Source organism: Acinetobacter sp. SFB, assembly GCF_001647545.1.
Taxonomy (GTDB): Bacteria; Pseudomonadota; Gammaproteobacteria; order Pseudomonadales; family Moraxellaceae; genus Acinetobacter.
Genome location: NZ_LSZH01000012.1, coordinates 230,687 through 288,357, shown reverse-complemented (window position 1 = coordinate 288,357; position 57,671 = coordinate 230,687). Strand labels below are relative to the sequence as shown.

At 35.9% G+C, this 57,671-nt stretch carries 48 protein-coding genes and 1 pseudogene (2 of these 49 running past the window's edge); 21 read left to right on the top strand and 28 right to left on the bottom strand.

Features of this window, described 5'->3' with window-relative positions:
• A protein-coding gene (locus AY606_RS08675; protein WP_067867141.1) for a DcaP family trimeric outer membrane transporter crosses the window boundary here: on the top strand, window positions 1–784 show its 3' portion. 491 nt of this gene lie to the left of the window's left edge; 784 of the gene's 1,275 nt are visible here — the last part of the coding sequence; its start codon lies off the left edge, out of view; it ends in the stop codon at window positions 782–784.
• A gap of 38 nt (window positions 785–822) precedes the next feature.
• The gene (locus AY606_RS08670) at window positions 823–2,007 is read left to right on the top strand and encodes an MFS transporter (RefSeq protein WP_067867139.1); all 1,185 of its coding nucleotides are present in this window, start codon (window positions 823–825) and stop codon (window positions 2,005–2,007) included.
• 50 nt (window positions 2,008–2,057) lie between these two features.
• Here AY606_RS08670 and AY606_RS08665 read toward each other — a convergent pair whose 3' ends face one another.
• Entirely contained in the window at window positions 2,058–3,281 is a 1,224-nt protein-coding gene (locus tag AY606_RS08665) for a CaiB/BaiF CoA transferase family protein (protein WP_067867138.1), read from the bottom strand.
• A 368-nt stretch (window positions 3,282–3,649) separates the two neighbouring features.
• On the opposite strand from AY606_RS08665, the gene AY606_RS08660 reads away from it, so the two are divergent.
• From AY606_RS08660 to AY606_RS08640, 5 genes are all read left to right on the top strand, one after another.
• Window positions 3,650–4,921: an MFS transporter gene (locus tag AY606_RS08660; RefSeq protein ID WP_067867136.1), complete on the top strand. Its 1,272-nt coding sequence runs from the start codon at window positions 3,650–3,652 to the stop codon at window positions 4,919–4,921.
• A gap of 306 nt (window positions 4,922–5,227) precedes the next feature.
• The gene (locus AY606_RS08655) at window positions 5,228–5,662 is read left to right on the top strand and encodes an I78 family peptidase inhibitor (RefSeq protein ID WP_067867135.1); all 435 of its coding nucleotides are present in this window, start codon (window positions 5,228–5,230) and stop codon (window positions 5,660–5,662) included.
• Between the two features lie 172 nt (window positions 5,663–5,834).
• Complete coding sequence (locus AY606_RS08650) at window positions 5,835–6,104, top strand: hypothetical protein (protein WP_067867133.1); 270 nt, start codon at window positions 5,835–5,837, stop codon at window positions 6,102–6,104.
• Between the two features lie 486 nt (window positions 6,105–6,590).
• Window positions 6,591–6,812, top strand: a complete 222-nt coding sequence (locus AY606_RS08645) for a hypothetical protein (protein WP_067867131.1) — start codon at window positions 6,591–6,593, stop codon at window positions 6,810–6,812.
• Window positions 6,813–7,104: 292 nt separating this feature from the next.
• Complete coding sequence (locus AY606_RS08640) at window positions 7,105–7,329, top strand: hypothetical protein (protein ID WP_067867129.1); 225 nt, start codon at window positions 7,105–7,107, stop codon at window positions 7,327–7,329.
• 185 nt (window positions 7,330–7,514) lie between these two features.
• On the opposite strand, the gene AY606_RS08635 is transcribed toward AY606_RS08640, so the two are convergent.
• Entirely contained in the window at window positions 7,515–8,702 is a 1,188-nt protein-coding gene (locus AY606_RS08635; protein ID WP_067867127.1) for a catalase family protein, read from the bottom strand.
• Between the two features lie 699 nt (window positions 8,703–9,401).
• Between AY606_RS08635 and AY606_RS08630 the strand changes: the two genes are divergently transcribed.
• The 6 genes from AY606_RS08630 (at window position 9,402) to AY606_RS08605 (ending at window position 14,336) form a co-directional block, all read left to right on the top strand.
• The gene (locus tag AY606_RS08630) at window positions 9,402–10,565 is read left to right on the top strand and encodes a zinc-dependent alcohol dehydrogenase (RefSeq protein ID WP_067867125.1); all 1,164 of its coding nucleotides are present in this window, start codon (window positions 9,402–9,404) and stop codon (window positions 10,563–10,565) included.
• Window positions 10,566–10,833: 268 nt separating this feature from the next.
• Window positions 10,834–11,823 carry an acyl-CoA dehydrogenase family protein gene (locus AY606_RS08625; protein ID WP_067867123.1) on the top strand — a complete coding sequence of 330 codons (990 nt, stop codon included), beginning with the start codon at window positions 10,834–10,836 and terminating at the stop codon, window positions 11,821–11,823.
• A complete protein-coding gene (locus AY606_RS08620; RefSeq protein ID WP_067867121.1) occupies window positions 11,811–12,593 on the top strand; it encodes a PIG-L deacetylase family protein in 783 nt (260 codons plus the stop codon). The genes AY606_RS08625 and AY606_RS08620 overlap by 13 nt, the downstream gene beginning before the upstream one ends.
• Window positions 12,586–13,185: a class I SAM-dependent DNA methyltransferase gene (locus AY606_RS08615; protein WP_067867120.1), complete on the top strand. Its 600-nt coding sequence runs from the start codon at window positions 12,586–12,588 to the stop codon at window positions 13,183–13,185. The genes AY606_RS08620 and AY606_RS08615 overlap by 8 nt, the downstream gene beginning before the upstream one ends.
• The gene (locus tag AY606_RS08610; protein ID WP_067867118.1) at window positions 13,182–13,853 is read left to right on the top strand and encodes a glycosyltransferase family 2 protein; all 672 of its coding nucleotides are present in this window, start codon (window positions 13,182–13,184) and stop codon (window positions 13,851–13,853) included. The genes AY606_RS08615 and AY606_RS08610 overlap by 4 nt, the downstream gene beginning before the upstream one ends.
• Before the next feature lie 273 nt (window positions 13,854–14,126).
• A complete protein-coding gene (locus AY606_RS08605) occupies window positions 14,127–14,336 on the top strand; it encodes a hypothetical protein (RefSeq protein ID WP_067867116.1) in 210 nt (69 codons plus the stop codon).
• 321 nt (window positions 14,337–14,657) lie between these two features.
• Here the strand turns inward: AY606_RS08605 and xseB are convergent, their stop codons facing one another.
• The 9 genes from xseB to AY606_RS08560 all read right to left on the bottom strand — a co-directional run bounded on the left by xseB (window position 14,658) and on the right by AY606_RS08560 (window position 24,955).
• On the bottom strand, window positions 14,658–14,852 hold the full coding sequence (gene xseB, locus AY606_RS08600) for an exodeoxyribonuclease VII small subunit (RefSeq protein WP_067867114.1): 195 nt from the start codon (window positions 14,850–14,852) through the stop codon (window positions 14,658–14,660).
• Window positions 14,827–16,107 carry an exodeoxyribonuclease VII large subunit gene (xseA, locus tag AY606_RS08595; RefSeq protein ID WP_067867112.1) on the bottom strand — a complete coding sequence of 427 codons (1,281 nt, stop codon included), beginning with the start codon at window positions 16,105–16,107 and terminating at the stop codon, window positions 14,827–14,829. Before xseA ends, xseB begins: the two co-directional genes overlap by 26 nt.
• Window positions 16,108–16,758: 651 nt before the next feature.
• Window positions 16,759–17,850, bottom strand: coding sequence for a fimbrial protein (locus AY606_RS08590; RefSeq protein WP_067867111.1), 1,092 nt, complete (start codon window positions 17,848–17,850; stop codon window positions 16,759–16,761).
• A complete protein-coding gene (locus AY606_RS08585) occupies window positions 17,847–20,369 on the bottom strand; it encodes a fimbria/pilus outer membrane usher protein (protein ID WP_249409235.1) in 2,523 nt (840 codons plus the stop codon). Before AY606_RS08585 ends, AY606_RS08590 begins: the two co-directional genes overlap by 4 nt.
• Before the next feature lie 66 nt (window positions 20,370–20,435).
• Window positions 20,436–21,134 (bottom strand): fimbrial biogenesis chaperone, encoded by a 699-nt coding sequence (locus AY606_RS08580; RefSeq protein WP_067867107.1) that lies wholly within the window; start codon window positions 21,132–21,134, stop codon window positions 20,436–20,438.
• Between the two features lie 22 nt (window positions 21,135–21,156).
• Window positions 21,157–21,684, bottom strand: a complete 528-nt coding sequence (locus AY606_RS08575) for a fimbrial protein (protein WP_067867105.1) — start codon at window positions 21,682–21,684, stop codon at window positions 21,157–21,159.
• Window positions 21,685–22,036: 352 nt separating this feature from the next.
• Window positions 22,037–22,360, bottom strand: a complete 324-nt coding sequence (locus tag AY606_RS08570) for a hypothetical protein (protein WP_067867103.1) — start codon at window positions 22,358–22,360, stop codon at window positions 22,037–22,039.
• 484 nt (window positions 22,361–22,844) lie between these two features.
• Window positions 22,845–24,266 carry a cryptochrome/photolyase family protein gene (locus tag AY606_RS08565; RefSeq protein WP_067867101.1) on the bottom strand — a complete coding sequence of 474 codons (1,422 nt, stop codon included), beginning with the start codon at window positions 24,264–24,266 and terminating at the stop codon, window positions 22,845–22,847.
• Between the two features lie 107 nt (window positions 24,267–24,373).
• A complete protein-coding gene (locus tag AY606_RS08560; protein ID WP_067867099.1) occupies window positions 24,374–24,955 on the bottom strand; it encodes a lipocalin family protein in 582 nt (193 codons plus the stop codon).
• 484 nt (window positions 24,956–25,439) lie between these two features.
• Here AY606_RS08560 and AY606_RS08555 point away from each other — a divergent pair, with 484 nt between their 5' ends.
• Window positions 25,440–25,745: a hypothetical protein gene (locus AY606_RS08555; RefSeq protein ID WP_067867097.1), complete on the top strand. Its 306-nt coding sequence runs from the start codon at window positions 25,440–25,442 to the stop codon at window positions 25,743–25,745.
• Between the two features lie 105 nt (window positions 25,746–25,850).
• Here the strand turns inward: AY606_RS08555 and AY606_RS08550 are convergent, their stop codons facing one another.
• Window positions 25,851–26,729 carry an SDR family oxidoreductase gene (locus AY606_RS08550; RefSeq protein ID WP_502692115.1) on the bottom strand — a complete coding sequence of 293 codons (879 nt, stop codon included), beginning with the start codon at window positions 26,727–26,729 and terminating at the stop codon, window positions 25,851–25,853.
• Window positions 26,730–27,682: 953 nt separating this feature from the next.
• Between AY606_RS08550 and AY606_RS08540 the strand changes: the two genes are divergently transcribed.
• On the top strand, window positions 27,683–29,101 hold the full coding sequence (locus AY606_RS08540) for an iron-containing redox enzyme family protein (RefSeq protein WP_067867093.1): 1,419 nt from the start codon (window positions 27,683–27,685) through the stop codon (window positions 29,099–29,101).
• A gap of 79 nt (window positions 29,102–29,180) precedes the next feature.
• Entirely contained in the window at window positions 29,181–31,307 is a 2,127-nt protein-coding gene (katE, locus tag AY606_RS08535) for a catalase HPII (protein WP_067867091.1), read from the top strand.
• 103 nt (window positions 31,308–31,410) lie between these two features.
• Here the strand turns inward: katE and AY606_RS08530 are convergent, their stop codons facing one another.
• A complete protein-coding gene (locus AY606_RS08530; RefSeq protein WP_067867089.1) occupies window positions 31,411–31,734 on the bottom strand; it encodes a pyrimidine/purine nucleoside phosphorylase in 324 nt (107 codons plus the stop codon).
• A gap of 641 nt (window positions 31,735–32,375) precedes the next feature.
• Here AY606_RS08530 and AY606_RS08525 point away from each other — a divergent pair.
• The gene (locus AY606_RS08525; RefSeq protein WP_067867087.1) at window positions 32,376–33,566 is read left to right on the top strand and encodes an MFS transporter; all 1,191 of its coding nucleotides are present in this window, start codon (window positions 32,376–32,378) and stop codon (window positions 33,564–33,566) included.
• A gap of 77 nt (window positions 33,567–33,643) precedes the next feature.
• Here AY606_RS08525 and AY606_RS08520 read toward each other — a convergent pair whose 3' ends face one another.
• The 4 genes from AY606_RS08520 to AY606_RS08505 form a co-directional block, all read right to left on the bottom strand.
• Complete coding sequence (locus AY606_RS08520; protein WP_067867085.1) at window positions 33,644–35,089, bottom strand: alpha,alpha-trehalose-phosphate synthase (UDP-forming); 1,446 nt, start codon at window positions 35,087–35,089, stop codon at window positions 33,644–33,646.
• Window positions 35,077–35,925 (bottom strand): trehalose-phosphatase, encoded by an 849-nt coding sequence (otsB, locus tag AY606_RS08515; protein WP_067867083.1) that lies wholly within the window; start codon window positions 35,923–35,925, stop codon window positions 35,077–35,079. The genes AY606_RS08520 and otsB overlap by 13 nt, the downstream gene beginning before the upstream one ends.
• Window positions 35,926–36,695: 770 nt before the next feature.
• Window positions 36,696–37,145 carry a universal stress protein gene (locus AY606_RS08510; RefSeq protein WP_067867081.1) on the bottom strand — a complete coding sequence of 150 codons (450 nt, stop codon included), beginning with the start codon at window positions 37,143–37,145 and terminating at the stop codon, window positions 36,696–36,698.
• Between the two features lie 299 nt (window positions 37,146–37,444).
• Window positions 37,445–37,834 carry a hypothetical protein gene (locus tag AY606_RS08505; protein WP_067867079.1) on the bottom strand — a complete coding sequence of 130 codons (390 nt, stop codon included), beginning with the start codon at window positions 37,832–37,834 and terminating at the stop codon, window positions 37,445–37,447.
• 1,186 nt (window positions 37,835–39,020) lie between these two features.
• On the opposite strand from AY606_RS08505, the gene AY606_RS08500 reads away from it, so the two are divergent.
• The 3 genes from AY606_RS08500 (at window position 39,021) to AY606_RS08490 (ending at window position 42,740) form a co-directional block, all read left to right on the top strand.
• Window positions 39,021–39,236 (top strand): cold-shock protein, encoded by a 216-nt coding sequence (locus tag AY606_RS08500; RefSeq protein ID WP_067723482.1) that lies wholly within the window; start codon window positions 39,021–39,023, stop codon window positions 39,234–39,236.
• A 293-nt stretch (window positions 39,237–39,529) separates the two neighbouring features.
• A complete protein-coding gene (locus AY606_RS08495) occupies window positions 39,530–40,087 on the top strand; it encodes a DUF4385 domain-containing protein (protein WP_081408379.1) in 558 nt (185 codons plus the stop codon).
• A gap of 448 nt (window positions 40,088–40,535) precedes the next feature.
• The gene (locus tag AY606_RS08490) at window positions 40,536–42,740 is read left to right on the top strand and encodes an OsmC domain/YcaO domain-containing protein (RefSeq protein ID WP_067867075.1); all 2,205 of its coding nucleotides are present in this window, start codon (window positions 40,536–40,538) and stop codon (window positions 42,738–42,740) included.
• 327 nt (window positions 42,741–43,067) lie between these two features.
• Here AY606_RS08490 and AY606_RS16605 read toward each other — a convergent pair whose 3' ends face one another.
• From AY606_RS16605 to AY606_RS08435, 11 genes and pseudogenes are all read right to left on the bottom strand, one after another.
• On the bottom strand, window positions 43,068–43,301 hold the full coding sequence (locus AY606_RS16605; RefSeq protein WP_249409234.1) for a hypothetical protein: 234 nt from the start codon (window positions 43,299–43,301) through the stop codon (window positions 43,068–43,070).
• Between the two features lie 638 nt (window positions 43,302–43,939).
• Window positions 43,940–44,638: pseudogene (locus AY606_RS08480) on the bottom strand (OmpA family protein); the annotation flags it as partial.
• A gap of 153 nt (window positions 44,639–44,791) precedes the next feature.
• Complete coding sequence (gene tssM, locus AY606_RS08475; RefSeq protein WP_067867073.1) at window positions 44,792–48,613, bottom strand: type VI secretion system membrane subunit TssM; 3,822 nt, start codon at window positions 48,611–48,613, stop codon at window positions 44,792–44,794.
• 36 nt (window positions 48,614–48,649) lie between these two features.
• Window positions 48,650–50,083 (bottom strand): hypothetical protein, encoded by a 1,434-nt coding sequence (locus AY606_RS08470; protein ID WP_067867071.1) that lies wholly within the window; start codon window positions 50,081–50,083, stop codon window positions 48,650–48,652.
• Window positions 50,083–51,078: a type VI secretion system baseplate subunit TssG gene (gene tssG / locus AY606_RS08465; protein WP_067867069.1), complete on the bottom strand. Its 996-nt coding sequence runs from the start codon at window positions 51,076–51,078 to the stop codon at window positions 50,083–50,085. The genes AY606_RS08470 and tssG overlap by 1 nt, the downstream gene beginning before the upstream one ends.
• Window positions 51,039–52,850 carry a type VI secretion system baseplate subunit TssF gene (tssF, locus tag AY606_RS08460; protein WP_067867067.1) on the bottom strand — a complete coding sequence of 604 codons (1,812 nt, stop codon included), beginning with the start codon at window positions 52,848–52,850 and terminating at the stop codon, window positions 51,039–51,041. The genes tssG and tssF overlap by 40 nt, the downstream gene beginning before the upstream one ends.
• A gap of 11 nt (window positions 52,851–52,861) precedes the next feature.
• Window positions 52,862–53,338, bottom strand: a complete 477-nt coding sequence (gene tssE / locus AY606_RS08455) for a type VI secretion system baseplate subunit TssE (RefSeq protein WP_067867065.1) — start codon at window positions 53,336–53,338, stop codon at window positions 52,862–52,864.
• A gap of 75 nt (window positions 53,339–53,413) precedes the next feature.
• The gene (locus tag AY606_RS08450; protein WP_067867063.1) at window positions 53,414–53,917 is read right to left on the bottom strand and encodes an Hcp family type VI secretion system effector; all 504 of its coding nucleotides are present in this window, start codon (window positions 53,915–53,917) and stop codon (window positions 53,414–53,416) included.
• Between the two features lie 52 nt (window positions 53,918–53,969).
• Complete coding sequence (gene tssC, locus AY606_RS08445; protein WP_067867061.1) at window positions 53,970–55,451, bottom strand: type VI secretion system contractile sheath large subunit; 1,482 nt, start codon at window positions 55,449–55,451, stop codon at window positions 53,970–53,972.
• A complete protein-coding gene (gene tssB / locus AY606_RS08440; protein ID WP_067867059.1) occupies window positions 55,444–55,947 on the bottom strand; it encodes a type VI secretion system contractile sheath small subunit in 504 nt (167 codons plus the stop codon). Before tssB ends, tssC begins: the two co-directional genes overlap by 8 nt.
• Before the next feature lie 15 nt (window positions 55,948–55,962).
• Window positions 55,963–56,664 (bottom strand): hypothetical protein, encoded by a 702-nt coding sequence (locus AY606_RS08435; RefSeq protein WP_155858149.1) that lies wholly within the window; start codon window positions 56,662–56,664, stop codon window positions 55,963–55,965.
• Window positions 56,665–57,032: 368 nt separating this feature from the next.
• On the opposite strand from AY606_RS08435, the gene tssH reads away from it, so the two are divergent.
• Window positions 57,033–57,671 carry the 5' portion of a type VI secretion system ATPase TssH gene (gene tssH, locus AY606_RS08430; protein WP_067867054.1) on the top strand. 2,040 nt of this gene lie beyond the right edge of the window, so the window shows 639 of its 2,679 coding nt (coding positions 1–639); it begins with the start codon at window positions 57,033–57,035; the stop codon falls past the right edge of the window.

The window sequence follows — 57,671 nt, the reverse complement described above, 5'->3', positions numbered from 1 at the left end:
TGCCTATGTAAATTTTGATGACTGGTTATTTGGTCAAACCTGGTCATTGATGTCAAATATGGAAACCATGACCGAAAGTATCGACTACACTCAGTTTTTAGGGGTTTCCACTGCACGCTTGCCGCAAGTACGTCGCGATTTCAATTTTAATGCAGCAAATAAATTACAGTTAGCTTTGGAATATGCAAGCGATCGCACCTCTGAACTACCTGCATTAACTGCAAAATATATTTACAAGAACCAAGCCGTATTATTGATGGGCCAAGGGTTTATCAATGAAAAGCGCGCTGAAGTGGATAATCGTGATATTGATAAATTAAGCTGGGGCGTGGGGTTAGGTGCACGCTATAAAATCACCCCAAAACAGTCTGTTCAAGCCAATTATTACCATGTCAAAGGTGATCAGAAATTTGTGTCTTACACCACACAAGGCTCGAGTAGTGATGGTGCAGCAATGGGAGGGGATTATTCTGTCGATCTGGACAATAACTCACTCTTGCAGAATGAGTTTGACAGTTTGACGCTAGGCTACTCGCATAAATTCAATGATCAATGGCGTGGCAATATTGCGACCTCCCTGATGAAATTTGAAGATGATAGTGCTTATGCAAAAGCAAATATCACCAATAACAAACAACTAACCGATCATGCTATTAATCTGATTTATACCCCACGTCCTTATGTCGATTTGGGCGTGGAATATCATCTGGGGGAGCGTAAAAGTTTTGAAGGGAAAACGGCAGACATTTCAAGGATAAATCTGTCTGCACAATATAAATTCTAACTGTTAATTTGAAACATCGGACGGAAAGCACAGATCTCATGAGTCAATCTTTATTTAGCCGCAGCTTTATTTTAATTATGGCGATTACTTGTGGGGTTTGTGCCGGTTCTAATTATTATAACCAGCCGCTGATTTATGCCATGGCCAAATCCCTTGGAGTAACGGTTGAACAGTCGGCAGTAACGATTGTTATCAGTCAGTTTGCCTATGCACTGGGACTAATTGTCCTGATTCCTTTGGGAGATAAATATTCCAAACGTAAAATCATTATTAGTTTAATGGTGATCTGTGGATTGGCCCAAATTTGTATTTCATTTTCGCAACAATTGTGGAGTCTGTATTTTTTTACCTTTATTGCCACTACTTTCTCAATTGCCTCTCAAGTTTTAATTCCTTTCATTTCCAGCATTGTTGAATCAGAAAAAATGTCGGAAATTATTGGCACACTGATGAGTGGACTATTTTTAGGGATTTTACTGGCACGTTCTTATGCAGGAATTATTACCACCATCGCAGATTGGCACCTCGTTTATCTCAGCAGTGGATTACTCATTATATTATTAGCTGTAGTGATGTATTTTAAATTACCTGTTCCTGCAGCATCGAATAAGAATCTAAAACTCATGCAGATTTATAAATCGATGTTCAGTATAGCCATGCATTCGCCACAACTCATCCGTCGGAGTTGTGTAGGTGCCACGGCGTTTGCATCCATGATTCTTGCCTTAAGTACCATGGCTTTTGTGTTGGCTAATCCACCTTATGCATTCTCGGAACTTTATATTGGCTTTTTTGGATTTGTCGGAGCTGCTGGAGTATTCGCAACAAAATGGGCAGGTAAGCAAATTGATCAGGCCAAAGAAAAACTTGTGGCAGTACTAGGCTGTGCTCTGCTTATCGTTCAATGGTTAATGCTATATTTCGCACAACATTCACTCATGGCATATGTTTTTGGCTTGCTCTGCGGCTATTCGGCACTTTCGATGCTCCATGTGCTAAATCAGAGTTTGATTTTACGTTCAGCCGATGAAACGCGTTCAAGACAACATTCTATTTATATGTTTATCTATTTTATGGGGGCTGCTGTTGGTTCCATGGCCGGATTATACGCTTGGTATCATTGGGGATGGACCGGTTGCTGTATCGTAGGTTTAGCTTTTAGCTTAATGACCGTGTTTTTTGATGTATTAGATCGCAAACACATGCAGGCTTCCGCAATATAAGCCAAATAAAAAGGAATCTTATGATTCCTTTTTATTTTTTATGAAAATTTTTAGCGTTGCTGAATCACTTTTTTGTTTTTAAATTTCTCAATTTCATCCGGGCTTAAAAACTGGCTTAAAATAGCATCGGTATCTTCACCTAAACATGGTGGTGCTTTCTTATACTCCACAGGTGTTTTGGATAACTTTATCGGTGAACCAATAGAGGTGTAATCTTCCCGTAAAGCATGCGGCATTTGAATCACCATGTCACGGGCAAGTACCTGTTCTTCTTCCAAAGTCTGTTTTAAATCATTAATCATACCCACCGGTACTTTAACCGCATGAATCAGATCTACCCAGGTTTTTGCCGGCTGAGTGTAAAAATGATCCTGTAGAATCTTCGTCAATTCCTCGCGGTGCATAACCCGTCCTGAATTTTTCTGAAAGCGAGGATCTTTGGATACATCTGGCAAGCCAATTGCCTGACATAAAGCTTTAAATTGCAAGTCATTGCCACAGGCAATAATAAACTCACCTTCCTGCGCCTTAAACACCTGATAAGGCACAATATTGGCATGTGCATTACCAAAGCGACCCGGTACTTTGCCTGAAGTGAGATAATTCATGGCTAAAACAGATAAAGAGGCGACCTGGGTGTCTAGCAGCGCCATATCAATATGCTGACCTTCACCAGTTTTTTCCCGAGACAGTAAGGCAGCTTGGATGGCAATCGTAGAATATAAACCGGTGGTCAGGTCGGCAAAGGCCAAACCGGCTTTTTGCGGGCCACCGCCTGGCAGGTCATCACGTTCACCCGTGACGCTCATCATGCCACCCATACCTTGCACAATAAAATCATAACCCGGTTCATGCGCGCGTGGCCCATGTTGTCCAAAACCGGTAATCGAACAATATACTAATCGTGGATTCAACTGACTCAGACTTTCATAATCCAGACCATATCTTTTTAAAGACCCGGCTTTATAGTTCTCAATGACTACATCGCTTTGTTCGGCAAGTTTCTTGATAATGCTTTGGCCTTCAGGTGTAGATAAATCGACCGCAACAGAGTGTTTGCCGCGATTTGTAGAGAGATAATAAGCTGACTCATGCGTATCTTCCTGCTTATCATTTTTTAGCCAAGGTGGTCCCCAGATGCGCGTGTCATCGCCATGATCCGGTTTTTCAATTTTAATCACTTCTGCACCTAAATCAGCCAAAATTTGACTGCACCAAGGGCCGGCTAAAATACGGCTTAAGTCCAATACGCGAAAGCCTGTTAAAGCACCCATTGTTACGCTCCCTGTCTTATCTTATTCAATGTTATTTAATTTTCATTAATCATATAAAAACTATATTAAAACGACTTAATAATCAACTTTACGGTAGTTTATTTCGTATAACAAAATTATTTATCGAATTTTGTTGAATATTCACGATATCTTGATTACCCTAAATAAGCTTTAGAGTAATTATTCAAAACAAGGTGGAATCAAGACCATCGCTAAAGAATCATTAGAAAAATAGGAGCTGTGAATTAAAAATCTGAACTCTGGATAGTTAGATATACATAGTAAAAAAGCATTCATCCAGATAATGGTTGAGTCATATGAAAACTGGACAATAAACACGGGATAGGGAACAACAAGGATATTAACCCATGACGGATTTAATGAGAGCGTTAGAAAAAATTAAGCCCACCACCAAAAGGACACAGCAAATTGCTTTTGTATTTGCTTTTTTAGCCTTATTGGTCGATGGCGCAGACATGCTGTTGCTGTCTTTTAGTTTAAACAGTCTGAAAGCTGAATTTGGTTTGACCAATTTGCAAGCAGGAACGCTTGGAAGTTTTACCCTTGGTGGTATGGCTATCGGTGGTTTTATTGGAGGATGGGCCTGTGATCGCTTAGGTCGTGTTCGTACCGTGGTCATTTCTATTCTTATTTTTTCAATTTTAACCGCAGCACTGGGCTTTACCCAAAATTTTGAACAATTCGCGATATTACGCTTTCTGTCGGCATTCGGTATTGGTTCTCTTTATATTGCAGCCAATACATTGATGGCGGAGTATGTCCCAACAGAATACAGAACCACGGTATTGGGAACATTACAAGCTGGATGGACCGTGGGTTATATTGTAGCAACCTTGCTTGCTGGATGGATTATTCCAGACTACGGCTGGCGTATGCTGTTTTTTATCGCGATTATTCCATCTGTTATGGCTATTTTTATCCAGAAACTGGTGCCAGAACCAGAATCGTGGCAGCGTGCAAGGCTAGAACGTTTATATGCATCGACACAAACGACTCAAAAGCAGGAAGTTAAAAAGAGTACGGCAAAAGAAATTTTTGCAGACCCTCAAAATCGCAGAATGTTCATTCTATGGATTTTTACGGCAGGTTTTTTACAGTTTGGCTACTATGGCGTAAACAACTGGATGCCAGCTTATTTAGAATCTGAATTACATATGAACTTTAAATCTATGGCTAGTTATATGATAGGCACTTATGTCGCCATGATTTTCGGTAAAATTTTGGCGGGTTTTGCCGCAGACCGCCTAGGACGACGCTTTGTATTTGCGTTTGGCGCGATTGGAACGGCGATCTTTTTACCCATCATTGTGTTATTTAATACGCCGGATAATATTGCCTATTTACTGATTTTCTTCGGTTTCCTTTATGGTATTCCTTATGCCATCAATGCTACTTATATGACTGAAAGTTTTGCGACGTCTATTCGCGGTACTGCGGTCGGTGGTGCATATAATGCTGGACGTATTGGCGCTATGTTCGCACCTGCGATTATCGGTGCTGCTGCAAGTGGCGGATCAATTGGCCTCGGTTTCTTGATTATGGGTGGTGCTTATTTCCTATGTGGTGCGGTATCCGGGATCTTTATCAAAGACCGTCAATATGACCCACAAAAGGCATAATAAAAGCTATAAAGAAGAAAAATGAGCTTTTATAGGCTCATTTTTTTACTGTACGCTTTTTACTTTTGATCTACAGTTTCATTCTCGATTTTAATACTTTTAGCCCATTATTAACTTTATTTAAAAGGTAAATTAAAGTTATCACACAGCATCACAATTAGACCATATGATTAAAATTAGGAGCAACCGATTAAAATTCTTATAGTTTCTACAGCTAAGCTTGAAGTAGAGGGTGTTGCCTCAAATAACAACATTGATACTATTCCTATTTTTGATATCTTTGAATTTTACTAAGAATTCAAAATCATGAAAAAAATAGCGTTACTAGGCTTTATGATTTCCTCACTTGCAGCCTGTTCAACTGTACACAACACAGGTACTCTTGCACCAAAGTTAGGTACAGCCAATCCTGCGAGTGAGTATTGTATTAACCAAGGTGGAAAATTAGAAATCAAAAATGAGACCAACGGTCAGGTAGCTTATTGCCATTTGCCAAATAATCAGGTTATTGAAGAGTGGAAATATTTCCGAAACAGTTCAAAAGAATGCTTAGCAGATGAGGCGAAAGTTTTGGTAGGAAAAACAGGTTTAACTGATGGTCAGATTAAACAAAAAACTCAATCTGAAATTATTCGTAGAATAGCGCCTGGACAGCCAGTAACGATGGATTACCGTGCAAATCGAATTACAGTGACCATCGATCCAGTTACTAAGAAAATTACCCAGGCAAGCTGTGGTTAATTTTTTATTAAAGTAAAGTTATTGACGTAAAACTAACAACTTAAAAGCTCATCGAAAGATGGGCTTTTTTTTATAACTAAATGTGAACAATCCGCTAACAAATGCAGTGAATATTTTTGAAATTCTTCGGGTGTATATTATTTAATTAATAGGTTTGCTGGAGTAATGAAAAATGAAAAGTGCTACTAATTTTCAGATGTTACAGCAAGTTTATAACTTTATGGCTGAGAAACCAAACTTTAAAACCAAGGGAGAATTAGATCTATTATTAGAGTTTTTTTCAGAAATACAGCAGGATCAAAAATCGGAAATAAGGCTTGATTCACCTTCTAAAATTATTGGTAAATTTGGCAGCCGACAAATAATCAATATTAATTTAGCGCCTCCTATACGGCATAAAAATGATTTTTTGGCATGGGTGTATAAACAATTACACCGATAAGTATTTAATTTGTTTTAACACTATTCCCTTTAATCAATTCAAATAACAAGAGAAGCTTGCCTAACACAGGTGGGCTTTTTTATTACCATCACACTGGCTAAATTTGTAAAATAAAAATTCAATTAAAACAAATTATTGAAAATAATTTTTTAAAAATTTATTAATGAAATATTAGGAGATCTTAATTATTCGTAGATAAAGAAAAATAAATCAATTAGCTAAATTCGAATAATTCACCCGATTAAGCATATTTTATTGGAATTAAAATTCTATTTTTTAAAAAAATTAAATGCGCTAATTTCCACCTAAATTATTTTGTCTTCAGGCCTATGAATACTTTGATAAAATTGTTTACTGGAAGTGGATGGAGTAAATAGTACATAGATAATTAATAATATAAAACAAATGTTTGTGATTTATTGTTGAAGCCTTTATGACTTTATATTTAGGTTGTAATTGTACTTTTGGTAATCAATGGTGACCAAAATGACTGAATTAACTTCGCTACTAACATTTGAAGAGTTATTTACTCAACTTCACAATGCTATTGCTAAACGAGAGCAAAATCCCGTTCGGTTAAAAGAACCTTTGGATTCTATCGAAAAGGGTGCAATTTTAGAATTGGAAGAATACTGCCGAAAACACGCTTTTAATTTTCAAACTCATTTAGAGGGCGAGAATACATTTGTGATTACCGTGGAGTATTAATTTAATGCAATTTTTAAGAGAGTTGTGTTGTTGGCACGCATATGAGTATGAACAGAATGACAAGGGCAAGACAATCAAAGTGTGCCGAAAATGTGGAAAAAACCTAGACAAAATATGAGTTTCACCCCTGATAGCCTAATCTACTACGGCCCATAAAACATCGTCACATACGTGTTATGGGCAGTTTTTTCTTTTCTTATGTAAAGATCAGTATGGGTTAAGTTCCCAGATAAAAGTGTATTTATCCGTCATGATAAGTTGTAGAGCCTCATCCATAATATAAGGCATTAGAATGAAAATTATTGCTAGAGATCGAAATACAGGTGAAATGATAGAACTCGATGCTGAGGAAGATACCAGCATGGGTATTTTAAATTATTTTTATCGTGATCGAGAGGGAAATTATTTGTGTTCAGCTAAACATCCCTATGACAAAATGCCTAGACATTCGGTGATGCCTAATATGCGTCTTGCTTTAGGTCAGAGATTCATCTTAATTATAGAAATAATAGAATAACAACCAGCCTCCTGTGGGAGGTTTTTTATGGTCAAATTTGATTAATAGATCCTTTCTATCCATTCATCTAAATGCTCAACAGCAAGAAGCATATCTTATTAAATTGTACGGCTATTTAGATTTAAATAGGGTGAGCATAATCCATTGCTCAAACCTGAAATTTCGCTATATTATCCTGATAATTATCACTTAACTGAGTTAATGGGCTTCGATGAATCATGGCTTGGGAATGCGTTTCTGTTGACGGAATTCATCTCATGTCTGACTCGACTGATCCGGTCATAAATCACTTTACGCAGTCGGTTTACTGCTCCGAGTGGTTTATGTTCAGGTAAAGAGTGCCATGGGGTGAAAGAAAGATTTTCACAAAATTTATTCTGTTCAGGTGTATCAAAAATCTGTTTAGGAATACGAATAGTCGCGACCTGATAAAAGGGTGCTTGCGTTTCTTTCCATTCGGTCATTGAATCTTCGATGGGCAACAGATCTGATGTTCGAGGTTGCACCAGAAATTCCATACAGGCATCGCCCTTTTGCAGACTATTTCGTAGGGCATTTCGCAGAAAATCATGACTCAGTTTTTCTGGCATAGGGTCCGTTACTGTGGAACAAGCTCTAGCAGAATATTTTACCGCCTGACGATCATTACCTAGTCCTAACTGGTAAGGAACCATGGACCAATATCGGGTTTGCAGGGGATTTGAAATTCTGGTATTGAGTTTTAAGGCATTCAGAGTTCCTTTAGCACCAAGTGCGAAAGGAATATGCAACTTTCTAAAAAAATTGTCGCTATTTATATCCTGCATCAATGCCATATAGCGTTCAGGATCATTAGCGAAGAATACTGGATGATTGATCATAATGAAGTCTTGTGTAGTGGCCTCATCCTTTAAAAGTTTTTCCCCGGGTACACCTAAAATCTTGATTGCCATGCCTCTTGCATCTCTTTTAATGTCTGCCTTCGTTGCATCACGGGAACCATTCGAGAAACGAATCCATGCCTGATAGGTTTTACCGGGAATAAAAATTCCCTGCGCAAGGGAATGAGGAAGTGTTTCCCCCACATGAAACTCTGCTCGCACACATCCATGAGCTTTCGGATGTGCATCACGAAGGGCAGTGCCCGTGGAATATTGTTCACGGATGGATTTTTCAATCACCTCCGAGATTTTTTCGGCTATTGCCTCTTCATCAGGATACAGTTTTTCACTTAGACCAGGATCAATGCGGGGATAAGCAATCCGGTTAGGAGGGGGAAGCGCTGTAAGAGTGGAGTTTTGAGGTTGCGTAGCAGAGCAACCGATGATCATCACTATTAAAGGGGTCAGAGTGAACAGTAGCGTAAAGTGTATCGGCCGCATCATATTTGGCATCGGTTTTCTCCTTGCTGCAACGATAACCGCAAAATTATATTATTTTTTTTAAGCTACGAATGTTAAAAACCTTGAGCTTATTTAATACACTAAATGACTATAATATCTATGACTTTTTTTGACTCATTTAGCCACAATATAGGATATGAATAAAAACCAACTTTATAGATACCTTGCAAAATATCTTTTTAAAGTCTATCGAAAAGTGGATTACAAACCAAAGAAGCCCTGATGTCCTGTCCGGGCTTCTTTTATATGCGGTTTGCTATAAATCTTGTCATCCCTTATTTTCTAATCAACATTATTTTCTACTCAACATTTAAATGCAAAGCATAAAAGAGCAGCCACGCTTTAAGCTTTATCATTTTGGACAAGACCATAGGGTATTCTTTTTTGACTTAGACAATAAATTATAAGTAGAGGAAAATCAGTTAAAACCATCTTGGGCTAGAAAAGAGTTTTATATAAACGAGAGGAATAAATTCTAAAACTTAACATTTATAGATACCTCAAACACACAATTAAATAACTCAAACGTTATATTTTATACAATTTTAGACATGAACAATTGTCATTTTAGCCATAAGTTTAAAGAAGCATCATTGAGTAGCAAAATATCCGCCGTAAAATTTTAAAAAATTTATTCAGCATAAATCTGGCATTTAAAACTCAAATAGAAAAATAGTAGAGGAAATCATTATGCGTGCTCTTACTTATCATGGCACTCGAGATGTTCGAGTTGAGTCTGTTCCAGATCCAGTGATTCAGGAACCTGATGATGTCATTTTGCGGGTCACTGCGACGGCCATCTGCGGTTCAGACCTGCATCTTTATCGCGGTAAAATTCCTGCAACTGAAGAAGGGGATATCTTCGGACATGAATTTATGGGAATTGTTGAAGAAGTAGGGCCGGCTGTCACCGAAGTCAAAAAAGGCGATCGGGTGATTATCCCTTTTGTTATTGCCTGTGGCCACTGTTTTTTCTGCGAACATGATTTGACTGCAGCATGCGAAAAGACCAATACCGGGCGAGGAGCCATTTTAAATAAGAAACAGATTCCCCCAGGTGCAGCACTGTTTGGATATAGTCATTTATATGGAGGTATACCGGGTGGTCAGGCGGAGTATGTACGGGTGCCAAAGGGAAATGTAGGGCCTTTTAAGGTACTAGGCTCATTGTCCGATGAAAAAGTATTATTCCTCACCGATATTTTGCCCACTGCGTGGCAAGCGGTGACCAATGCAAATGTTGGTAAAGGTTCCAGTGTAGCCATTTATGGAGCAGGTCCTGTGGGGTTACTATCCGCCGCATGTGCACAAATGTTAGGTGCTGAACAGATCTTTATGGTCGATCATAATCATTATCGCCTGGAGTATGCTCGCAACACCTATGGGGCAATTCCGGTAAATTTTGACAAGGTCGATGCGGCCGAATTTATTATCAGTAATACTGCGGGTCAACGCGGTGTAGATGCGGTCATTGATGCGATTGGGTTTGAAGCTAAGGGAAACATGATTGAAACTGTGCTGACCAATCTTAAAATCGAAGGTTCAAGCGGGGCAGCGCTACGGCAATGTATAGCCGCGGTGCGTCGCGGTGGTGTGGTGAGTGTACCGGGTGTGTATGCAGGCCCCATTCACGGATTCCTCTTTGGAGATGCCTTTGATAAAGGTCTTACTTTTAAAATGGGACAAACACATGTACATAAATTTTTGCCTCAACTTTTAGAGTATATTGAGAACGGCGACTTATCGCCCGAAGTCATTATCACTCATCGCATGAATCTGTCAGAAGCAGCTGAAGGTTATCGTATCTTTGATAAACGTGAACAGGACTGCCGTAAAGTGATCTTGACGCCTTAACTTGACGCCCTAAAAGGTGCCTTGAGATTCTTTAATGAATCATATAAAAGTAAATTATCTTAAACTGTAGCGTCATGCTAAAAGGTGCTACTATTTTGCCTTATGCAATTCATATTATTTTATCATTACTATACAAAATTACTATAATTCAAACAATTAACCATTTTAAGATGGATTTAAATGCAGCAGAAATAAAATTCACTTATAAACTCCTATTCATGGTGTATGAATGAATGCGTAGAGCAATAAAATAAAAGGAGAAATATCCTTGGGTTTAAATAAAGTTTTGTTTGAATTTGAACAGCATGAAACTGATATTCATCAAAATTTAGAACATACCATTAAAAAACTCGTCATGTATGTACCTGATATTCCTCATCCGGGAGAAGGAGAAACATTAGCGAGATGGAAGATATTGGCAAAGCTTGGATCCACTAATTTAAATTTAGCCAAATGGTTTGAATCCCATCTTGATGCACTGAGCATTTTAAATGAATTAAATTATAGTCCGGTCAAAACTGGGCTTTGGGCTGTATGGGCGGCGGAAGGAAGTACACCTCCCATTCATTTTAAGCAAGCGCTCTGTTCAGGTCAGAAAAACTGGTGTTCGGGTGCAGGACTAGTTGATTATGGTCTGCTCACCTACCGCGATGAGCACAATCATTCACAATTAATCATTGTCGATATGAGCCAGCCAAATATTCAAATCGAACATAGCGGTTGGAACGCCGTTGGAATGCAGCATACCCGTACAGCATCAATAACTTTTAATCAGGTATATGCTGAAGCAGTGGGTGATTCAAATGCCTATTTAGAAAGACCCGGGTTTTGGCACGGCGCAGCCGGAGTGGCAGCCTGCTGGTTTGGGGCTGCAGCACGTCTGGCCAATTTTTTATATCAGGAATGCCAAACGAAGCCGCATGCTTATCGTCTGATGTATCTGGGAGAAATTAGTACTTTACTCTTTACAACGAAACAATATTTTCATCATGTCGCACATCAGATTGATCAAGATCCTGCGCAAAGCCATGAACTCATTATCCGGATATTGCGTGCCAAAGTTGAGCAGACTGCACAAATGATTTTAGAGCAAGTGGGTAAGGCACTTGGTGCGCGACCGTTCTGTGAAAATAGAACCTTTGCCGCTTTAGCAGCAGACTTGCCGGTCTTTTTAAGACAGAGTCATGCAGCATTTGATTTAGAACAAATTGCAAAGCTTGTACTTCAGCAAGATGAAGGTGCGACATGGATGTTATAAAAGACCATGAGGTGGGAGATCGCATTATTTATGGAGAAGGAACAAATTATCAAGAATGGCGAGGCTGGACTGGACTGGAGTCTTTAAAACAGTTAGATCTAGTCACCTGCTTCCCCGAAGGAAAGCGTGTCCTTATCATCGCACCACATCCAGACGACGAAATTCTAGGGTGTGCAGGATTATTACAACAACTTGCCGAGCTTAAGCGTGACATTGTACTTGTAGCCGTCACTAACGGGACTCAAAGTCATCCAGAGTCACTGCTCTATACACCTGATCAATTAAATACCATACGGCCCGCTGAAACTCATCATGCGCTTGAAGTATTAGGGCTAAATCATACAGTTAAACGTATTGCTTTAAATTTGAGGGATGGTGAAATTACTGCTCAGCAAGACAGGCTTTATCAAGCTTTAAAAGAATTGATCTGTCCGGATGATATTCTGGTATGTACCTTTGATAAAGATGGGCATCCTGATCATGAAGCCACAGGACGAGTGGTACAACAATTGACCAATGAATCTTGCTTAAGCTGTTATCAAGTACTGATTTGGGCATGGCATTGGGCCACTCCGGATGATCGCCGTATTCCATGGGAAAAGGCTTTAAAGCTGAAACTTACCCCGCAACAATTACAAGATAAAAATAAGGCAATCCTGTGTTTTAAAAGTCAGTTGGAAATCGATACAACTACAGGACAAGGGCCTATTTTATCCAAGCAGACTATTCAACGAATTTTATTGCCTTACGAGGTCTATATTTGTGCTTGATCAAACAGATTATTTTGATGAACTTTATAAAAAAAGTGATGACCCTTGGGAGTATGAACAGCGTTGGTATGAAGAGCGTAAACGGCAAATTTGCTTGGCCTTGCTTTTAAAACCTATCTATTCAAAGGTATTGGAAATTGGCTGTTCTAACGGTGTTTTTAGTCAGCACTTGGCTCAAAGAGCTAAGCAATTAATCTGTCTCGATGCTAATTCTAAAGCGATACAGTTGGCGAAAACACGTCTTGAACATTTATCTCATGTAAAAGTTATCCAGCAGCGCATTCCTGACCAATTTCCTGCTGGCTCATTTGATCTGATTATCATCAGTGAAATTATGTACTATCTTCAACCAGAAGAGTTATCCAAATTAATAGAAAAAGTTGAAAATAGTTTAACTTCACAAGGGATGGTTTTATGTTGTCATTGGCGTTATCCGATTGATGGATTTATATTGACAGGTGAGACAGTTCATCACTTATTGAAACAGCAGTTTCATTTACAGCATTATTTGAATGTCAATGATCCCGATTGTATAATTGACCTATGGAGCAAAGAAACAACCACTTTGGCTTTCAAAGAGGGCTTGATATGATTGGGATTGTAATTCCAGCGTGTAATGAAGAACAATACTTGGAAAAGTGTTTATATCATATACGCCTAGCAATACAAGCTTTGCCAACTTTGAGCCAGAAAGTCCGTGTACTGGTTGTATTAGACAGTTGTAATGATCAATCTTTAGAAATTGTCCAAAAGGCAGACGTAGACTATTTACAGTGCAATTTTAGATGCGTAGGTAAAGCACGTGATTTAGGAGTGCGTCACCTCATTCATTCAGGTGCGACTTGGATCGCATGCACTGATGCTGATACTTGGGTGCATACCCAATGGCTTTTACAACAAATCCATCATCAACCTGCAGATGCAATTTGTGGGGTGGTGGAAGTTGATAGCTGGCGCAATTTTTCCATTCTTACCCGAAAAAACTACTTGGCACATTATCAGGATGTCATGAATCATACCCATATTCATGGTGCAAATTTAAGTTTTAGTTCAAATGCCTACCTCCAAACGGGTGGATTTGAAGCATTATGCTGTCATGAAGATGTTGATCTAATCCAGCGAATGCTGAAGCTGAATTTGAAAATCATCTGGAGTAATTTAGTGCGCGTGAAAACAAGTAGCCGTTTAAATGCTCGTGCACCAGAAGGGTTTTCCAGTTTTTTACATCAGCTAGAAATAGCAAGCAGTCCAATCAAATAGTTTTAACTTATAAATATTTTTTTAAACTGAGAAATTAAGAATAATAAAAATAATTAACGGTATATAGGCTTTTATATCAGGTAACTATTTAAAATATAATTTATTTTAAGACCTGATTCCAAAATTTATTTTAGCACTAGTAGTCTGGTTTTCAATAAAATGGCGAGGTGTAAATATTAAAAATCAACACCTTTACATTGAAGCTTACAAAGTAAGTTATACATTTACTCTAGATTCCTTATGATAGAAACATAGATAGGGAGTTAAACAGCTATGATCAAAATTAAAAATCCAAATTCTGGTGAACAAAGAACGATTAATAAAGTGCTCGGTGATGAAGTCACCTTAGCCAAGGCACAAGACCATGCCGGTTATTATGATATGCATAATAATCATTTTATTCCCCAAATGGATGACAGTAATGAACTGGTGGGGTTTTGTGAAGCTGAAGAAAATTCTATTATTTGGGAAGTCATTGTTTAAAGTATCTAGTCGAAGATAGAGGTTTTATAATTCCGTCAATGAATAGACGATCCCGAAAGCAACTTGAAGCCACAACTCACTGGACTACAGAACAGGACAGTTATTTGATTGAGAACCATTTGCTCACGTTTGCCGAGCTGAGAATCAAATTACCCTTTACTGATGATCAGATTGTCCAGCGAAAAAAGTTACTTGGACTGTTACGAAGAGAAAGACAATTACAACGGATTTAAAAGTTTTTTGGCATCTTTTTTCCAGATAGAATAATACTCATGAAGTGCTTAAAGGTACTTAATGAGTATTTAAAAATTAGCGCATTAATCAATCTTTAAAGGTCTCGTTTAGAGCCTGTTGCACGGCATCTATACGTGACTTACAGGCTTTATATGCAGCCATGGACTCTTCAACAATCTTCATTAGATTATCAATATCGGGGTCTTGTTGAGACTCAAGCAGTTCAACATTTTTCTTGAGAATCTCGTAACCTTGTTTAAAGCTTAATTCTTTTTTGGCCATTGCTGATTACCTTTTTTATATGGGCGTTAATAATGCCATCCTGCAGTTCTACCTGAATGCTATCGCCTGAAATTTGCTGAACAGAGCGAATGACTTTTCCTTGGCTACGGACAATAGCGTAACCTTTGGCCATCACATTGCTAGGATTTTGTAATAAGATTTCACGTAGCAATGATTCAACCCAGGTTGATGCCATTTTAAGTTGTTGTTGCGCAAAATATTGGTTATTGCTTTTCATTAATTCAAGGCTTTGCTTAGTGGTATTAACCTGATTTTGAGCAAGCGTTTTAATCACTTTGATGTGTTGATCATTTTGGCCCTGATAGACCGCGATCTGGTGCTGAGATAAAAGTTTAATGCGCTGTAGGGATTGAAGTACTCCATTGGTACGTTCAACAATCAGGTTTCGAATTCCCCCAATCACCTTACTGGGGGTATCAAAAGAACGATTGGCAACTTCATCCAGAATGGTGCGGTCTTTTTCATGACCGATGCCTACCCATACGGGAACTGAACATCTACACAGCAAAGATGCTAAAGAGTAGTCATTCAAATACGCTAAATCATTTACAGCGCCACCGCCCCGAATGATCACAATCAGATCGGGAGTGGAATTGAAATCTGTTGCCCACTGAGCTAAGCCATTCGCTAGTGATTCAATCATACTGCCAGCGGCTGTATTTCCTTGAAAAGTCGCCGTGTGATAGACAAAGTGACAAACCCCAGCCTGATCTAAAGCATCGGCATCTTTCTTGAAATCTCCCAGACCTGCAGCATTTTCAGGCGCGAGGACTAAAACATTTTGAATATCAAAGGGCTGAGGGAGTAATTTATTTTTATTGGCTAAGCCTTCTAAACGAAGATGCTCTAATATTTGCTGGTAGCGTTGAGCAATGTCACCCAAGGTATAACTGGAGTCAATATCTTCAACATTGACTGAAAAACCATACTGAGGGCTAAAATTGGCTTTTACTTTTATAAGAACATTTAAATCTTTTGCAAGCTTAATCCCGCTTTCACGTTCAAATTTTCTAACCATTTTGGCTGCTGAAAACTTCCAGATCGTTGCTTTACAGCTGGCAATGACTTTATCGGTATCTTTTTCTTTTTCCGCCAGCTCTAAATAGTAATGCCCACCTTTGATACTGAGATTACGAATCTCTGCTTTTATCCACACCGGCTCATCAAAAGCTATACGGATAACTTCTTTTATGGCAGATAAGTATTCACTTAATGAAAGCTGAGATCCGAACATAGATAGGCTGGCAAGGTATCGTTATAAAAATAGTATAGAAATGATCACAGAAAGGCAATTCAACTTACTTAAGTCTACATTGTGTTTATAGGAGTGATTTCAAGTTATTTATCATGTGGCTGAGTTTATCTAGTTCAAGTGAGTACGAAAAAATAGGATTCAAGCATAAACCTGAGTAGAGTATAGGTGTTTTGATCCCTTTTCGGTTCCTATCAATGTTCTTATCAAGATTATAAACAGTTCTATAAAATTGATAGCATTTTATTTTGTAGGTAAATGCTTACAAGGAAACAAGAGATTGACGATATGACTTAGCTTAAATATATGTAATTATTGATTTAATAACTTTCATCCTGTACAGATGGAAATTGCATAATAATTATAAAAACGTAACTACGAACCTTGAGGGAACGTAAGTTATAATGAGTAAGTTACAGATCTAAGCCTTATAGTTTTGGGAGAGACTATAAGGCTTTATTTTTTAGCTCTTATGCAAGATAAAACCATGGATCTAGTTTACGCTTCGTAGAACGATTGTTTAAATCATAAGCTTTAAGAGCATCGCTCGTTATTAATTTTAGATGAGTAAATTACAACTAATGGCAACTCTTTAAGTTGTAGTACTTCATTCAATAAAAACGTCACTCTATATTATTTAAAATAAACTTCATAATTAATGACCGAACTAAATTTGCCTGTAGTTGTCGGTGATTTTAAAAACAAAACGCCTGCTTCAAAATTCTTGCTAATTTGAGAACCAGAACTTTTACCAAAATTGATATTTTGATTAAAGTTAATAGGTAGGCTGCTGCCTTGTTCAAAAATACGAATACCCATGGTATTTTTCATATTTGTTTCACTTGCAGTCACTGTCTGATTATCAACTTGTAGTGATGAACTAAATGCACCCACAAATGGGTATTGCGCGCAGTCCTTACCATTCGTCGTAACATTAATACTAAACGGTACTTTTCGGAGAATGGTATTCACATCTTGATAAGAGTAATACTTGCCTAAATCTACTGTTTGCGTGGTCAGCACGGGAACACATTCAACATAATTGATTCGAATTCCACTGATATTTTCTTGGAAATTACCTTTACCATTACGTCCACCTTCACCATCAAGTTGAAATACTTGATAAGTTTTGGCTGATGATGCCGGAAAATTCTTACCTGTCCCACGAGATTTAATAAACAAAGAATAATTCAAAGTAAGGGTTTGCGGATCAGCACAACGTCTAAATAATGGTGATTTTTCAATAAATCGGCAGTTTTCAGCAGCCACTGAAAAAATTGTACCCGCATTCGGTTGATAACTAATCGCTTGCTTACCGGTATAAATTTTATCCATATTTTTGCTAATTGGATATTCTCTGCCATTAAATCGAATTCCAATAATCAGGTTGGAATCATTAAAATCATTTGCCAATTGTTGTGCGATATTATCAATGTATAAATATGCATCTTCATTAGTATTGGATTGAGCATCATCATAACAGGTAAAAGTTGAACTATAAGTTTGAGATTCCCAAAGCAAATTATTCGCAGCCTGATTAAAGCTGGTCACTGTTATATCACCTACAGTGGTGGTATTGGTCGTATTGTTTGCTTTGTCGATATCAAAGGAAGAGGATGCTTTCGGACCAGATAAACAACGTAGCGCCCAGGTATTTTGAACAGCTACCAGACTTATAGAAAATATGACTAAATTTCGAATGAGTCGAAGATGTTTTATATTCATTTATTAAGCTCTCCAGCTTCACATGAAATTGTCAATTCATCATAGCCCATTGTCCGATTGCTCAGCTGCGGCAGGATAAACTGACACTGCTGATTTACAGCATCGCCCCATTTGGCCATAAGGGTTTGCCCTGATTCTACACTTGTTAGATAAGCCTGCCCATTTAATCCAACCAGACCAACACGGCTTAATCCGTTTATTTCAGTAATATCTGTTCCCGTGGCAAGTTCTTTTTCATTAAAGGTTAAATTGACTAAAACACTATGTCCATTTTTAACATTAAATTTAACTTTTACAATCGCATATTTGGTCGGAACAATATCTGTTTTAATTAAATCCTCAATGGATATATTTTGCCCCAAGTCTTCGGCTCTCAAGGCTACCCGATTTCTGGCATATGCATTACTGCTACTAATAATAGCATAGCCATTTTTATCAATTTTCAAGCCGGTTTGGTTTTCAATACGAATGTTTTGGGCCCCTTTGGCTTCAACTAAAATGGGGGAACTCGTGAGTTGCTGCCCAAAAATAATACCGTTGGAATGCACCAAGATCCCACCATTGATGCCCGCATAAAATTGCTGGTTATCCTGGGTATAGCCATAACCAAAATTGCTATTGGCTTTTGTACCTCGATAAGCTGCATTTAAATTAAAATTGTTTGCAGAAGTCTCCGAATGACCCAGTTGTGCCTGTATTTGTAAATTTTTATCTTCTAAAAAAGTGCCAGAAAGCGAGGTTTGGGTAATAGCTCCCGATGATGGCGAATATTGATAACTATTATTTGAGCTTAGATTATATTTTTTGATTTTTTTATACTGATCAATGGGCAAGCTAAAATTTAATCCTACTGAATAATCAGAGCCATTAAATAAATTTTTACTGTTTTGGTAATACATGCCATATGACAAGCGCTGAAAATTATTGTTATAGCCAATTTGCCAATTGCGTTGATTGTAATCTTTTTGCCAATATTGGATATCGGATAAATTGGCGTACATTTGTCCCCATTTACCGAGCTGTTGACTTAAAGAAATCTGATACTGATTTTTTTTACTATAGTAAGTATTCGAATAATAGGTATTAGTTTGCTCATTTTCTAAACCCGGTGAATCATCGACTAAATTGTTATCTTGATAAGTATATTCATAACGACCATTTTTCCACTGGGCTTTTTCTTGTACGGCATCAGCAAAGCCATAATAACCCTTTGACGGGTAATGATAGCCTGCAAAACGGATATCGGTGCCCTGGGTATTCAAAGACTTGGCATATAAAAGACGCAGTCCTAGACCGTCTTCTTGGCGACCATCAGAGAGGGTATTATTTGCATAGCTGATATCTGTAGAAAATGCACCTAAATGACCCAATGACCAAGCGAAACCACCTGCGACCGCATAGTAGTCTTCAGCCACCAGTATCCCGGTATAAGGGGTAAGATAATTATTTAAGCCCAAGGTATAACTGAGCTGACCAAAATAAGGTTGATAATCACTGGAGCCACTTTTATATTGCCCACCGGTGATTTGATACTTGTTTTGGCCAGCGCGAAGCATATTAGGTACAGAAGAATAGGGCTGAGTAAATTTACGTATACTGCCATCACTTTCAATAATACGAATTTCTAAATCACCACTTTGATTGGCAGCATATAAATCCTTGATTTCAAAATTTCCCGCAGCCACATTCATGCTGTATACAAGATAATTATTTTGCCGCACTTCCACCAGTGCATTACTCAATGCTGTGCCTCGAATGATGGGTGCATAATTTTGTAAGCCAATGGGTAATTGCGCATCATCACTACTAAACTGTAATCCACGGAAATTGATACTGTCAAACACATCATTTCTGGTCGTGGTATCACCGATTTCTAAACGCGCTTTTAAGGGAAGGATATCGCGTTCAAGCTTATTGATGACATTATCCCACTGTATCTCTTGCTCACTATATTTAGAATAACTGCTCTGGTTACGATAACGCCAGGCACCATAATTAAATCCGCTATTTAAAAATAAGCTGCTATTAACATGATTTGTACCTGATTTATTCTTATAAATATTGCTGTTCGCATTGTAATTTAAGATCAATGCATTAATACCCTGATCATAAAGCTTAGCAGGGATATAGCCTCGGATATTTTGCTGTAAAAAGATTTGAGGAACAGAAACATTTAACGTCTGTAAGCCTGCATCAAAACTTAGCTTAGCCTCTGGTAAAGAAGTTAAGTCATAGCATTCATCACTTGCACTTTTGGTATCATTTTTTTCTGAATTCCAAATGATTTGATAGTCTTCAATAAAGCGTGCATCTATACAGGGTATGACTGCTTGGCCTTGCTGATAAAATTTAATTATTCTTTTATCAATACGTTGATTATTAATATAAACGGTAAATTCATATTCGCCTGGCAATATGGAATAGCCTTTAGTCACAGCCTCAAAAACCACTTGATCTGTGACATCTTTTAAAAATGCGGTATTAAATTCTGAGTCGTCAGCATAAGCATTGAATGCCAATAGACTCGAGCTTATTACAACAACTTTAAAATATTGAAAATTATTTCTAAGTAATTGATTTAGCATTTATTTTAAATAAATTACCGGCATTTCGGTATTTCCGCCGTAATCATTAATATAAGTATAATGAATACTTTTCACGTCTTTGGAGACGTTGGCTAATACATCTATCGTTTGATAGGGGGGAACCATATCCTGATTCATGTTTCGAATAGGGGCAGAATTATTTCCCAATTTTAAATCCCCAATCGTGATAAAAAGAGGACTGTTATTTTTTAATTTTAAAGTTTCATTTTCCACATACCACTGTAATTTTTTTACCGCGGCAGGTAGGTCGGCCTCTATTTGTTGAGGGCGATAAAACAATTTGATTTTAGAACGTACTGCAAGCTGTAAGGTATTTTCATTTTCAGGCTTAGGTGGGATTTCTTGAATATTAATCCACACTTGGCTCTCGCGATCGGTCGGTAAACCTGAACCTGAATATATAAAGCGCAAAACAGATTCTTTTTGCGACTCAATCTTGATTAAAGGCGGAGTAACAATAAAAGGAACTTTGACTGGAGCCGTCTTATCCTCACCTGGTTCTAGCCAAGTTTGAACGATATAAGGCTTAGTCGAGTTATTCTTAAGTGAGAGTGTTGCGGCTTTATTTTCACTATTATAAATAACCCGACTTGCCATGGCTTGAACCGCAGCTTGACTCGAATTAGCAAAAAAAATACCAGCTAAAACGAGAGCTAAAATAGAGGGGTTCAAACGCATGCTAATTCCTTAATTTTATTGACTATTTTACTTGTAAAGTAATGCTTACAGTTGCATCTGCTTTACCTGCTACAACAGCACCACCAGTAGCTTGATAGAACGCTTGTAAAGGTAATGATCCAGTCGTACCTGTTGTAATAAATGAGGCATTTGAATCAGTAGTAGAAGCAGGAGTATTTAAATTTACTAAATTTGAGGTATTACTTGCATTTGCAATAGCGATACCTACGCCAGTCGCCGCTGAAGTTTTTAAAAGTTTCGTATTTGTAGCATCTGTTGCACCCGCAAAATTTACTTGATAACTTCCTGCTGCGCAATTATCTACATTAATGGTAAACGTCTGCGGTGTAGATTTATCACCTGCTGTTTTAAACATAGATGTCGGCCATTTACCTAAAACCACTTCGTTAGTAGTGCTACTGTTAATTTTAACATCACAAGCCGCGTTTACAATTTCGCCTGTAAAATTAATCTGTCCCGCAGCAAGTGCGTGAGAAGTCATTGTTAGAGTAGTAAGTGTACCAAGTAATAAAGCAATTTGTGTTTTCATTTTACGTAACTCTTAGATAAAAAATAAGTTTTTATTAAACTTAATATTGATTTGAAAAATACGCTCACAAACACAAATATTGTATAAAGTGTGACATATGTCTCAATTAAAAGAATATCAGAAAAAAACTTTTTGCCAACACTTTTTATACATTTAGTTAACACTGCAGAGTAATTCTTTAAAAATTATTCAATAAAATTTTATAAAGATAAAAATAAACTGTTAAAAACAATAGAAAAAATTGGATATTAAATATAAAAAAACAAATTGACTGATGAGTGCAAATTCAAGATGAATTTACAGACTAAAACAATAAAAAATCATTATTTATTTGAAAATTATAGTTATTATTTTATTTATAAATGATTTCTAAATTTGTTGCTTGAACGCTTTTTATTGATTTAAGATTTACAGCATAAAAGGTGGTATGTATTTCTCTGAAATTATTTATATAAGTTTGAATATTTTGTGAGAATTGTATTTCTTTATTTATGACCATCTCATTGATTGATGAATTTTTATTTAAAATTTCACATTTTTCGTCATCAAAAGGACTCATTAAGTCACAGGTATTTTCATAGATTTCACCTGTGAAGTTAAGGTTGCTTTCAGTTTGGGCAAAAATAGATAAAGGGCTAAGAGTAAATATAATAGTTAAAATTAATTTTTTATACATATCTTTCTACTCTTACATGTTTATATTTTTATAACATATTAACTATTATCTTGGCAGTGTGTTAAATACACATAAAAATTCATTAATGATAAATGTATCACATTATTTTTAAAATAAATTCATTAAGGATAAAACTTAAATTTTTATCATATTAATAAAGATATTTGTTTTAAAATATGTCGGATAATTTTTTTCATAAGATATTGATTAATAATAAATTTTATTAATTATCCCTTCATTATGATATCTATATATTAGTAATATTATTAAAATAAATTTATTATCACATAATAAGGAACAGCATATTTCGTAACAAGAATTATAATTTTTAATAGCAGTCAGCTAAAACAAAGAGATAAAAAAGCCTAACAATAATATTAAGCTTTTTTACTGCGTATAGTTTTCTGATGTAAATACTAGAAAAAATTAAGAATTAAAAATTTTTGATTCTAGCTTTTTAGTTTAAAACCTAAAACATATTCATTTAAATACTTTTAAAAGCCTCGATTGCCCGAACTCGGGTTTCTTTCAAGTCTGCAATCGGTTTAGGATAATTTAAAGCCAAATTGGAATTTTTGGCATAAGGCTCATGGATGGTTTTGGCATCTAAATGTGCCAGTTCAGGAACCCATTGACGAATATAGTCACCATTTGCATCAAACTTTTGCGACTGGCTGATGGGATTAAATATACGGAAATAGGGCACTGAATCCGTACCTGTAGAGGCACACCATTGCCACCCGCCATTATTTGCTGCCAAATCACCATCAATTAAATGTTGCATAAACCATTGTTCCCCGAGCCGCCAGTCAATCAGCAGGTTTTTGGTCAGGAACATCGCCGTGATCATGCGCACCCGATTATGCATCCAGCCCGTTGCCAATAATTGGCGCATTCCTGCATCTATAATAGGAATACCGGTTTGCCCTTGCTGCCAGGCAGCTAAATCTTCAGCTTGGTCACGCCAGTGGATTTTTTGTGTATCCGCCTTAAAGGGCAGATGTTTAGAGACCTGCGGAAAATCGAATAGAATATGTTGATAAAACTCGCGCCATAATAATTCATCCAGCCAAGTTTGCTGACCTGAATGTTCAATATGGAAGTGTCCATGCTGTCGACGAAATAAGGCCTGAATACATTGACGAATAGAAATCATCCCGGAATTTAAATAGGGTGATAATTGGCTGGTTGAGTCCAGATGAGGAAAGTCTCTCTCTTCCTCATAGTGAATCACTTTATTATTGATGAAATCATCCAATAAAGTTAAGGCATATTCTGCACTAACCGGCCAACAATCCTGAAGTTCTATTGCAGGATGATTTGGATATAACTCTGCAAAAGTACAAACAGCCCCTTGGTCGATAGAGTCAAGTTGAAGATCAGGCTGTGCTTCAATTTGAGGATAACACTGCGGTAAACTCACACTGAATCGTTCATAGCAATTTTTCTTGAAGGCGCTAAAAACTTGATAAGGTTGCTGGCTTTTATTGCGAATGCTGCCTACAGGAAATAAAGTGCGGTCATGATACAGCTCGAGTGATTTATTATATTTATCTAGAAGCTTTTGGATCTGTGCATCGCGCTTCAACTCATTGACACCCAGTTCAATATTGGCATGGATGCAATTGACTTTGAGTTGTTCTGTAAGCTGTAAAACAACTTGAGGAACATCTTTCCAAAACGGAATATGCCGAATCACTAATTGGATATTGAGGTTTTTTAGCTGGGTTTTAAGCACTTGAAGTTGTCTTAAATAAAAATCTATTTTAACAGCGGCATCATTGTGTAAAGCCCATTGTTCAGGTGAAATGACAACCAAGGCAATACAGGGTCCCGCTTGAGCAGCATGCCAAAGAGCGGCATGGTCTTGAATTCGTAAATCCTGTCGAAACCAAATTAACTGCATGGACATATCATGTCTCGAGAAGGTGATTGAGGCTTATTTTATGCAATGTTTAAATCGAAAAAAAGCATGAACACTAGATTCATGCTTTAGATCATTCATGATGGAAATTATTTTTGCATCTGTTTGGTTTTAATCACATCACTCAAGTCATATCCAATAGATTCCGCATAATCTAAATATTCCTGTACAACTTCTGGTTTAGGCTGTTGTGAACGAGAAAGAATCCACATATATTTTTTATCGGGTTCGCCCACCAATACTGTTTCATAATTTTCATCAATTTTTAAAACCCAATAATCGCCACGTCCCACAGGAAGCCAACGGATGATTTTAGGTAAAAAACTTACTTTTAGTTTGGAGTTAAGCGGAGCATTTTGTACAAATGCTTCCCCAATCGTCTGTTTGAACTTTCCATCTTTTGTATAACAGCTATTATCGACTTTAATATTGCCATTCTTATTTAAAGAGTAATTTGCACTGACATTGTTTTCGCATTTTCTTTGAAAATACAAAGGTTTTCTGGCAACTTCATGCCAAGTCCCTAAATACTTATTCAGATCAACTTTTTCAACAGCCTGTAATGGCTCAGTTTGTGCATGTGCCAGCGTTAATATACTGCTAGTGCAAATCACCAGAGCTAATACAATTTTTGCCAAGTTAACACTTGATGTTTTACCCATGTTAGACATAAATATTCCTTCCACTCAAATATGAGATTAACTTCATATACTTACATTAATTATCTTTTTAATATTTGGTGTAATATTATGTAATAAAGAGAATAAATATTAACTCATCATTTATTTGAGAGTATCTATCCCGGCATAGTGCTAGCGACCTAATAAACATTAGTAACTTTTTAAAAGTTACGTTCTATTTGAATGGAGCACTATTTTAGAAAATTCACCTAAAAAGTATGACTTAAACCCATTAGAATTAATTCCTTCATTTAAACTTTATCTATGTTTTGATTCGGTAAAAAATGTAATAAATTCCTTTTAAAATATTTAAATAATTTGATTTTAATGAAACATTTATTTAATTTGTAAAAAATTTAAATTTACAATGACAAGAAATGTCACATGAGCCTCATAGCTTTATAACAATGAATATGCAAATTTAGAATAGTTACTAACTCATGTGACTTATTTTAAAAATAGGATGGAACTAAAAATGGCTAATCAACCGCAAAATCCTCAAGACCAACAACGTCAACAACAACAACAACAACAACAAAATGATCCACAGCGTCAGCCTAACCAGCAAAACCCTCAAGATCAGCAACGTCAACAGCAGCAACAAAATGATCCACAGCGTCAGCCTAACCAGCAAAACCCTCAAGATCAGCAACATCAACAGCAGCAACAAAATGATCCACAGCGTCAGCCTAACCAGCAAAACCCTCAAGATCAGCAACGTCAACAGCAGCAGCAAAATGATTCACAACGTCAGCAAAATCAGCAAGACCAACAAAAGTAATGGGTGATAAATAAAAAGGCGCGGATCTAAGATCCGCGCCTTTTTATAAGCTGTATTCAATAATTTCTGCATTATCTAATATAGATTTAATTTTTTAATACTTATCTAACCATTTACAATGCTACCACCATTGACATGAATAACTTGTCCAGAGATATAACTTGCTTCATCTGAGGCAAGAAATAAATATGCGGGAGCGACTTCGCTGGGTTGTCCCATACGTCCCATCGGTGTATTTTTGCCGAAATCCTTCAATTGTTCTTCATCAAAACTACTCGGTATTAAGGGTGTCCAAATAGGTCCGGGAGCGACAGCATTCACTCTAATTCCTGTTTTATTTTTTAATAGGTTGCTAGATAAACTACGTGTGAAAGAAGTGATTGCACCCTTGGTACTCGCGTAATCTATCAGCAAGTCATGCCCATGATAACTGGTAATGCTTGTAGTGTTAATAATCGTATCACCTTGTTTCATATAGGGCACTAATAATTCAGTTAAATAAAACATTGAAAAAATATTTACTTCAAAGGTTTTAAAAAGTTGCTGTGTATTGATATCGGTAATGTACTTTTGTGGATATTGCACTCCTGCATTATTGACTAAAATATTGATAGTTTTAAATTCTTGAAGGGCAGTATCTACCATTTTCTTTATTTCATCTTGATGTTGTAAATTACATTTTATAAGTAGGCAACGACGTCCTTCATTTTCAACCATTTTTTTAGTATCAAGCGCATCTTGACCTTCTTCTAAATAGCAGATGCAAATATCTGCACCTTCTCTGGCAAATAGTACCGAAATAGATCTACCGATTCCGCTGTCACCGCCAGTAATCAAAGCGACCTTATCTTTTAATTTGTCACTTCCTTTGTAATTTTTTTTGATGACTTCGGGCTGGGGATGCATTTTGGATTGAATGCCAGGTTGATGGCTTTGCACTTCGATAGATGGAGTCTTAGGATATTTGTTCATATTCTTTCCCATATTATTTAATACATTGATAATATATTATTTTATTTTGAATATGTTTTATTATAGAGAAACATTAAATAACATAATTGATTAATTAAATAGCCTATTTATAGAATAAGTCAATTCAACCTATAACCGAAAATTTGTGAAATACATTTCAAAAAATCAATCCATAATTATTTGTTTTTATAAAAAAGAATATATTAAAGTTTTAAAAATTATGCATTATTATATGTTAAGCATGAGTTGAATTATTTTTATGACGTGAATAAATATTTAAAAAATATGAGCTATAAAAGCTCATATTATAAAATATTACATTTTATCCCATGCATATTTTACTGCATGTTTAGCTTGATCCCATTTTAAACGAGACTCTGCTTTAAATTTTTCCCATTTTTTTTTGCAGATCATTTTAGGAATCTTAAAAATGTGTATTTTTACCATATTTAGATCGGGAACTACGTTCAAACTCATAGGCGTAAGATAAATCTCGATCATAATCAATATCTGGAATAAAACGATGTAAATCATTGTAATGTAGTCGATTAGTATATTTTTCACATCAATATTTTTAAGATTTAACACTGTTTGGAGTATGATTTTTATTTTCTAAATTTACATCAGTCATTATTTAACTGCTGTTTCTTGAATCAATATATAAGGTAATTTAATCCCCTTATGTGTGATAAAGAATGTTTAATTTACAAATTATTTCTACTGTTTATTTTGGTCATTTAGATTTTTTCCAAAACTTTTCTGTTGTCCACTTTGCTGACGCTGATTGTCATTCTGTTGTTGATGCTGCGGATCTTCAGAGTTTTTATGTAATCTAAGTGATTGTTTTATATAAATACCTAAAAATTAATTAAACACAAATTAAACGAATAATAACAATTTGAATCTTTTCCCGTGTCATATTGATAACTTATGTTTATAGCAGAATTACCGCTTGGAGAATAAAAATGCCAGTAGCAGTAAAAGAACGCTTACTCGATTTAATTGATAAAAATCATCAGAATTACTGCGATCTAGTGAATTATTTTATGAATTCACACATTAGCCAACAGGATAAAGAGCGGAAAGCTGCAAGTTTTCTACATAAAGAAATTCAGAGCTTGAATTTAGACAACTTAGAATTTCCTTCGGAATTGAATAAAATTTCTGCATGGCTGTGTAATGATAATAAATTTCAATGTAGTGAATATCAGTTATATAAAGACAGAAGGAATAGTGGGGGAGAGCGAGAGTATTTTAAGAATGTAAGTCAGGCGTTTGAATTTCTTATTAAAGTTGCTCCGGTAAAGCGGGTAGATGGTGCATGGTTATATAGCTTAGTTCATTATTGGAATGATCCAATTTTTCATGAGTTAATCCAAATATATGTAGAGGAATTAGGGTTGGGCTTAGCCAAATCTAATCATGTGAGTTTATTTGATGATTTACTGGTTAAGCTGGGGCTGGAACATTTCGTATTAGAATTAGAAGATGAATATTATCATCAGCCTGCAATTCAATTAGCACTTGCATTTGTTCCCCCTGAATTTATTCCTGAAATAGTCGGTTTTAATTTAGGTTACGAACAGTTGCCATTACATCTTCTGATTACCAATTATGAACTCAATGAATTAGGCATTAATTCCCAATATTTTAATCTGCATATCACTATAGACAATATGGACAATGGTCATGCAAAATTATCCATTAAGGCCTTGGAAAAAATTTATAAAAAATTCAAAGATAAAGATTCATTTATGGAAAAAATGAAAATCGGCTTTGCTTTGAATAACAAAGGATTATCCTCTAGACAAATTATTAAAAATTTAAATTCAGAAGCTTTAGTGATTAATATTTTGAAACGAAAAGCTCTGGTCGGCAATGTCATTCATAATGATAAATGTAAATTTAATAATCGGTCTATTAATGAGTGGCTTTCAGAGCCGAATTTGGTCGAAGAGTTTGTAGAGCTGCTGATTGAAAAGCAGTGGATTATTTTAAATCAAGATCCTGAACAAAGCCGGTTCTGGAAGTTGATCAGTCATGAAGAAGGCAAAATGTATGGGGTCTTTAATGCGACTGAAAAGCAAATCATTCATGACTGGATTGCAGGCGACTATTTTAAACAATCGTATTCGAAGTATAAAAAGGTCAGCTCTACTTCTAACTGTATAGATGAATTCTTGTTCAGTTATTTAGCTAATGCAGAGTTAGAGACGCTACAACAGCAAATTTCCGAATCAGGCAATTTAGCTGTCAAAATAAATAAATTACTGCCTTATCTCGCACCTCATGCTCATCATAATGAAACTGGCCTTTGGTGTACTCAACGTTTTGTGGATTATCTTTTTCCCTTTCTGAGCGAGAAAAACTCATCCATTCATTAATTGCATGTAAACACAAGGTTATTTGCATCGCTTTTTAACATCCTCGCTAGTACTTTAACTAACAATTATAGGTAGAAATATGGACCCTAAAACAAACAAAAGTGAAGTAGCAGGTACTGATACTTTAGATAAAAAAAATGAAAGCGTAAAAACACAACAGTTAGACGCTTTTCGAAGTGATGCTACTGATCAAGCACTCACGACCAATCAGGGTGTAAAAATTGCTGATAATCAAAATAGCTTAAGGGCAGGAGTGCGGGGTTCTACTTTATTAGAAGATTTTATACTCCGGGAAAAAATCACACATTTTGATCACGAACGCATACCAGAGCGAATTGTGCATGCGCGCGGTGTGGGTGCACATGGTTATTTTCAAGCATACGCTGGGAATGAAAAATATACCAAAGCCAGCTTTTTGACTAACTCAGAAATTCAAACACCAATATTTGTGCGCTTTTCTACAGTGCAAGGACCACGGGGTTCTGCCGATACTGTACGTGACATTCGTGGTTTTGCCATCAAGTTCTATACACAGGAAGGCAACTACGATCTTGTCGGTAATAATGCACCGGTATTTTTTGTCCAAGATGGGATTAAATTCCCCGACTTTGTCCATGCAGTCAAACCCGAGCCTCATACAGAAGTTCCTACGGGGGGGTCTGCCCATGATACCTTCTGGGATTTCGTCTCATTGGTACCCGAATCGGCTCATGCGGTGATGTGGGCGATGTCTGATCGGGCTATTCCACGCAATTTACGTTCAATACAGGGTTTTGGTGTGCATACTTTCCGGTTGATTAATGCCGAAGGTAAAGCCATTTTTGTTAAATATCATTGGACACCCAAACAGGGTGTAAGCCAGTTGGTATGGGATGAAGCACAAAAATTATCCGGCAAGGATCCTGACTTTCATCGACGTGATTTATATGAAGCGATCGAAGCAGGAAATTATCCAGAGTGGGAACTAGGGATTCAGATCGTGCAAGAAGAAGATGAAATGAAGTTTGATTTTGACTTGCTCGATCCCACCAAAATTATTCCTGAAGAACTGGTTCCTGTTACACCCATTGGAAAATTTGTACTGAATCGTAATGTCGATAATTTCTTTGCTGAAATTGAACAAGTTGCGTTTTGTCCTGGTCATATTGTGCCCGGAATAGACTTTACTAATGATCCACTATTACAAGCCCGTTTATTTTCCTATACCGATACACAACTGAGCCGCCTAGGTGGACCTAATTTCCATCAGCTGCCGATTAATAAACCGGTTTGCCCATTTCATAATAACCAGCGAGATGCGATGCACCAAACCACGATTCATAAAGGTCAGGCATCGTATCAACCCAATTCCATTGATAATAATTGGCCTGTAGAAACAGCACCTGCTGCAGAAAATGGCGGTTTTGAAAGCTATCAGGAGCGTATTGATGGGAAGAAAATTCGTGCACGAAGTGAATCATTTTCAGATCACTTCTCTCATGCACGTTTGTACTACAAGAGTTTGGCGCCTCATGAACAAAAACATGTGGTAGATGCTTACACCTTTGAATTAAGCAAAGTGCAGCGCAAACATATTCGAGAAAGAGAAGTACAAGAAATACTGGCGAATATTGATTTGGATTTGGCTCAACAAGTGGGTAAAAACTTGGGAATAGAAGTTGCTGGTTCTTCACAAAATATCAAATCATCTACAGTAGAAAAATCGGCAAAATTTAGTATGGAGGCTTTTGTTCCAGAAGATATTAAAGCAAGAAAAATTGCTGTACTTGTTCATGATAAGGTGAACCAAGACAATATTGAAGCCATTCAGCAGTGGGCGAAAGCTGAAAATGCAGTTGCTCACATACTCACACCTACGCCAGCGCCGGTTTTAAATAATAAACAGGCGAAACTTGATTCAAATGGAATGCAGAAAGCAGAACCATCTATTGCTTATGATGCAGTGATTATTGTTGATGGTGATAACTACGAAGTAGTGAAACAAGACGGTGTGACTAAACACTACATTCTTGAAGCTTATAAGCATTTAAAACCGATTGTATTTTTAGGGGATAAGCAAAAACTACTTGACGTTCTACAACTCGTTACGGATGAGGGGACATTGAGTACGGACAATTTTTCTACAATACAGGAAAAATTTAAGGAATTAATTCGTCATCATCGCATTTGGGCGAGGGAGAAAAATGCGGAAGCTATTCCTGCTTAAATGGCTATAAAAGTATAGATTTTTATCAAGTTCATGTAGAGCAAATTTTCAACGAAAAAGGGGGACAGCAATGTTCCCCCTTATTCTTTGATTTTGTGGAAATTTAGTCTTCCAAGTGACAAATATAATCTAAGATATCATCTGTCATAATCTTGAATTGACTATTCTTTGGAACATAGAAAGATTGTCCAGCATAATAAATCTGACCTTCTCTATCATTTGCTATTTGCACATGACATTTACCTGAAATAATTTCTATACGCTCAGGCACATGTGTTTCAAAGGTTAAAGGTCGTTCTGTGGGTAAAATCACGCCTATTGTTTTTTTTATACCATTCTTAAACTGAATGGTGCGACTAATAGATAAACCATCAAAATAAATATTTGGTTTTTTCACCACAGAAACAAAATCAAATTGAGTTGACATTAAGATGCTCCTGAAATTTTTTTATAATAATTGAGCAATATTAGATTATGTATTTGAAATACAAAAATATACAGGAGAAATATATTTTTTAGTTTAATTATGTAAATTTACTTAATAGCTTTTAATAATAATTTAATGTTTATAAAAAACTCAATTATTCAATATGTTAATATAAATTTCTCCTATTTTATTTAAAACGAAAGCTAAATCTATTTATGTGAAATTTTTGATTTTAATTTACAGGATATTTAACGTGATCTATTAATCGCCAATGAACCAAGCATTAAATAAATTATTTCTTTTTTCGTTTCAGCTATAATTTTTGATGTACAGGTATATGCAGCCTGGACCACTGCATGCGGTATAAAAATGAGTTCTATTTTCTATATATCTCCTAAATAATCTCTTATTTTAATGGCTTATATATAACATCTTTTAAGCGTACTTTATGTAATAGGGAACAGTTACAAAACAGTTCTTAAATAATTAAAAAAGACAATTTATTTATAGTTGTTTTGTGTATAATTTCGCCAAATTTAACCCCCGTAGATTTAATAGTTTTCAATAAATCTACAGGGGTTTTTCTATGGAATTATTTTGGATTTGGATGCCCAGAACTTTCTTATCGTGGTGGCTCACACATGTTTTCTTCCAAAACAGTACATTTAGACCATGCAACACAACCTAGTGCACAGCGTCTCTCTACTTTACTTTGCTTTTTCACTCTTGGATTAAGTACTGCCGCTTGGGCACCTCTTATTCCCTATGCGCAGCAACGACTGCATCTCAATCACGCCGACTTTGGCACTTTGCTGCTGAGTATAGGATTGGGATCCATGATTGCTATGCCGGCAACAGGTTTACTCATTCAGAAAGTAGGCTGTCGTGTAATTATCTCAGTAGCAATTTTAATATTATTACTGGTTTTACCGACTTTTGCTTTGAGTAGCAGTGTAATCTTTATGTCTGTAGCATTATTCTTGTTTGGTACAGCTGCCGGGAGCTTAGGGGTTGCGATTAATCTACAAGCAGTCATTGTTGAAAAAAACAGTGCTAAAAGTATGATGTCTCAATTCCATGGTATGTGCAGTTTAGGTGGATTGGCTGGAGTAATGACTGTAACGGCATTGCTTGCGATCGGCCTATCACCACTAATGAGTGCATTGGCCGTTTGCATTTTACTCATGGTTATTAGTTTAATTGCTGTTCCCAATAGTTTGTCTAAAATTGAAAATGATAAAAAAATCAACCCTGCTGAACATGAAAATAAGACGAGAAAATTACCTAGTCCACTAATTTTATTGATTGGTCTGATCTGTTTTATTGCTTTTCTGTCAGAAGGTTCAGCTATGGACTGGAGTGGTATTTATTTAGTTAGTGAGTATGGCTTAAAGCCTGCATTTGCTGGACTTTCTTATACATTTTTTGCTATCGCAATGACTGTTGGACGTTTTGCTGGTCATTACTTACAGAGAATACTGGGTGAAAAAAATATCATTATTTATAGTGCAATTTGTGCATCACTGGGTCTTTTCACTGTAGTTATGGCACCACATTGGATAGTTGTTTTATCAGGTTATTCTTTATTGGGTTTAGGTTGTTCGAATATTGTACCGGTAATGTTTTCACGTGTCGGTCGTCAAAATATCATGCCCAAAGCAGCAGCATTATCCTGTGTTTCTACTATGGCTTATAGCGGATCTTTATTAGGACCTGCTTTGGTGGGATTGACCAGTGAAATGATGGGATTAACCCTTGTTTTTGGAATAATTGCCGCTTTATTAATGCTGATCGCCTTTTTAAATCATTTCACCCAGATTAAGGCTTCTTAATTTTCATTTAAATAAATATAGAGCCGGTATATATAATGATATCCCGGCTTTTTAGTCGCTAGAACAAATAAACTCTATTAAGTATATACTTGCTGATGAGCAAAGTAAGTATATGATTTACCATGGGAAGGTTTAGACATATTGAACATTTCAACTGGTCTAAGATCTTTTAAAAAAGCATTACGCCAGTCAGTAATATCAAAACGTTTAAGACCCTGCATTAAATGTTTATGACGCTCTAAACGTTCTGATTTCGGCATGGTTAAAGCTGTTTTTAATCCCTTAACCATATCGCCACAGCTGTCCGGATCCACAATAATGGCTTCAGACATTTGCTCTGCTGCACCAGTATATTTAGAAAGAATTAAAACCCCAGGATTGTTAGGATTCTGTGCCGCAACAAATTCCTTTGCGACCAGATTCATGCCATCACGCAAAGAATTGACCCAACAGATATCGGACTGACGATAAATTTTCATCAACGCATCATGCTCTACAGTTTCATGCGTACAATTGATGGGCTGCCAATTGTCCTGTGCAAATTCGTGATTAATTGAATCTACTTTTGAATCCATAAGCTCATATAAATTTTTATAAGCGGGGATCTCCATGCGGCATGGACAAGCAATTTGTAAATCGGTGATATGTTTATGATATTCAGGGTTGTTTTTCAGAAAATCTTCGAAAGCATTAAAACGCTCAATTAAACCTTTGGAATAATCAATCCGATCGACACTAATAATTGTTTTTTGATCCTTTAAATCTTTAAAGTCAAAGACAGGGCGAGGATTGCCTTTTTTTTGCTGAGCGACTTTCTGGATAAGTTCTGGATTAATACCAATGGGATAACATTGGATAGTGATCTGGCGATGGTTATAACTCAACACATTAGGATGAATGACCTGAGATGCTAAAAAATGATGACATACATCCATACATTGTTTTTGGTCGTGTTCAGTTTGCAATCCAATCACATCATAATGACAAAGATCTTGAATAAGGTTTTGAGCTGTAGGTAGTAAACTCCAGATTTTTAAATCAGCGAAGGGGATATGTAAAAAAAATCCAATCCTATTTCGCATGCCCAATTCACGACAATAACGTGCCACACTTAAAAAATGATAATCATGAACCCAAATAATGTCATCCGGATGAGCGATTTTAGAAAGCTGCTGGGCAAATAAACGATTTACTTGTTGATAGGTTTTAAATTCTTCCGATTTGTACTCTATTAAGTCTGCACGATTATGCATGGCTGGCCAAAGGGTACTATTTGCAAAGCCACAATAATAGCCGCTATATTGCTCTTCAGTTAAAGGGCAGGTGATGTATTCCACACCTTTATATGCAGCCAGACTAAAGTTTGGCTGCTGATGATTTTCAATTTTTTCACCATTCCAACCTAGCCAAATTCCTCCAATATCGCTCAGCGCATCTTGCAGAGCAACTGCCAAGCCACCTGCAGTGGATTTATCGGGATTAGGTAAACTTACACGATTCGATAATACGATTAATTTAGACATGCTTTTTCTCCATTTGATACTTGAGACTGTCCTGAAAAATGAGTTTTTAAGAATTGTGAAAATAAATCGAGAAAATTAGCGACATCTTCAACATTTTTAAGGCGATAGGATGCTTCGGTTTCCTCCTCTCCAACTTTTATACTCACACCGTTATAGTCATTTATGACTTTAAAACCAGCTTCATCTGTTTTGTCATCGCCAATAAAAATAGGTAAAACGTTGCTGAAATTATAATGCTGTAAAATCTTTTGAATGGCCTGTCCTTTATCAGCCTCTAAAGGTAATAATTCAAAGACATATTTACCTTCATTAATTTTAAGTTCTGGGTGTAAGTATTGAATATCCTGTGCAATTTTTCTTGTGGTTTCAGCCAGTTCAGGACATTGACGGTAATGTATAGCGACTGAATAATCTTTATTTTCAATTAGCAGCTGAGGATAAGGAAGACAAGCCTTTTGAACATGTTGTTGCAGCAAAGAAATATTAAGTTCATTAATACCGGTATTTAATTCCTCTTGCTGATCTATTTGTATTTCCAAGCCATGTGTTCCCGCAATGGGTAACTGAAGAGGGGAGAAGAGCTGAGATGCTACTTTTACAGAACGTCCAGTGATAGCAATAACATGAATATTTAAATCTTTTAACTGTTGTAATGTTTGCAAAGTAGTTTTAGGTATAAAACTTTTTGTAGGGTCTACATGAAATTCAGAAAGTGTCCCATCTATATCAAGAAACAAACAATATTGTTTTTTTTTAGAAAAATAATGAGCAATAATTTGCAATACATTTGAAGAATAAGATTCATTATTTAAAAATTGGCTTTTAGGAATATACATATTTGATATCTACTACTTATTCTGGTTAATAAGTAATAGCATTAAAAAATTGAATATTGACCAAATTTATTATTAAACCTACATAATTTAAATAAAATTTACATCATTTGTTCTTTTTTTACTTTTGGTTATATTTTTGTTTTTAGTAACATATTTTTACTTTTATTTTTTATATGAGGAAAATAAAAATGAAACTCTGCTTTAAATAAATAATTTTTTAGCTGTAAATCTTTAAATTAGCTTTTTAATATTGATTGATGAGTATAATAATATACTTATAAATTAATATTTTTTATTACTTTATTTTGAATTTAAAGGTTAAACCAAGAGATATTAAAATGCAGTAAAAATAAATTTCGTACTCAAAGATTAGAATGATTTAAGCACAAAACATTTATTGAAATGAGTGAATTAACTTGTGATATAGGTTAAAAGATCCGTTTTAGTGCGAACTATAAAGAGTAGGATTGAGATTAATACAGATTTACCGCGCAACGGTATTTTACGGATATATAAAAGAAAACCTACGTTAATCAGATATTGGTTTGATTTAAACTCTAAAAAAATAAGATTTAAGCGAGGTATTCAAAAATTTATTGGCACATTGTGCTTGGATAGACTTTATGGAAAATGCGAAATATTTTTGTTTAAAAATTATTTAACGAGTAATTAAAATAATTATAAATATTTAATTTTTCTAAAAAATATATAGAAAATTATAGAATAAATTAGCCTACTAAAAAGTGGACTAATTTATTGCTTATTCGGAATTATTTTGTATGTTTTACCACAAGTACCGGTACATGGCTTGAAGTTAGAATCTCTTGCGCGATACTGCCGATAAAAGCTTTTTTAAAACCTGTACGCCCATGAGAACCTACGACGATTAAATCAATATTTAATTCATCAGCGAGTTTGGCAATGGCCTCACTAGGGGATTGACTACTAAGGAGTTTGGTAGTGGTTTCAATACCTGCATTGGTAAATTTCAGTCCTAGCTCGGCCAAGATGTTTTTAGCATGAGCTTTTGCTTCCATATAATAATCCGTTACTCCAGGTACATTTTTATAAAAACTGACACTGGTTAAAGGATCTATTACGACAACGCTTGCTATGGTAACTTTACTGCCTAATGCTTTGGCCAAAATGATGGTCTGATCAGCTGCAGCTATGGCAATAGGCGAATCATCAACAGACAGTAAAATGTGTTGGTAATCCATGATACGTTCCTCTTGTTTCAAGATTCTTTATCTACCTAAAGATTAACATAGCTAGAGAAGGATGATAAAAAAGGATAAAAATAGATCTTTTCCATCTCTTATGTTGCGAAAGTATTAGAGCTGGCATTGCCCATACCATAATAGTTATTTTCCACTTATCAAATGGATGATCGGTACTTATCACCATTAAGTGGTTATTCAATTCCACTAAAAAGTCATAAAAACATGTCTATAAAGGAGTTACGTGTTAAGCATCATCCCTATAACCCGATTATTTAAGAAAATGCTTTATATGCTGTTCAATCCGCCCAGATAGAGGTAGATAAGAAATATTTCAAAGATTTTTTTAGATCGGCACAACTATCAAAACTATTGGTGACCTCTTTGAAAGCAGAATGATATTCACGTTGGTAGGGTTTGCCTGTTAAGGCCTCTCCATGAGCATTTTCATAATCATAGATTGCAGTCCGGAGATATATTTCTAATATTTTTTTATGTTCGGGAGAGTTACAGTTTTTTTTAACTATTTCATCAGTAGACTGGCAATCGAGTTTGACATGACGATAAAAATCACTCGAATTTTGATATATATTATTTAATTCTTTGGATTCACTGTCTGATAAGCACTGTGCTGCATGGGCAAAATTAAACATTAAAGCTATATAAACAACCAGTAAATGGAATTTCATTTTTTATTCCTTATTATTTTTTAATGATCTAACCATATAGATAAAATTTACACAACTACAACATTTGAAAATCAGACGAATCGAAATTTTGTTCAGATCGAAATAGGGAAATTAATAAAAAACAATAACTGTAGAAATTACTTAATCATGGCGCATACATTTCCCCCTGATCTTAAACGCATCGTTTTTGAAACAAAATAGTCTGTTTAAAACAAAAAAAATATTAAAAAAATAAATATCTCAATCATTTTTTCAAATTGGTAAGACAAAAATATTCGATATTTACCTTATTTTGTTCAGATAAAAAATCTTATAAATAAATTAAAAATGTAAAATCAATATAAATCAGTGCAATGGATGATAACGTAAATAGCACAGTTCCAATCCTGCGAGTTAGTTTATGGTCATAGGCATCAATCAAAGGCTTCATGATCACCTGACCCAAACATAGCCCTAGGAAAAATATGCATATGAAAGCTCTACAGCGCTAGATGTCGCATTCAGGTCATATGCTATGGCAGCTAAAGCAGGCAGGCAAATCATATGTGTAGTTAAGGGGGCGAGATGGATAGCAGGGCTAATGCGGCAATTATGATTATGTTATGTGTTTTGACTGGCATTGAATAAGAACCTGCTTTAATTTTGATCTTCAATCTTTTATACATTAAAGTCCGCCTTAGGCAGATGAAAAAAAATATGAAGATCCATCTCAGAATAACATATCAGTTTTGATTGCAGCTTTAGCTCTTTGATTTTTTTAGTGAATTTAATCTTAACAAAGAAGGGTATCTATTTAGGTAGATAACGATAGGCAAAATGACAAGAGATTTCTGCTGCATATTAAAATCGTATACCACTTTAAAAGTGCTTTTTTTAGTGCTTGAATGAAATCTAAAATAAATTCCAGCCTCGTTAAATTTTAGAAAATTGATCATTTTCATTTGCATACATGTTTTTTATCAGCATAATAAATAATAATTATAAAAAAACTTGAATATTCATTTAATTCATGTATTATTAACTCAACTAGAAAAAAAGTCTTGTTTCGGTAAATCTTCTTTAAGTATCGCAGTTTTAGTCATAATCCTTCGTTTTTTCAGATTTTAAGTTTCATTCTTTATTATTTTCCAAGTTATACTCGGTCAGTAAAATGACTAAAAATTATTAAAAATCAGTAGGATTTATTATGTCTAACTCAAATGTTGTTAAAGGTACTGTTAAGTGGTTCAACGAAACTAAAGGTTTTGGTTTCATTCAACAAGAAAATGGTCCAGACGTTTTTGCTCATTTCAGCGAAATTGCTAGTTCAGGCTTCAAAACCTTAATGGAAGGCCAGCAAGTTGAATTCAGCGTTGCACAAGGTCAAAAAGGCCCAAATGCAGTAAATATCGTTGCTATCTAACAGATATTAAAATACAAAAATCAGATAAATTAAAAGTAATGTAAATTACCAATTATTTTATTTTTGTATACCAAAAAAAGCCGAGGATCTCGGCTTTTTTTTTGTCTATAGACAATGTATTTAATTCATTTAAGCTATGTTTTATTCGTTTCTCTATAATATTCATATCTGAAAGCTTTATTTAATAACAATAATATCTGATTGCAAAAATCCTCTGCAAATTTTCAATTCAATCCGCCATGATGTTATAGGCAGCAATCAAGTTTCTGCGCAATATTCATGGAGTTCTCACAGTGAATCCAGATCGGCAACAGGATATACCCAAGCGAGAATTTCGCGTTTTTTCAAAAAGTTTTGATTATTCCTTGGATTTTAAAAATATTAATTTTAGAAAAAGACCCGAGCTGTATCGTATCGGCCGGGGTGAACAAGGGGTACTGCTGGTAGAACCCTATAAATCAGAAATACTGCCGCATTGGCAATTTGCCGATCAAGATAAGGCTTTACGCAGTAGCGAAAAAATCTATGCGTTATTTTTAGGGTATTTAGAACAAGATGATTTTATTGGTGCGGATATGGCCAGAAAATTTTTACAAATGGGTTATACCCGCGCACGTCGCTATGCCAATCATAAAGGCGGCAAGAAATATAAGGGTTCAGTGCCTGAAGACAAGAAAGGTTTGAGTGGGGCACATGGTCGGCCAGAGTTAGCACGCAGTGTAGAAGATCCTGTTAAAGCTGCTGCAGCACGAATTTTTAAGAAGAAATGGGATCAAGCCAAATTAAATTCTAAGTATCTAGAATTAAAAGATAAATTTAATGCATTTATTCAGGAAAATAGCCAAGCGTAAGCTGGAATAGCTGGCCTAAGAAATAGAATGAATCAACAACAGAAATTTAATGTATGGCATCCTATATATTCTAAAACGTATATGAGATTGAATCAGGGCAATACTTAAAGATAATGATAGAGCGCTAGAGCGTCCTTGCTTATAATATTTATTCTCGTATTTTGAAATACATGAGTTGAGATTATGCAAATATTTTCTAAGTTATTATTATGTTAAGGATTTTTTATAATTAATCTTTAAAGACAGAGAAAAGTTATCAATTAAACCAAATCCCTCTATAATATTGCCCATTATTGCAAATGTTGGACGTTCGGTGTACTCACTAAACGGATGACGCTAGTTACTCTCTTTTTTAAGTCAATTTCTTTTCCGTGATTCGGCTTATGTTTCAATATTTAGAATCTTATAGGGCCATAGTGGCACATAAGAATAGTTAGGTGCCAGCAGCATGGAAATCAAGGTTAATTATCTCGACAACCTTCGACAAGAAGCCAAGTTCGATGATTTTTCGGTAATTGCCGACCAACCGATTCGTTATAAAGGTGACGGTTCAGCACCAGGGCCATTCGATTATTTTCTTGCATCTTCTGCTTTGTGTGCAGCCTACTTTGTAAAAGTATATTGTGCAGCACGTGATATCCCGACTGATAATATTCGTTTGTCGCAGAACAACATTGTAGATCCAGAAAACCGTTACAAACAGATTTTTAAAATTCAGGTGGAATTGCCATCTGACATTTCTGATAAAGACCGCCAAGGTATTTTGCGTTCAATCGACCGTTGTACGGTTAAAAAAGTGATCCAAACCGGTCCTGAATTTATCATTGAGCAAGTGGAAAGCATTGATGCCGATGCACAAGCTTTATTGATGCCGAGTCTAGCTTCAGACAGCAGTACCTTTATTCCGGGTAAAGATCTCCCTCTAGAAGAAACCATTGCCAATATGTCAGGTATTTTGGCTGGCCTCGGTATGAAGATTGAAATTGCGTCATGGCGTAATATTGTGCCTAATGTCTGGTCATTACATGTTCGTGATGCACAATCACCTATGTGTTTTACCAACGGTAAAGGTTCAACCAAAGAAAGTGCGTTGGCCTCGGCCTTAGGGGAGTTCATTGAACGTCTCAACTGTAACTTCTTCTACAACGATCAGTTTTGGGGTGAAGATATTGCCAATGCTGAATTTGTACATTACCCAGATGAAAAATGGTTTAAGCCGGGTTCAGAAGGTGAGTTACCAAAAGAAATTCTGGATGAATATACTTTAGAGATATACAACCCTGAAGATGAGCTTCTCGGTACGCATTTGTATGACACCAACTCAGGCAATATTGAGCGCGGAATCTGTTCATTGCCATTCGTGCGTCAGTCTGATGATAAAGTGGTTTATTTTCCATCAAACCTGATTGAAAACTTGTATTTAAGTAACGGAATGAGTGCCGGTAATACTTTGGCCGAAGCACAAGTACAGTGTTTGTCTGAAATTTTTGAACGTGCGGTGAAACGTGAAATTCTAGAAGGTGAGATTGCGCTTCCAGATGTGCCAGAAGAGGTCTTGGCGAAATATCCAGGCATTGTGGCAGGTATCAAAGGACTGGAAGAACAAGGTTTTCCGGTTCTGGTGAAAGATGCTTCATTGGGCGGTCAATTCCCGGTGATGTGCGTGACCTTAATGAATCCACGTACTGGTGGCGTATTTGCCTCTTTCGGCGCGCATCCAAAGCTGGAAGTGGCTTTAGAGCGTAGTTTAACTGAACTATTGCAAGGTCGTAGTTTTGAAGGTCTAAACGATTTACCAAAACCAACATTTAGCAGCAATGCAGTGACTGAACCAAACAACTTCGTAGAACATTTTATCGATTCAAGCGGTCTGGTGTCTTGGCGTTTCTTCAGCTCAAAATCTGCTTATGAGTTTGTGGAGTGGGATTTCACGTCCGAGGGCGAAAATGCCAATGTAGAAGAAGCTGCAACCATGTTCGGTATTCTCGAACAAATGGGCAAAGAAGTGTATATGGCGGTGTATCAGCATTTAGGTGCGACGGCTTGCCGTATTTTGGTACCAGGTTATTCTGAAATCTATCTGGTTGAAGATTTAATTTGGGACAATACCAATAAAGCACTTCAGTTCCGCGAAGATATTTTGAATATCCACCGTTTGGATGATGAGCAGCTTGAAGCCTTGGTTGAGCGTCTAGAAGAATGTGAATCTGATGATTACACCGATATCGTGACCTTAATCGGGATTGAATTTGATGATAATACCGTTTGGGGGCAGCTTACTATTCTGGAACTTAAGCTACTCATTTATATTGCTTTACAGCAATTTGAAGAAGCGAAAGATTTAGTTGAACAATTCCTGCAATACAACACCAATACGGTTGAACGCGGTTTATTCTACCAATGCCTAAATGTTGTACTTGAAGTTGAACTGGATGACGACATGGATTTGGATGATTATGAAGCCAATTTCCGCCGTATGTTTGGTGATGAACGTATGGATGCCGTGATAGGTTCTATGGATGGAAGTATCCGCTTCTATGGCTTAACTGAAACCAGTATGAAACTGGAAGGCTTAGAGCGGCATTTACGTCTGATCGAGAGCTATAAAAAACTTCATGCAGCACGTGCTAAGTTTGCAGCTTTATCAAAATAGGAATACTGCCATAGCGGGGAGGGAGCAACCACTGCCACTAGGAAGTTGCTCCTAAGCTTTTTAGGTGAAATAAGTATATTTCTAAATGCTTAAGCCTAAGCAACCAGCCAAATGATTTGAAATCATTTGGCTGGTTTTTTTTTCGTATAAATATCCACATGAAAAATATATGTTGATTAAGTTAATGAAATATATGAATTTTTAATATTGTATTGTTAAACTTTGAAATCTTTGATTCGAATCAGCATAAGGCCTTGAATAAAGACAGAGTATTGATTTAGCTGAATCAAGTATGAATTAAATTTAATGATTAGGACGTATCATTAATTAAGCTAGATTCGAGTTCAGTGCCATTTTATCTTCTGCAATTGCATCACTTGAAAGAATTGCTTTGTATAGAAATAAAGGTAATCCATCTTCTTTATCTTTGAGTTTTAATTCTTTTGTGCCATCTCTGTATTCAAATATAGCAATGGGGTAGTTGTCCTGATCTGCTATATAAAAACGTCTATCTTTGACTATTAATTTATGTTCTAAAAATTGGTGTTGTAGTAAGCGCATAAACTTACTCTAATTATGGGAAAGTAAATTTAACTCTCTGATTCTATCTACATCATTTAAATAACATATTTTTGCCCGCTGTCTCTCTTTGTAGCTTAAATATACATTTCTATTTGGCTTTGTCTTTACTTTAGGCACTTCTTTTTTATGTTGAGTATCTTTGAAAGTACCCAGCAATAAAGCCAAAAATCAGACAGAAAATAGCAATTCCCATTATTCATCTTTCCCTCGAACATCGTGTCTGTATTTTATAACTTCAAATTTGATCAAATATTTTATTTTCTTTAATTGATTCTATTGTTTGTAGAATCAATAAACCTAAACGAGTAAGAATAGAATCGGGGCATTTATACCCACATAAAAATATTTATGTCACTAAAGAGCGTCATCAAGAATTAAAAAGAGAGTTTTTATAAAACATAAAGCTCATATTTTGAGAATAATAGATTTTAAAATGTAAGACGCTTAGATTTCGGCATAACGTATATTATGTTACTTAGCTTACTCCAGATTCACGATCTGGCGCTGTGGCTACAACTAAGGTTGTGTATAGACCACAGTCTTGGATATTCTATTTAACATAATATACATTATACGAAATAGAGTCACATAAAATTATGTGACTCTTTATAGATAACTTATAAAACTTCGAATTCAATTCGACGGTTTTTCTTACGACCTTCAACTGTTGTATTATCAGCAACTGGTTTAGTTGAACCTAAACCTTCAACACTTAAACTATTTGTAGGAATATTTTTTCCCATTAAGTAATTCTTAACTGCTGTCGCACGTTGTTGGCTCAAAGTTAAATTTTTCCCTGAATCGCCTGAATTATCTGTATGGCCAATAATCTTTACTTTTTTGCCACCAACCTTATTTAAGACGATCGCCATCTCATCTAAAATTTGTCTCCCTGAAGCTGCTAATACAGCACTTCCAGATTCAAACTCAATAATTCGATTTTTTAAAGCCTGATCAATAATTTTCTGTTCTGCGTGATTTACTGTTAATCGCGTATTCAAACGATACGGTGCTTGAACTAAGCTATGAAAATTTAATGAAATTGGCTGAATATCATTCTGATTTGACATTTTCCCAGCCAAATCCATCTGTGTACCATGTACAGTTAATTTTCCTTGTTTAACTTTTTTTAAATCTGGTGTAATGACTTCAGTAACTGAATCACTCCAACCATTTGGTGCAGATACAGCACGAACTTTAATTTTATCAATCACTTGATCAGAACCATAAACAGCATGCATTTTATTTAAAATCGCTTGTTTACTCGTTTCATTGGGTACAGCACCTTCAATTACAATCGGGTCTGCATGAGCAACGACTGCAGCACTGGACATAAAGAAAGCAGCCTTAAAAATATTTATAATTCTTTGTTTTTTCATAATTTTTATTCATTAGTAAATGTTTTTTTAAATAATTCCATACTTTGGCTTAAAGTCAGTTGAGGCTCACTTTTAATGATTAATTTTTTATTACTCATAGTGTGCTCCATTAAAGCCCGATGATGGAGATGTTGTATTGGCTTTGACTACAACAACAGATATGGGGGCTGCTTGCGCAGCAACGACATGCACGGACTTATGATTTACCACCTGATCAACCAGTTGCATGCCTGCATAACCGCGACTTGAACCAATCTGTCCTGAATTGCCACTAATCAAGCGAAAGTTCACTTTCACAGCCAAGTTCGGATTTTGTTGATTTTTCCAAATCATTTCAAAATTGCCACTGTCTTGATGTTGAGTGCGCTGCGCACTATCAATTAAGCGGTTAATTCCATATTCCCCCGGCTCATCAAAAATAGTATGAGTCTGCCCTTCCAGATCTACAGCTGTAATACGTGCACCAGCAATAGCACCTTGATTTGGCCAGACAAAATTCACCCATTGCTGAATACCATTTTCATAGACCATTCTCTGACCATCAATATCAATGGTATAAGAAAGTAGTTGCGCATTTTCAAGTGGGTAGAATTGAAAGTTGGATTGATTCGTTGCAGTTGATACTGATTTTAACTCTCCTGTCGCCATGCCATGACTCGGTGCAACATAGCTATGAAAATTCATAACAAACTGTGGGTTTAAGCTGACACCTAAATCTTTCCATGTTTTTGACGTTAAACTATAACCTCGTCGGATCACCAACGGATCCAGATTGTCTTTCACGAAGCGCGCAATACTCCCATTTTCACCAAAGATTTGGCTAATTTCATTACTGGTGGCTTGTAATGTTGCCGAAGAATTAAACGGATATTTCTGACTTAAATTTGCTTTAAATGGTTGACTGGCTTGTATTATCCATAACTTGTTAATTTCATCCTGAGCAGGAATCAATAAACTCTCAAATGACTGTGATAATGGACGCATCAATAATTTTTGCAAAACTTGTTGATCCTGTTCATTTAGTCCAGTGGACATTTTTTCATCAATAATTTTTTGGGTACTGTTAAAGACTGAATTTTGATCATTAATGGTTTTTTTGACCAAATTCATGGCAAAAGGACCAATATCCCCTGCACTTTTTAGATCATTAAACTTGCTACGAACTTGGGCAAGTGATTGCATGTATTCATCCAAAAGTGATTTGTTTTGCTGATCATCACGCTTACGCACAATTTTATAAAATACTTGGAATTCTTTTGAAATTACGCCATGCCCTTGATTCAATGCCTGTTGTGTACTTTTAGCTTGATCTTTCTTTAAAAATTTATCTTTAAACCAAGTCAAAAAACCTGTTTGTAGTGCAGCGAGTTCTGCTTGCACAATTGGATTGTCCCAACTGGTTTCTTCGGCAATATGATTCACAAGAATACGAATGGGTGAATTTTCAGGCTCACCCAATATTTCAATATTTTTAGCTTGTTGTTTAAAATCATTGTTTTTAGCATAGTGAATGCCGTTCAGGAATTTACGCCATTCAGCAATATATTGCTCTTTATATAATGCAGTTAACTGCTGGCGAATCTGATTCGGACTTCCACTAAAAGTCAGGTCATCCGACTGTGTGCTGTTTAACACCCAATCCTTACTCTCTGTTGGCCGGTTTGCTGCGTCATCAATCGCTTTTTCTATATAATCCGACCATGCTTTATAGGTAAATATGCCCGGTAATGCATAACTGCCTAGTACTGTATTTTGGCTATCTGTATTCATCAACTGCTTCACAGTAATAGCGGGATAACGAACTGCTGCACGCATTTTAATTTCGTTATAGACACGATCACGTGCAGGCATACCACGAATCACGGACAATAAAACTTGGCGAGCTTGATCAACCACCAAGGGATCCGATTCAAGAACAGGAAATGTTTGCTCATTCGTTAGGGTCATGCTGTAGGATAAAATTTGCTCCGCTTTTTGAATCATTTCTCCACGCGGAATTTGACCCTGATTGGAATCTAACCACGAGCGCCAGAAACGTGTGACTTGATCACTTAAATGACTTGCATCCATATATCGCGGATTGCTCATCATTAAATAGGCTTTTAATGCATTATAAGCATCTTGAGGATTGGTTTCAGATGACTCTAAATATTGTTGATTTTTAGCAATTTGTTTTATTTTCCCATTGACATGATTGGCCTTTAAAGTCGTTTCGTTGCTTTTTACCCGTTGTAAATACTGGACAATATTTTGCTGGGTCGGCTGTAAAACAATTTGCTTCACACCTTTTAAATATTCCGCTTTTAGCTTGTTGCGCAGTTCTTGGCCTTGATACAAACCAAAGCCAAATTTAATGGGTCGATCTTGATCAAACTGATCCAGTTGTTGCAAGCGATCTTGTAAAATCAACAAAGCGTTCAATTGGGTGAATAGCTCTTGTCCCGATTGTTTTTCTAATTGTACGACTTTGTCTAAATCTGCTTGTACATCAGCAATCAGCTGTTGATTATTACGATATGACCATACCCATAAGCTGAGAATAATAGACACACCCAATAACACGGCAATAAATGCAAGGTAACGCTGTTTCTTACGTCCTGGATTAATATGCTGTTTAACCAGATTCTTGTCTTTCAAAATCACCTCCGAAAATAAACCTTTCAGAAAGTAACCATGATTTTGGGCAATCGAATTGTTCGGTATGCCCTTTTCCCTATTTGCGCTTTTAGATAAATTAAAATCCTGTGCTAGCTGTTCGGTCATTGGACTTTCAATCACGCCTTTTTGCAAAGCACTGGTGAAATAAAAGCCACGGAAGACCGGTTTAAACTGGTAGGGATTTTCTTCAAATAAAGTGCCAATAAAAGTTTTTAGGACGGGTTTTAGGCTCTTAAACTCCAAAGGAAATGTCATTACACTCGGTGAGATATTTTGCGCATGACGACGACTGAGATGCGTGGTACTCAGTCCTTTTAAACCATCATATAAAACAGAATAGTGTTGCTCAAAAAGCTCAACCGCATTATTTGCAGAATTCAATTCATACTTTAAGGTTGCACCCCATACCTGATCAAATTCATTGACTTCATAACATTCAAAAAACTCGGTAAATCCTGCAATCAAATCCATTTTTGAAAATACTAAATATACCGGTGCAAAAACTTCTAAACGTTCAGTTAAATCTTGAATCCGTGCTCTTAAATTTTTAGCCAGTTTGATTGATTTTTCAGGACTTTGGCTTATTAGCTCTGCAATACTCACTATTACGATCAATCCGTTAATCGGTGCCTTAGAGCGACTTTTCTTTAATAAACTCAAAAAGCCTACCCATTCAGAATGATCTTCAGCATAAACCGAATAACGCCCCGCCGTATCGAGTAACAGCCCTTGCGTTGAGAAAAACCAGTTACAGTTTTGTGTCCCACTTAAGCCAGATGAAACCATTTTTTGATGTGAGGTTTCAAAGGGGAATTTCAGCCCTGAATGATAAATTGCCGAACTTTTACCTGCCGCCGGATTACCAATTACCATATACCAAGGTAATTCATATAAAGCTGCATTGCCCTTCTTGTCTCCCAGCTTTGACTTACGAATCAACTGGATCGATTCCTTCATTTGCTGATTGATCAGCAGTAATTCATCTTTATTTTTCTGTTTGCCATATTCAGCTTGGGTATCCTGTTGAATGGCTTCAGCAAAGAATTCTCCTTGTTGAGCATAACGATATTTTTGAATCAGCCAATATATGCCATAGCCGATGAGTGCCAAAACATAGGCTGCCAGCAACGCCCAAAAAATATTTCGGGGAATGACATTATATGAAGAAATCAATGCCACTAAAAATGATAGTGCTATGATGGCTTTAGGATGGGTTATATACTGCCAAACATAACCTAGAATGGTATAAAACATGCGGATTCTCGTTATTATTTTAATTTTTATTAATATTTAAATGACCTGTTTTTCGAACTGATTTGATTCAGCAACCGTTTGAAAAAAAGCATGGGTGAAAGCTTGATCCGTACTGTAGATCATTGCTGTAAGTTCCTCTGGAAAATGCACGCCCAGCATAAATCCAAAAATTTTTGAGAGGGTTTGTGTATGACCCAGACTTTGTTTTATATATAAAGAATGATGTGTTCCTATTAAAGTCGGTACAAAAATTTCGTTGGTATTTTTAATCACGTTGATATCAGTTGCATCATCTAAAATCACTACAAAAGGCTGTTCCTGCTGGATCTGTTCAGTGTAATTAGGCACAGTTTCCTTTAGACAATTCGCTAGATCGTGGACATTCAGTGCAATTTTAAGTGACTTGATGACATGAAGCTGATTAATATTTACGTCATGAGCCGCTACGCACCAGCTAGATGCAAATTCTGCTGCCAAATAATCATTAGACAACCACATTTTGTCATCCAGCACTTCTTGATCAATTTCAGAATCTACATTGATTACCAATGAAACTTCATGTGATTGTGTTGATATTTGACTGAGTAAATTCAGCCAGTATTTATAGGAACTTCGCTGACCAATAAAATGATGTTGGATATGTATTTGCTGCGAAATGATACCTAATGACTGCACAAAATTGAGCAGTATTTCTTGACTGAAATGCTCATCCCAAACATGCAATACGTTGTCTGATAATAAAATATGAATATTCAGTCGATTTAGACGTGGTACTGGTTCAACCTGAAAGTATCGGTCATCTTCATGATGTGCTTGATAATCTGGGTCAATCCATGCAGGATGCATGCGATACTGGTATGCCAGTTCACTATCATAGAAAAATGCAGACTGTTTTAAGTGTGCTGCCAACTGCGATAGAATTTCACTCTGCTGCTCTAACTGATATTGAATTAGGGCTTGGATTCGTTGCAAGCGCCCCTGCTTCTCTTTTATATCTGAATCATCGTCTTGTTGTGCCATCACATCATCCAAGTACTTAATTCTGTACGACAAAACTGGTAAGCCATAACCATCGGTTAAGTGCTGATCCAATTCAGGACTTCTAAATTTTTTTAATGCATCAATAATACTTTCATTTTCACCAAATGAACTAAATACGTTTGATGAAAAAATGTTTAAATTCAGAAATTTAAACTCTTCAAATTTCTTATTCGTTTCTGGTGTTTTTTCATTCGGTTGTTCTAATAAAGCTGTTTTTCGTTGCAGTTTACGCTTTTTATATGCATGGTAAGCTTGATAAATTAAATATGGCGAAAGCAGAATTAAAGACAAAACTAAAGGTATAACAATGAAATATGACAATAAATCCATACTAGATGGATCGTATTGGATGTCACGCCAATAATAAATAATCGCTATGCTGACCATTAGAAAAATACTGGTAAACGTTCCCAGAATGAGTTTAATCATTATATATCTCTCAATAATGCATAACAGGTTTCTGAATTATATTCAGCAAGTTTAGGCATTAAAAATGCCCCCTGTGCCAAGCCAAACTGTGAGCTAGAATTTAAGCAAAGAGGTTGTATATCTTCTTTTTTTAGCATTAAACGTAAATCTACCATTAAGCTTGGACTACACCAGATAGTGAGGATTTTTTTTAGTTTTTCACTCATTTTTTGCTGCGGTAAAAAGCTCAGATAATCTGTTTTGGACAATGGGCCAATCTGGATTTCTATTTTCTCGTCGATTTGTCGAATATTTTCACCACAAAAGGTATTCACACCTAATAAACTTGTGCTTAAGCCACCTAAAGTTGTCTTTTGTTCATCTGTTAATTTAAATTTTTCTTCGATAAATTCTTTAATGTCAAAATCATTTTTAAAGATACATTCCAGCATTGTCCTTAAAGCATAAGTCGTATTATTTTGCCCCTGCATTAAACCTGAAAATTCAGCGAAATAATCATCTAATTCAGCTTGATCTTGTTGTGAACTGACATAACCATTTAACGCATGCAGAATATCCAGATAATCATTTTCTTGTTCAATTTCATAACGTACCGGCAAATGATAGGTTAAGCTTGCATCTACATATTGTGCTGTGAGCTTATGATTGAACAAACCCAGAAAGTTAATAGTTTCTACTTTCTGCTGACGACTACCGTGTTTAATTTTATGACTATAGGTATAAGGTAAAGCTCCTTGCATACCGGTTAAGCCGACAATCAGGTTGGTAAAATGAATATATTTATTCTCTAGCTTTAAGGTTTCAATTTCAGAAACCGGAAAATTAAGATTTAAAGAACTGTGAAATTTAAAGTCATTCGCCCAATACTGAGTTTTGAATGAATCAGGCTCGTGTCGCAACAAACGTATCGCCTGAATAAACTCATAAGCTGTAGGTGTGGTCATCAGATCATCAATTACAGAAGCTTCTTGCCACCAACGTTCTGCTGCACGCATTGGTATAACTCCTGCTGGTTATTTGAATCACTGATAATGACATCTACATAACTATTCATCTGAACTTTTAAATTAAAAACATGACTTAAAAGCTGAGTAAATATATATAGGCTATGCCCTCTAAAAACTTGTGCATCAATGGCCAAATTGACTTTGATACCCCGAACAAATAAAGGAAATGGCTTAGCTTGAATGAGTTTTTGCGTTAAAGAAAAATCAATATTTTTAATGGAATCAATCATCAGATGATTTTCTTTTAACTGAGGTAAATTATACAACTCCAAAAGTTCCTTCATATGACTAATCGCATCGCCTTTCATGAATGACAATGTGTTTAAAGAAAGATGAGAAATAATGCGCCACTGTTCTTTTTTATTTTGCTCAAAATAATAGGGCTTACTGGGTCGCTTTAATACAAGTGCGCGCCGTGTCAAGTTACTATCATTCAAAGTCAGGACATTATTGACCTGACTTAAAGCCTCATGCGGCAAATCTCGATTGCAACACAATAATTTAGTACTGATAAAGTCAGACTTTGTGTTATATGGCGATAAGTGTTTTGAAATAATAGAATAGCCTGTTCCAATAGATTTATTTTGTAATTTAGTTGGACTGAGACTATAGAAAAATTGAGCATCATCCTGATGATAATGGCTCATGGCGAAAAATGGAAAAACAGGAAAAGTGCTCTGATCTTGACTACTTTTTTCCCGAATCATATTCATCTCAAGGATTGAATAAACTTGATAGAATTCGGGATGATGAGCATCTGTCACCAAGGAATATTCCAGTTGTTTATGATTGATTTTCTGGGGTTCTGCTTGCTTATTAAATAGATTCACCACTGGCACTGAAAACAATTTAAAGTTAGCGACATTTAATTCAGTATAATTTCGAATACAGGCCTGATCATTCAGATTTAACTTTAAATGAATCCGTACTTCAAATTCGTTTTGCTCAGCGGGTAAATGCTTTAAGAAATTTAAATCCAGATTAATATAGTTAAATTTTTCAGGAAAGCAGAAATATTCCATCAACAAACGATAAGCATGATGAGTATGCTGATCGACAGGTAATAAACTTTCTGTTTCATCAAAACCCACCACTTCAAATGGATTGCTGATTTCAATAAACTCATTTCCTATTTTTAATGAAAATCCAGTACTTTTATTGAATATGTTATCTAAAACCTGTAATGGAAAATTAGAAATTGCATCCAAATAAATCGGTAATTTTTCATTCATTAACTGTTTTGTACTTTGATTGAAAATTTCAAAATTGAAACTCAAGGTCGCATTTTGATTTAAATGCATATGCGCACTTGGACTAGTCTTAAAGTTTAAATGATTCAATGAAATAGGCAGTAATCTAACTAACCTTGTTGTGGTAAATTCACACTGCACACCTTTAAAACTACGCGACTTTAATGGGGTAGATTTAGGAATTTCATGTGCTTCAGTCAGTTGTTTGACCTTGCTGATATCCTCAAAACTCACCACTGAACATGCAGGGAAAGGTTTAAGGTATTGAGGAAACATCACCTCGAATAATGAACGGGTAAAAATGTCATAACTGTCCGCCAGTTTTTTATCAATACGCGCAGCAACCAATGAAAAAGCCTGAATCAAACGCTCAATATGCGGATCATCAATTTGTTCCTGATTGAGCGATAAGCGCTGAGCAATTTTTGGATATTTTTGTGCGAATTCACGCGATTGTTGCCCAAATTCTTGTAATTGCTTTTCATAATAAGGTAACAGTTCTTCAATCACAGAAAACCCACTTAAGATCGTGCAGAAATAACATATTGTTGTGTTGTTGGTTTTAATAACGCATCAAAAATAACCGGTTCAAATATAGGATGAATATTTAAATAGGCTTGAATGCTTAAACATAAAGCTCCCATATTATGACCATCAAGTAACATCTCTACTTTAATTTGTCTTAACCTGGGCTCATGAGCCGCAATAGACTGCTCAATCGATTGACAAATTTTGTCCCGATCTGCTGGATTAGCGGTCGATAAACCAACAAAATCGATAATCCCAAATTGCAAAATAGATTGTTTCGCTAAAGGAAAATCATCAATTAAATCATCCAATTTAGCCATGCGGCTATTAAGCAAATCCTCGAGATCAGAGGCAACAGATTCCCGTAGTTGTTGAAGCGTTATTCCCTGATAATTTTGCTCGGTTTCAGGCAATAAACGGTCAAATAACGTTGTTCTAAAACCATATGGATAGAGTTGATCTAGATTCATATTTTTCTTATTTATTCATGTAATTGATAAAGAAATAGAGGCCAACATAGGTTAGCCACTATTTTTATCATTAAATTATGCAGCGTAAGATGCTGTATTATTTGAAAGTGACCATTTCTTGGTTACAGCACCTTTTTGTGTGCCGTTAATATCTTGTTGGTTATAAGTCCACTCTACCGCTGCATATTTCAAACCGAATGATTCAGTAGGGACACCTTCTTCATTTACGTTTGGCGTTACGCTTGATACCAGAACATGTTTTAGTTTTATTTGAAGATATTTAATACGTTTATCACCATTGGCACGATAAAAATCGATTTGAATTTCATCAAAGGTATAACCGGCTGAACAAGCTTCCCAAAGTTTTGGACTGGTTGCATCCAGATCTTTAATAAACAGCATATCGGAATGTTCAACACGTTCAGCAGTATGGCCACCAACACTTGAAGATGTTGCAGATTTTGGTTGGCGGATATTATGCGACCAAGAGTTCACTTCTAGCCAATCTTTATGTTCTGAATCACGGGATTCGCCGTCAACTTTATATTTCCCACGAAATTGTACGTATATATCTTTCATTTTTATAAATTTTCCTATTTTAATTTTAAGTTATTATAAAATTGCACTCTGATTAATGAGAGGTCTGAGGTAACTCAGTAACAAGTCGTAAAGAGACTGACAACTCATCCAATTGAAAATGCGGTCTTAAAAAAACCACAGACTTGTAGTGTCCAGGTTGAGCGGGGTTCTCTACAACTTTGACTGAAGCTTCACGAAGCGGATATTGTGCTTTCGCTTCTTGCGAGGCTCCATCGTCTAACAAAACGTATCGCGATAACCATTCATTTAAAAATGCCTCAACATTTCCCGAAGAGGTAAAACTACCGACTTTGTCACGCATCATGGCTTTTAAATAATGGGCAATACGAGAAACAGCCATAATATATTGAATCTGACTGGATAAAGCAGAATTGGCATTTGCTGTATCACTATCATATTTCTTCGGTTTTTGAGTCGATTGTGCGCCGAAGAAAGCTGCATAATCTGTATTTTTACTATGCACCAGCGGAATAAAGCCTAAATCACTGAGTTCTTTTTCACGACGGTCGGTAATGGCAATTTCAGTTGGACATTTAAAAACAACTTCACCATCCTGGGTCTTAAAAGTATGCACCGGTAAACCTTCAACCAAGCCCCCACCTTCAACACCACGAATAGCTGCACACCAGCCATGCATATCAAAGGCATTGGTTAAACGCGTTGCAAATGCATAAGCCGCATTCATCCATAAATATTCTTCATGAGTTTGGCCCGAAACTTCTTCTATAAAGTTAAATCCTTCGGTCACCGTACCTTCTTTAGGATGATATGGTAGACGACCTAATACTCGTGGCATGGTTAATGCGACATAGCGTGCATCATCACTTTCACGGAATGAACGCCATTGTACATATTCAGCTGTTTCAAAAATTTTAGAAACATCACGTGGCCGATCAATGTCAGTAAACGATTCAATTCCAAGCAGGTTGGGACTTGCTGCTGAAATAAATGGTGCATGTGCCGCAGCTGCAACATGAGAAATTTGCTCTAACAAATACATATCTGATGGCGTGCGATCAAATTCAAAATCACCAATTAAAGTTGCATAGGGTGCACCCCCAAATGAACCATATTCTTCTTCATAAATTTTTTTAAACAATGTGCTTTGGTCAAAATCTGTCGCACCCTGAAAATCTTTCGTCAGTTGTTTTTTAGTCGTATTGAGCATACGAATTTTGATTAGAGAATGTGAAGGTGTTTCTTGGCAGAAATAATATATACCACGCCATGTTGATTCGATTTTTTGAAATTGTTCATGATGAATAATTTTACTTAACTGGTTTGAAATTAAGGCATCAATTTCTACAATTCGTTTATCAAGCGACAAAGTCATGTTTTCAGAAACTGTAATAGTTCCTGCCATGACTTCTTTGGCCAATTCACCAATTAAACTTTTTGCACGGTTATGCTCTTCAGCATTACGGGCAATACGGCTTTGCTCCACAATAGAGCCCAGTAAAGTAAATTCTTCAACATCTGTATGAGTCGCATGAGCAGTTTGTAAATTATTCATACTCTGCCTCTGCACTTAGCCTACAAACGTGATCGGTATTTTGTAAAACTTCATCTAGTAAATCTTCAAGCCGTTCATTATTCGAAATTTTGTTGCGTAAATCGGTTAAACGCTCGCGTGCTTCAACCAATTTACGTAAAGGATCAACCTGCTGTACTATATTTTCTGGACGGAAATCTTGCATTGAGTTAAAAGTTAAGTCGACTGACATACGGCCGCCTTCTTCAGTTAAAGTGTTTTCGACCTGAAAAGTTACACGTGGCGCAAGTGATTGCATGACCTCATCAATATTATCCAAATCAACATTGATAAATTTTTTATCTTTTAACTTTGTTTTTTCTAATTCTGAAGCTGCTGAAAAATCACCTAATACTCCAATAACAAAGGGTAATTCTTTTATTTCTTTACCCTCACCTACCTCTATATCGTAGGTCAGTTGTACACGGGGTGGACGAATCCGTTGTAATTTTTTTTGCACACTTTCGCGTTTTGCCATGAATGTTGTCCTATTTTAATTTTTATTAAAAGAAACAAAAGGACTTGAACCAGCAGTTGCTGTATTGCCGCTTTGTGATTTCGTCATTACTGTCGTATTTCGTGTGCTTGCTTTTACTGTTGTTTGATGAGCACTCATATTTTTTGTTTGGTCTATTCGTCTTGCCTTATTGCCTGAATACTTCAATGAAGTCGTTTTAGTTGATTTTTTTTGTTTAATTGATGCTTCGGTAATGGTCTGTGCCTTGGATGTATCTGGTTCAGGTAGTGAGCTTTGAATATATTCCGATAGTTTTTTAGCTGCAGGATAAGTCGTTTGCGCACTTAAATAACGCATTTCATAAGAACGCATATACTGCAAAGAACTCTCGGCAATCCCTACCCCAGCAAGAAAAGCAACATCCGTAAGAGCAGTACGTTGAACATTTTGTTGATGTAAGTTTTCCACCAGCTGTAACGCTTTCAGATTCTTCCCAAGTTGTTGATATTTTTTTGCAGCTTGCATCAATAATTCATTTTGCAAGGCAATATTTTTCTTATTCTTTTTATCGCATATCTGGCTATAAATGTTGAGTAAGTCTTGGTCAGTTTCGCCAGAAACTAAAGGATATTCTTTCATACATCCTTTTTTTAGTTCGACTGGCTTTTCATCAGCAAAAGTTATTTGACTCACCAAGATTATTACAATCATGGGGATAAAAAATATATTTTTATTCAAAAGATGCCTCTAATTATTTTAATTTTATTGTTTATCTGAGTTAAATCACATTCCGTGATTTTCTCAATTTAGTTTAATTTTTATAAGTTCAAATCAACGTTGCGAATTTAACAAAAAATAACCACATCAAGTCAACAGGAAATTAACAGTAACCTGCACTATTTGTCATTATTTATTGTTTATTTATGTAAAACCCCCTAATTTTGATCAAATATTTTTTAATATTTCGAAAGAAATGTGTATAGTGTGCCAAAAGCCTGAACACATAAAAACATAAGGCTTTGTTTTTAATAACAATATAAAATAAAATCATTTAGCATTGAAATAAAAATAAAACCTGATTGTTCTTTTAGAACGTTGAGTAACATATGAATAATTTAAAAATTTTGATCACAAAATTATCTTCCTGTGCCCGTTTAGCACTGGAAAAATCAGCCAATACATGTATTTCTCAACAAAATTATGAAATAGAAATTGAACATTTCTTTTTAGAACTTCTACAGAATGCTGCAAAAAATGATTTACAGCTGTTATTAGAAAAATACAAAATTTCGACTGATGCTTTAATTAATGATTTAAAAAAAAGTATTTTACAATTACCTAAAGGCAATGCACGAACCCCTATTTTTGCAAAATCAATTATACGTCTATTAGAACAAGCCTGGCTGGTGGCTTCTAGAGAACAAGAACCATTAATTCGAAGTGGGCATTTATTGGTTGCATTATTAACTGGGTCTGATCTTTATCAAATTGCAATCCGCGCTTCCAGTTTATTTGAATTTTTTCCTGTGGATAGCATGAAACACAGGGTTTTAGATCTATGTTCACACAGTATTGAACAGGAATATGAACAAAGTGAAAATCATCAAGATGTAATAAAAATGAAGCAAGAGTTCGAGCAAAGATTAAAAACACCTGCTTTAGATCAATACACTATCAACTTAACTGAAAAAGCAAAAAATGGTGCGATTGATCCCGTGATTGGTCGTGAATTTGAAATTCGCTTG

What these genes read in the sequence shown, in the direction of transcription:
- AY606_RS08670 (WP_067867139.1), top strand. Translation starts at nt 823, where the DNA reads ATGAGTCAATCTTTATTTAGCCGCAGCTTTATTTTAATTATGGCGATT.
- AY606_RS08665 (WP_067867138.1), bottom strand. Translation starts at nt 3,281, where the DNA reads ATGGGTGCTTTAACAGGCTTTCGCGTATTGGACTTAAGCCGTATTTTA.
- AY606_RS08660 (WP_067867136.1), top strand. Translation starts at nt 3,650, where the DNA reads ATGACGGATTTAATGAGAGCGTTAGAAAAAATTAAGCCCACCACCAAA.
- AY606_RS08655 (WP_067867135.1), top strand. Translation starts at nt 5,228, where the DNA reads ATGAAAAAAATAGCGTTACTAGGCTTTATGATTTCCTCACTTGCAGCC.
- AY606_RS08650 (WP_067867133.1), top strand. Translation starts at nt 5,835, where the DNA reads ATGAAAAGTGCTACTAATTTTCAGATGTTACAGCAAGTTTATAACTTT.
- AY606_RS08645 (WP_067867131.1), top strand. Translation starts at nt 6,591, where the DNA reads ATGACTGAATTAACTTCGCTACTAACATTTGAAGAGTTATTTACTCAA.
- AY606_RS08640 (WP_067867129.1), top strand. Translation starts at nt 7,105, where the DNA reads ATGAAAATTATTGCTAGAGATCGAAATACAGGTGAAATGATAGAACTC.
- AY606_RS08635 (WP_067867127.1), bottom strand. Translation starts at nt 8,702, where the DNA reads ATGCCAAATATGATGCGGCCGATACACTTTACGCTACTGTTCACTCTG.
- AY606_RS08630 (WP_067867125.1), top strand. Translation starts at nt 9,402, where the DNA reads ATGCGTGCTCTTACTTATCATGGCACTCGAGATGTTCGAGTTGAGTCT.
- AY606_RS08620 (WP_067867121.1), top strand. Translation starts at nt 11,811, where the DNA reads ATGGATGTTATAAAAGACCATGAGGTGGGAGATCGCATTATTTATGGA.
- AY606_RS08610 (WP_067867118.1), top strand. Translation starts at nt 13,182, where the DNA reads ATGATTGGGATTGTAATTCCAGCGTGTAATGAAGAACAATACTTGGAA.
- AY606_RS08605 (WP_067867116.1), top strand. Translation starts at nt 14,127, where the DNA reads ATGATCAAAATTAAAAATCCAAATTCTGGTGAACAAAGAACGATTAAT.
- xseB (WP_067867114.1), bottom strand. Translation starts at nt 14,852, where the DNA reads ATGGCCAAAAAAGAATTAAGCTTTAAACAAGGTTACGAGATTCTCAAG.
- xseA (WP_067867112.1), bottom strand. Translation starts at nt 16,107, where the DNA reads ATGTTCGGATCTCAGCTTTCATTAAGTGAATACTTATCTGCCATAAAA.
- AY606_RS08590 (WP_067867111.1), bottom strand. Translation starts at nt 17,850, where the DNA reads ATGAATATAAAACATCTTCGACTCATTCGAAATTTAGTCATATTTTCT.
- AY606_RS08580 (WP_067867107.1), bottom strand. Translation starts at nt 21,134, where the DNA reads ATGCGTTTGAACCCCTCTATTTTAGCTCTCGTTTTAGCTGGTATTTTT.
- AY606_RS08575 (WP_067867105.1), bottom strand. Translation starts at nt 21,684, where the DNA reads ATGAAAACACAAATTGCTTTATTACTTGGTACACTTACTACTCTAACA.
- AY606_RS08570 (WP_067867103.1), bottom strand. Translation starts at nt 22,360, where the DNA reads ATGTATAAAAAATTAATTTTAACTATTATATTTACTCTTAGCCCTTTA.
- AY606_RS08565 (WP_067867101.1), bottom strand. Translation starts at nt 24,266, where the DNA reads ATGCAGTTAATTTGGTTTCGACAGGATTTACGAATTCAAGACCATGCC.
- AY606_RS08560 (WP_067867099.1), bottom strand. Translation starts at nt 24,955, where the DNA reads ATGTCTAACATGGGTAAAACATCAAGTGTTAACTTGGCAAAAATTGTA.
- AY606_RS08555 (WP_067867097.1), top strand. Translation starts at nt 25,440, where the DNA reads ATGGCTAATCAACCGCAAAATCCTCAAGACCAACAACGTCAACAACAA.
- AY606_RS08550 (WP_502692115.1), bottom strand. Translation starts at nt 26,729, where the DNA reads ATGGGAAAGAATATGAACAAATATCCTAAGACTCCATCTATCGAAGTG.
- AY606_RS08540 (WP_067867093.1), top strand. Translation starts at nt 27,683, where the DNA reads ATGCCAGTAGCAGTAAAAGAACGCTTACTCGATTTAATTGATAAAAAT.
- katE (WP_067867091.1), top strand. Translation starts at nt 29,181, where the DNA reads ATGGACCCTAAAACAAACAAAAGTGAAGTAGCAGGTACTGATACTTTA.
- AY606_RS08530 (WP_067867089.1), bottom strand. Translation starts at nt 31,734, where the DNA reads ATGTCAACTCAATTTGATTTTGTTTCTGTGGTGAAAAAACCAAATATT.
- AY606_RS08525 (WP_067867087.1), top strand. Translation starts at nt 32,376, where the DNA reads ATGTTTTCTTCCAAAACAGTACATTTAGACCATGCAACACAACCTAGT.
- AY606_RS08520 (WP_067867085.1), bottom strand. Translation starts at nt 35,089, where the DNA reads ATGTCTAAATTAATCGTATTATCGAATCGTGTAAGTTTACCTAATCCC.
- otsB (WP_067867083.1), bottom strand. Translation starts at nt 35,925, where the DNA reads ATGTATATTCCTAAAAGCCAATTTTTAAATAATGAATCTTATTCTTCA.
- AY606_RS08510 (WP_067867081.1), bottom strand. Translation starts at nt 37,145, where the DNA reads ATGGATTACCAACACATTTTACTGTCTGTTGATGATTCGCCTATTGCC.
- AY606_RS08505 (WP_067867079.1), bottom strand. Translation starts at nt 37,834, where the DNA reads ATGAAATTCCATTTACTGGTTGTTTATATAGCTTTAATGTTTAATTTT.
- AY606_RS08500 (WP_067723482.1), top strand. Translation starts at nt 39,021, where the DNA reads ATGTCTAACTCAAATGTTGTTAAAGGTACTGTTAAGTGGTTCAACGAA.
- AY606_RS08490 (WP_067867075.1), top strand. Translation starts at nt 40,536, where the DNA reads ATGGAAATCAAGGTTAATTATCTCGACAACCTTCGACAAGAAGCCAAG.
- AY606_RS16605 (WP_249409234.1), bottom strand. Translation starts at nt 43,301, where the DNA reads ATGCGCTTACTACAACACCAATTTTTAGAACATAAATTAATAGTCAAA.
- tssM (WP_067867073.1), bottom strand. Translation starts at nt 48,613, where the DNA reads ATGTTTTATACCATTCTAGGTTATGTTTGGCAGTATATAACCCATCCT.
- AY606_RS08470 (WP_067867071.1), bottom strand. Translation starts at nt 50,083, where the DNA reads ATGATTAAACTCATTCTGGGAACGTTTACCAGTATTTTTCTAATGGTC.
- tssG (WP_067867069.1), bottom strand. Translation starts at nt 51,078, where the DNA reads ATGCGTGCAGCAGAACGTTGGTGGCAAGAAGCTTCTGTAATTGATGAT.
- tssE (WP_067867065.1), bottom strand. Translation starts at nt 53,338, where the DNA reads ATGAATCTAGATCAACTCTATCCATATGGTTTTAGAACAACGTTATTT.
- AY606_RS08450 (WP_067867063.1), bottom strand. Translation starts at nt 53,917, where the DNA reads ATGAAAGATATATACGTACAATTTCGTGGGAAATATAAAGTTGACGGC.
- tssC (WP_067867061.1), bottom strand. Translation starts at nt 55,451, where the DNA reads ATGAATAATTTACAAACTGCTCATGCGACTCATACAGATGTTGAAGAA.
- tssB (WP_067867059.1), bottom strand. Translation starts at nt 55,947, where the DNA reads ATGGCAAAACGCGAAAGTGTGCAAAAAAAATTACAACGGATTCGTCCA.